Raw genomic sequence first — 56,172 nt, 5'->3', positions numbered from 1 at the left:
CGTGGCGATCGAATGGATATGGTCGTTGATGGCGATGACGCGGGTGCCGATTTCGGCCAGCGCCTCGCCGGTCGCCTGAACGAGCTTGACGCCAACCTGCACTTCGTTGCCTGACTTAGTGATCAGCGCCTTGATGTCCTTGGCGGCCTTTGCCGAGCGCTGGGCGAGTTCGCGCACTTCCTGGGCGACCACCGCAAAACCCTTTCCGGCATCGCCGGCGCGGGCCGCCTCGACGCCGGCGTTCAGCGCCAGCAAGTTGGTCTGGAAGGCGATCTCGTCGATGACGTTGATGATCTGGCTGATTTCGCGCGAGGCCTGCTCGATGCGGCCCATCGCCTCGACGGCATTGCCCACAACGACGCCGGAGCGGCCGGCATTCTCCTTGGCTTCGGACACCATAATGGTGGCTTCATGCGCCCGCTCGGTGGAATTCTGGACGACGGCGGTGATCTCGTCGAGGGCTGCCGAGGTCTCTTCGAGGGCGGCCGCCTGCTGCTCGGTGCGCTTCGACAGGTCGTCGCTGGCATTGCGCAGCTCGGCGGTGTTGCCGTTCATCGCTTCCGTCGTTTCGCGCACTTCGCGCATCGTCGCCTGCAGGGTGACGAAGGTATTGTTGACGTTCTGCTGCAGCTCGGCGAAGGCGCCCTGGAAGTTGCCGCTCATCGTCTGGGTGAGGTCGCCTTCGGCAAGGCTTGCGATGACGCGGCGGGTCTCGCCGATGCCGGCATCGACGCTCGCCAGCAGCGTATTGATGTTGCCGGCGAACTGGTTGAGGTTGTCGTCCTCGTAGTCCTTGCTGATGCGGTGGCCGAAATCGCCGGCCGCAGCCGCAGCCACGACGACGGACATGCTCGACTGCAGGTCGTCGCTCTTGGCGCGCATCGCCGCCTCCTGGGCGTTCAGGCGCTTGACGGCCAGGCCGTTCGCTTTGAAGACCGCAACAGCTGCGGCCATCTCGCCGATTTCGTCCGGACGGCCGGCAAAGGGGACCTCGGCGTCGAAATTGCCGTCGGCGACTTCCTTGATGGCATGGGTGACGCGCTTGATCGGGCGGCTCAAATGGCTGGTGCCGATATAGAAGCCCATGCCGATGCCGACCGCGATGCCGATGCCGGTAATGCTGAGCACGAGCATCAGCACCCAGGAGCGGAAGCTCTCGATCTCGGCATTCACGGTCTCCAGCGCTGCCTTGTCGGTGGCGACGACGGCATCGATTTCCGCCTGGAACGCCTTGCGGTTGGCGCGGTTGGCGTCGTTGTTGCCCTGTTGGCCGGCGGCTTCGGGGCCGACTTCCGTGCCGAGGCGGGCCGTTTCCGTGCGGAAGGTGCGGAATTCCGCGGCGCGGGCGACGAGCTTGGCAAAATCGGCCTTCTGGCTCTCGGGAACGAGCGGCGCCCAGCCCGAGATGACCTTGTCGATCTCGTCGAGGCCGGCCATCAGGCCCTTGGCGAAGTTCGGCGTATCCTTGATCGTTTTGGCGGCATAAATGCCGCGCGATTCCATGACCACCGCCGTGACGAAACGATTGAGGCGTTCGCCGGCATAGGCGCGGCTGGCGGCATGCTCGTAAGCCGTCAGGTTGCGACTGTATTCGTGCATGGCGGACAACGCCGTTGCGCCGATCAGAAGTGCCACCGCGCCCATCACGCAAACCAGCAGATTAATTTTGCCCCGGATCTTCAATGCAATGCTCCTAGCTACGCCACTGCCTGGAAAGCAAATTCCCAGTCGATGCATTGAATATCGGCGAAATTTATTAAAGTTAGATTTCTAATATTTACGATTATGGCTTCGGAAGTGATCCATGCCGAATGCGGCGAGAACGCTTAAGCGCCTGAAAACCGGGGCTATCGATCTGCCTCGGCGAAATTTACAACCACTCGGGGCAGGGCCTAATTTATTAACACCAGAGTGCGAAAATACTTTCCGAGCCAGCAGCGCAGAGTGAAATTATCCAGCATAATTGACTTTTATGGGCTTCATCCTTATAAGCCCGCGCACGTCCGGTCACGCAAGCCTTTCATGGCCCGCCCGTTCGAAAAACAACGCTCCTTGCATTATGCAAATTCAAGAAGGGCCGCACTCCGCGGTGTTTAAAATAAATGAAGCGTACCTACCAACCATCCAAGCTTGTTCGCAAGCGTCGCCACGGTTTCCGTGCCCGCATGTCCACGAAGGGTGGCCGCAAGGTCATCGCAGCCCGCCGCGCGCAGGGCCGCAATCGTCTGTCGGCGTAAGCCGGGTTGCCCGGTAAAAGATGGCGGGCGAATTGACGATCAGTGAGAAGAAACACACTGTCGGGCGGCTGAAGAGCCGCCCGCAGTTTCTTGCCGTGCGCGAGGGCGAAAAACGCCGGGGCGGCTTCTTCCTTCTCGAAGTCCTCGACCGGAAGGAACCCGACAGCCAGGCACGCGTCGGTTTTACAGTCACCAAAAAACATGGCAACGCGGTCGAACGGAACCGTATGCGCCGCCGCCTGAAAGAGGCGGTGCGGCTTCATGCGGGGTTTGCAATGCAGCCCGGACACGACTATGTGGTTGTCGCGCGCAGGGACGTGCTTGACGCGTCCTTCCAGGAATTGGCCGCGGAACTGAAATCCCGCGTGGAAACCAGGCCGAAACACCGGCGCTCCGGAGACGGACGCCCCAGGAACGTATGATGGAAAACAACCGCAATTATTTCATTGCGATCGCTCTCTCGGTGCTGATCGTCCTCGGCTGGCAGTTTCTCTATATGAATCCGCGCATCGAGGCCCAGCGCAAGGCGCAGGAAGCCCAGAAGGCGCAGCAACAGACCGAGCAGGTGCAGCAGCCGGCAGCCGGCGGCGAGACGCCGGCCCAGCCGAGCGGTACGGCCCCTTCCGGCCAGGCAGCCGCGACAGCGACGCTCGAGCAGGCGCTGGCAAAGACCCCGCGCGTCGCCATCGATACGCCGGCACTTTCCGGCTCTATCAACCTTGCCGGCGCCCGTCTCGACGATCTGAAGCTCAAGGGTTATCACGAGACCGTCGACGACTCGAGCCCGATCATCACGCTGTTCAGCCCGGCCGAGACCAAGGACGGCTATTTCACCGAACTCGGCTATATCGGCAGCGACGCGACAGGCGCCGTTCCGGGTGCCTCGACGCTCTGGACCGCGCCCGAGGGCGCCAAGCTCACCGAAAAGACGCCGGTGACGCTCTCCTACACCAATGACAAGGGCCTGACCTTCACCCGCACCATCTCCGTCGACGAACGCTACATGTTCACCGTCGCCGACAAGATCGAGAATACCGGCCAGGCGCCCGCATCGCTGTCTTCCTACGGCAGGGTGACGCGCTACAACAAGCCGACGACGCCCTCCGTCTACGTGCTGCATGAAGGCTTCATCGGCGTGATCGGCGACGGCCTGATCGAAACCAAATACAGCGCCGTCGAGGAGGAAGCCGTCACGCCGGCGAAATCCACCGGCGGCTGGCTTGGCATCACCGACAAATATTGGGCGGCGACGATCGTTCCACCGCAAAGTGCCGCCTATGAGGCGCGCTTCTCGCACTTTGCCGATGGCCAACCGCGCTATCAGGCCGATTACAAGGATGATGCCTTCACCGTTGCGCCGGGCCAATCGATCGAGCTCAAGAACCTCGTCTTCGCCGGCGCCAAGGAAGTGCCTGTTATCGACGGTTACGAGGCCAGCTACTCGATCCCGAAGTTCGACCGGCTGATCGACTGGGGCTGGTTCTATTTCATCACCAAGCCCATGTTCAAGCTGATGGACTTCTTCTTCCGCTACTTCGGCAATTTCGGCGTGGCGATCCTGTGCACGACCATCGTCGTCAAGCTCCTGTTCTTCCCGCTCGCCAGCAAGCAGTACGCTTCGATGGCGAACATGAAGCGCATGCAGCCGAAGATGGAGGAGTTGAAGGCAAAATTCGGCGACGACCGCATGGGGCTGCAGCAGGCGATGATGCAGCTCTACAAGGAAGAGAAGATCAATCCGATCGCCGGCTGCTGGCCGGTGGCGCTGCAGATCCCGATCTTTTTCTCGCTCTACAAGGTGATCTACATCACCATCGAAATGCGGCATGCACCCTTCTTCGGCTGGATCAAGGACCTTTCGGCGCCCGATCCGACGACGATCGTCAATCTGTTCGGCCTGCTGCCTTTCGAGGGGCCGGCGCTGCTGCACCTCGGCGTCTGGCCGCTGATCATGGGCATCACCATGTTCGTGCAGATGCGCATGAACCCGACGCCGCCCGATCCGACACAGGCGATGATCTTCAACTGGATGCCGCTGGTGTTCATGTTCATGCTGGCAAGCTTCCCGGCCGGCCTGGTCATCTACTGGGCCTGGAACAACACGCTCTCGGTGGCGCAGCAGGGGCTGATCATGAAGCGCCACGGCGTCAAGGTCGAACTCTTCGACAATCTGAAGGGTCTGTTCCGACGAAAAGAAGCGCCGTCGAAATGACGCTTGCCAAGCCCCGCTCCGGCGGGGCTTTTCATTTCCGGGCGGCGGACGAAGGAAACAAGGCATGCCGCGCAGGCGCCCGTCAAAGCTTGACATCCGCCCACAAAACCACGAAGCCCGGTAAAAGACCGAACCCAGAGATTGCAGAACCCGCATGTCCGACATCGAAAAGCCGCTCTTCGGCCACCCATGGATCTTCATCCGCGGCGTGCCGTCCCTGAATTTCCTGCCGCCGGAAGGGCCGCTGGAAGTGGCTTTTGCCGGTCGCTCGAATGTCGGCAAGTCCTCGCTGATCAATGCGCTGGTCGGCCAGAAGGGCTTGGCGCGCACCTCGAACACGCCGGGACGCACGCAGGAACTGAACTATTTCGTTCCGGACGGTTATTCCGGCGAAGGCGGCGACCTGCCGCCGACTGCGATCGTCGACATGCCGGGCTATGGTTATGCGCAAGCACCGAAGGAGCAGGTCGACAAGTGGACCAAGCTCGTCTTCGATTATCTGCGCGGCCGCGCGACGCTGAAGCGCGTCTATGTGCTGATCGACAGCCGCCACGGCATCAAGAAGAATGACGACGACGTGCTTGATCTGCTCGACAAGGCCGCCGTCTCCTACCAGATCGTGCTGACCAAGACCGACAAGATCAAGGCGGCCGGTGTGCCGAAGCTCATTGCCGAAACGGCGGAAAAGATCCGCAAGCGCCCGGCCGCCTATCCGGGCGTGCTGTCCACCTCGTCCGAAAAGGGCGATGGGCTGGACGATCTGCGCCAGGCGATCGCCGAAACCGTCGGCATCGCCCGCTGGAAATAGAAGGCCTGCGCACCCCGGACACGGAGCCCTGTTTGGTGTAAAGGTCTCCGCGGCATCCCAAGGTTGAACATAAGCCGAACTGAAAACTAAGGGTTGACGGCGCAGCTTTGATAAGCTAGATAGCGATCATCGAATTTTGCTTGCTGGCTTTGTTATCGCGCGATTGGCACCGCGCTCTGAACGAACTTCCTTTCAAAAATCGCTATCACCATCCGCATCGCCTCGGCGTTGCGGTTCTTCTATATTGTTATGAAAGGGTTCATCATCATGACCACTGGCACAGTTAAATGGTTCAATTCCACCAAAGGCTTCGGCTTCATTCAGCCTGACAACGGCGGCGCTGACGCCTTCGTTCACATCTCCGCCGTCGAGCGGGCCGGTATGCGCGAACTCGTCGAAGGCCAGAAGATCGGCTTCGACCTCGAGCGTGACAACAAGTCGGGCAAGATGTCCGCTTGCAATCTCCAGAACGCTTAAATCGGTATCTGCTTCCCTTTGACCACGGATGTACTGGCACTGCCGGAAGCACGTTATCAATCCAAGGCCAGGCGATTTGCCTGGCCTTTTTCGTTTTCGCTCGCGTGTCGAGCCCTCCAGCATCGGAGCCTAAGATGACAGAGACATACAGCAAATCTCGCCAGCGGGCGGAGATCGCCTTCGGCAACGTCCAGACCCAGTTCTTCGCGAAGAACCAGGCGGCCGAAGAGCTCGAATCCGACGCCCAATCGCAACAGGCAAAGACGTTGCGGCTTCGGGAGGCCCGGCTTGCGCGGGAACATAGTAACCGGGTGTCGGCAACCTCTGCCCTCATTGCGAAACGCGCCCGAGCCCGCTGAGATCTCAAGCCGATCGACAAGGCTCGACATTTAAAACGCGCTGAAGTGACGGGCTTGCAGATCACGCGCTGCAGCATGGCCGAAGGCGTGCTGGCATTCACTCGCATTAAGGAAGCGTCAATGGCAGAGACTGCGAACGAAATTCAATCGATCAATACGGCATGGCAGATCGCCATTCAGGAAATCCTGCGCATGGTGATCAGAGACATGTATCACGGCGGCGGCGAAGCTTCGTTCAGGAGCCATATCAAGCGTATCGAAGAAGCGGCCGTCGATAGTATTCACACGGATCTGAGGCTGCGCGGGACTGATGAATGGACGGAAGTCCTGGTCAAGGAAAGGGCAAGCAATTTCGTCACGACCCTGCTGACATCTTTTACGTATGACAGAGCTTAAAAATGTCGCGCAAGACTATGCAGAAAACAAGGACCTAAAGCGCGAAGAGCTTTGGCTCAGAGTGGCTGTTCCGCGCCGTTTTGCAGCACTCCAGAAAGACGCCGACAGATAATCGGTGCGATCGCGGAGGCTGGTCAGCACCGATTGCGCTTGCCTCCGCCCGTTTTTTCAAGCAACCGTCAAATCTCGCCCGTGCAAGAAAAGTCGCCCCCTTGAGTGATCGTCGATGACTAACACCAAAGACCAGCCCCTTTCGCCCGAAGGTGTGGGCAACCTGCCTCACCTTGCCGAAGCCCTCGATGATAGCCGGTTTCGACACTTTCTCGATCATGTGCCATTCGCGGTGGCTGTCTCCGAACTCGCCGGCAACGAGCCGCTGATTTACGTCAACCTGGAATTCGAACGGCTGACGGCGCTTGAGGCAAAGCAGGTCCAGGGGAAGCCCTGGTCGGAGATCGAATTGAATTCAACGTTCATCTCCGGAGACGTGCCGCTCACAACCGCGGTGACCTCTGCGGAGGAGTATATCGGTGCCTTCTCGCTGGTGCTCGAACCCGAGAGCACCGTGATCATCGATGTCTGGTCGAATACCATCATCGACGATGACGACACGCCGCTTTTCCGATTGGTAGCATTTGCAGCTCGCAACGAGGCGACCGGCGCGGAGAGCTTCAGCGCATTGCTGACGGAGAAGGATGTCCTTCTGCGGGAACTTCAGCATCGCGTGAAGAACAATCTTCAGATGATCACGGCGCTCATCCGAATGGAGGCGCGCAATGCTCAACAGAACGAGGAAAGCGAGAGGTTTGCACGGCTTGCCGGGCGGATTGAAGCCTTGGCCCTGCTCTATCGCTCGCTGTCGGACGAAGAGAAAAACGCCACGGTCGATCTTGGCACCTATGTCAGCCAGATTGCCGCCTCGGTAATGGCGGCCCATGCCGTGGAAGGGATCCGGCTGGACATGAAGGTCGATACCTGGCCGGTTTCGGTCGATGTCGCGATGCCGGCCGGCCTCGTCATCAACGAACTCCTCACCAATACGCTGAAGCATGCCTTCCTCGGACGCGATGGCGGCGAGATCACGCTCCGCTGTGTCGTCGGCGAAACCGGATGCAGGATCACCGTTGCTGACAATGGAGTCGGTCTTCCCCGGGATGTCACCTGGCCGCAGCCGGGAAAGCTGAGCGCGATGATCGTACAGTCGCTGAAACAGAATGCCCGCGCCGAGGTTGAAGTCAGCTCGTCCCCTGACGCCGGCATGAGTGTCTCCCTCGTCTTCCCGAGAGTTGAAGCGGCCCAATAGAGCGCCGCGCGTCTTTTCAGACGCGCTATCACTTTGAATCTGCGCATAACCCCGAAAATCGATTCCGATTTTCTGGGTTATGCGCTAGCCACCTCATCATTATGTGTTTGGGGCGCCCGGAAGGCGCCCCGATGCGTCTACCGATACGAACGGGCTTACATCTTCGGCAGCAGCACCTTGTCGACGACGTGGATGATGCCGTTCGACTGCTTGACGTCAGCGATTGTCACATGGGAGACGCCGCCGTTTTCGTCGGTCAGGGTGATCTTGCCCATGTTTTCCTTGGCTTTCAGCACGCAGCCGCCGACGGTCTTGATGTCGTGCTCGCCGCCATCATCCTTGATCATCTTGGCAACGGTCTTGGCCATCGCATCGGCGGCAACGACGTGGCAGGTCAGAACCTTGGTCAGCGTTGCCTTGTTTTCCGGTTTCAGCAGCGTATCGACGGTGCCCTTCGGTAGCGCGGCGAAAGCTTCGTTGGTCGGCGCGAAGACGGTGAAGGGGCCTTTACCCTCGAGGGTGCCGACCAGGCCGGCTGCCTTGACGGCTGCGACCAACGTCGTGTGATCCTTGGAGTTCACGGCGTTCTCGATGATGTTCTTGCTATCAAACATCGCCGCACCGCCGACCGTCGGGTTTTTCGCGGCGGCGAAGGCGACGGCTGACATGGCGGTGGCAAGCGCGAAGCCGCGCAATACGGACTTGATCATGATTTTCTCCTCACCGGAAACCGTCCGCCGGCTTTATGCCTCAGCGTCGTCCGGACATTTTGAACTACGGAAGGCGGCGCCAAGAGTTTCAGAGAGGAGACATAATTTACGGCCGGCGCGATTATGGCCGGCGCAAGGGACCGCTTGCGATCACCGGACCAGTCGCCTGGCCGGTGGGCGAACCGCCAAAGGGTTCGAGACTGACGGCAAGCGTTGCGCCATCGGCTATCATGCTGCGCAGTTCGGTGGGAATGACGAGTTCACCGCTTTCGCCCGGCTGGAAGACGCCGAGCGATCTCGTCATGCCGCTGCCCGGCACCAGCCAGAGTTCCAGCGACTTCTCCTCCGGCTTGCCGGCGGCGATCGGAACGATTTTCAGCCGGCCGCTCTGAAGCTCGTAGGAGGCGAGAAGATTGATGGTGCTGTTCTGGCCCGAAAGCGAGGCCACCAGCGGTGCCGGCCCCTGTGACTCGGGCACCACGCCGGAGGCAAAGATGACGGCGCTGACGGCGACGACGATGCAGGCGAAGCTCAGCGAGCGCCAGAAAACCGCGGAATTCCAGAGCCCTTGAGAAAAGGATGGAGGCTTTTGACCATCGCCGAAAAGCCGCGCCTCGATCTGCTTGAAGGTTTCCCGGTTCGGAGCAACGCCTTCATACTCGTCGTTGAAGGCGGAGAGGTTGGTTTCCCAGCGGCTGACGATCGCAGCGAAGGGCCGGTCGTGGCGTATGCGCTCCTCCACCACCCGGCGATCCTGCAGCGACAGGACGCCAAGCACATATTCGCCGGCGAGAACCTCGTCGCGGGAGCGGTCTCCCTTGCTTTTGTCGGGCGATGTCATCGTTCCATGCACTCTCTCAGTTTCAAGAGGCTGCGCCTGAGCCAGGTCCGCATCGTATTCAGCGGAACACCAAACTGATCGGCCAGTTCCTGATAGCTCAGCCCTTCGACATAAGCCCGTTTCACCGCGACCGCACGATCAGCTTCCAACTCTTCCATGCAGGTGTCAATCCGCCTTCCTTCATCCTTGGTCACCGTCTGCATTTCCGGGTCGGGTCCGGCATCGGCAAGATCGTAGACCGTGTCCAATTCGTCGGCGACGGGCCTGCGCGCCCGCAGCGCATCGATCGACCGGTTGCGGGCAATCGCGGCCAACCATGCCGAGGACGAACCCGAGGCGACGGAGAAGCTGCGCGCGCGTTGCCAGATGCTGATATAGACTTCCTGCAGGGCTTCTTCGGCTTCCGTGCGATCCTTCAAGATACGCAGGCAGATCGAGAAAAGTTTCGGTCCGGTCTGACTGTAGAGAGCCACGAAAGCCCTGCGATCGCCGAGTGCGACGCGGCCGATCAGGTCTGCGATCTCATCGCCTTGCATGCCGTTCCTCATCTCAAGCTTGCCTGCGCCAGACGGTAACGACGTCCGGCTCCGCGACAGATACGAAAAACTATTGACCTCTGGATTATTCCCTCTGTCAGAAACTTGCGATAAAAGGCCGCGAACAATTCTGCGGGGTTCCCATGAACGAAACCGAAAGCGAAATGCAGGCACGGCTTCTGGCCAAGGCACTGCCCTTCATGCAGCGTTACGAGAACAAGACGATTGTCGTGAAATATGGCGGCCACGCCATGGGCAATCCCGAGCTCGGCAAGGCCTTTGCCAGCGACATCGCGCTCTTGAAGCAATCGGGCGTCAATCCGATCGTCGTTCATGGCGGCGGCCCGCAGATCGGCGCCATGCTGAGCAAGATGGGCATCGAATCAAAATTCGAGGGCGGCCTTCGCGTCACCGACCAGAAAACGGTCGAGATCGTCGAGATGGTGCTCGCCGGCTCGATCAACAAGGAAATCGTCGCGCTCATCAACCAGACCGGCGAATGGGCGATCGGCCTTTGCGGCAAGGACGGCAACATGGTCTTCGCCGAAAAGGCGCGCAAGACCATCAAGGATCCGGATTCGAACATCGAGCGCGTGCTCGATCTCGGCTTCGTCGGCGAAGTGGTCGAGGTCGACCGGACGCTGCTCGATCTGCTTGCCCGCTCCGAAATGATCCCGGTCATCGCCCCCGTGGCGCCTGGCCGCGACGGCGCCACCTACAATATCAATGCCGACACGTTCGCCGGCGCTATTGCCGGCGCGCTGAACGCCACCCGGCTGCTGTTCCTGACCGATGTGCCCGGCGTGCTTGACAAGAACGGCCAGCTCATCAAGGAGCTTTCCGTCGCCGAAGCACATGCGCTGATCGCCGATGGCACGATTTCCGGCGGCATGATCCCGAAGGTCGAGACCTGCATCGATGCGATCAAGGCCGGCGTGCAGGGTGTCGTCATCCTGAACGGCAAGACCGCCCATTCCGTCCTGCTGGAGATCTTCACCGAGCACGGCGTCGGAACGCTGATCGTTCCCTGAACGAGGCTGCGCCCTTCACTTGCGAAGGGCGGATCTTCCTGGCACGGAAACAGGGTATCGAGGAACGAAATGCGCCTGACAGACTGCTATAATTTTCACGATTTCCGGCGCATGGCCAAACGGCGTCTTCCCGGGCCGATATTCGACTACATAGACGGCGGCGCCGATGACGAGGTGACGTACCGGCGCAATACAGCGGCCTTCGAGGCCTGCGATCTGGTGCCCGACGTCTTGCGCGGTGTGGCCGATGTCGACATGTCGGTGACCGTCATGGGGCAGAAGCTCGCAATGCCGATCTATTGCTCACCAACGGCGTTGCAGCGCCTTTTCCACCACCAGGGAGAGCGGGCGGTCGCGGCAGCGGCGGCAAAACACGGCACGATGTTCGGCGTCTCCTCGCTCGGCACGATCAGCCTGGAGGAAGCGAGACAGATCAGCAACGGGCCGCAGGTTTATCAGTTCTATTTTCACAAGGACCGCAGCCTCAACCGCGAGATGATGGCGCGAGCGAAAAATGCCGGCGTGCAGGCGATGATGCTGACGGTCGACAGCATCACCGGCGGCAACCGCGAGCGCGACAAGCGCACGGGCTTTGCCATTCCCTTCAAGCTCAATCTTGCCGGCATGACCCAGTTTGCGATCAAGCCTTCCTGGGCAATCGACTGGCTGACGCATGAGCGCTTCCGGCTGCCGCAGCTCGAAAACCACGTCAAGATGGATGGCGGCGCGCTGTCGATCAGCCGATACTTCACCGAGATGCTGGACCCCTCGATGTCGTGGGACGACGTGGCGGAGATGGTGCGCGAATGGGGCGGTCCATTCTGCCTTAAGGGCATCATGTCGGTGGAAGACGCCAAGCGCGCGGCCGAGATCGGCTGCAGCGGCATCGTGCTTTCCAATCATGGCGGGCGCCAGCTCGACGGCTCGCGCAGCGCGTTCGACCAGCTGGCCGAGATCGTCGACGCCGTGGGCGATCGGATCGACGTGATGATGGATGGCGGCGTGCAGCGGGGAACGCATGTTCTTAAAGCGCTGTCGCTGGGGGCGAAGGCCGTCGGGCTCGGGCGCTACTATCTCTTCCCGCTTGCCGCTGCCGGACAGCCCGGCGTCGAACGGGCGCTGGAGACGATGCGCACAGAGATCGAGCGCGGCATGAAGCTGATGGGCTGCACCTCGGTCAGCCAGCTCAGCCGGCGGAATCTGCGCTTCCGTTCCTGAGCGGAACGGGATTTCATTCCGGGCCGCAGCCTTTCGCACTAAAGCGCGTCGCGATCCTTCGGATCCGCTCGTCGCGCTTTAGCTCTTTGTTTTTACGCATGCCGTTGTCGCAAAACCGCTGCACACTTTTGCGCGACATGCTTTAGATCTGCGGCCCTCGGACATTCGGCGTCAAAGCGGGCTATAAATCGCCGCCGCGTCCTGTTTCAACTTTTCCATTATCGACCGGTAAGGCCCCGGACCATAACTGACGCGGCCGACGCCGAGCTTTGCCAGCGCCTTCACATCGGGGGCGCCTGTCCGCATCATGATGTTGACCGGCAGCGGCGATGCCGCGCAGATCTTCTCGATCAAGGCGGGATCGATCAAACCAGGCACGAAGAAGCCGCTGCCGCCAGCGGCCGCATAGGCCTTGCCGCGCTCGATCGCCTCGTCAACCAGACCGGCATGTTTGCAAAGATCGCTCTCGGCCAGGAAGAGATCGGTACGGGCGTTGATGAAGAAGGGGATGCCTTTCCCTTCGGCCATGGCGCGAATGGCACTGATGCGGTCCGCCTGCCTCTCGATGGGATAGAGCCCGTTGCCGCCGAGCACCTGATCCTCGAAATTGATGCCGATGGCGCCGGCCTCCACGAGCTTGGCGACATTGGCGGCAGCACCCTCGGCCTCGGCCGAATAGGCGCCTTCGAAATCGACCGAAAGCGGCAGGTCGACGGCAGCGGTGATGGATTTCGCCGTTTCGACCAGCACCGACATCGGCAGCTTCTCGCCGTCGGCATAACCATGGGCAGCTGCCACCGACCAGCTTCCCGTCGCAAGCGCCTTGGCGCCGGCATCGGCGACAGCCTTGGCCGTGCCGGCATCCCAGATATTGTAGAGAACAACCGGGTCGCCCTTGCGGTGCAGTGCGCCGAATGCCTGGGCCTTTTCGTTCTGGTTCATGCCGTCTCCTCCGTGTTGGGTGCTTGTGCTTTGATCTTCTCTTCATGCCGCAGCAGCCATTGCTTGCGCCAGAGCCCGCCGCCGTAACCGGTCAAAGAACCATCCGCGCCGAGGATGCGATGGCAGGGCACAATGATGGCAAGCTGGTTGGCGCCGTTGGCGCGACCGACCGCACGCACGACTTCCGGCCTTTCCATCTCCCTGGCGAGATCGCCATAGGCGCGCGTCTGGCCGGCGGGAATCTCCATGAGCTTTGCCCAGACATGTTTTTCGAAAGGCGTGCCGCCGAGCGCCAATGGCGTCTTGAAGACCGTGAGCCGCCCTTCGAAATAATCCCGGATCTCCGCCGCGATCTGGTCGATCGCCGGCGTGCGGCCGATCGCGACCGACGAGCGGACGCGCTTCTGCAGCGCCTCGAGCTCGGACGGCAACGCCTTACGGTCGTGGAATTCGAGAAGATGCAAATGCGTCTGGTCGGCGACGGCCACCATTGGACCGAGTGGGGTGTCGAACCAGCCGGCAAAGAGCAGTTCACGGTTCTGCGACAGCGCCGGTGCCTTGCCGACCAGCCGCCGAAAAGCCGTCCGGAAACCACTAGGAGATTCATATCCCGCCTCAAGCTGTGCATCGATGACGCGCGCGCCATCGGCCAGTTGCCGGGCCGCCTCGCCCAGCCGGCGATAGCGGACGATATCGTGGAACGTCATGCCGAGCCCGCGTTTGAAGGCGCGGCGCACGGTCGAAGGATCATGGCCGCGGCGCACAAGCTCATCCTCGGTCCAGCGCAACTGCGGCTCGCAGTCCAATGCGGCAAGCAGTTCGTCGACGATCGGTTCCCTGCCCGGCTGCTCCAGCGGTCTGCAGCGCTGGCACGGGCGGAAGCCCGAATGCATGCAGGCGGCGATCGTATCGAAGAAGAGCGTATTTTCCCGCTTCGGCTTGCGCGCCGGGCAGGTCAGACGACAGAAGATGCCTGTCGTCTTGACGCAGACATAGGCCTGCCCCTCATAATCGGCACTGCGGGCGATCAGGGCATCATAGAGCGTATCATCATCGGGGCGTTCGAAAAGCATGGGCCGCTTTTAGCATTCCGTGCCTGCGCCGTCCGCCGAAAATCGGGCGTCTAATCTTTCTTGCCGATTTCCTTGGCGGATAAGCCGTGCCATAAGACCGCCATGAACAAGATCGATCGCACGCCTGATAGAGCCGATTTCCAGCACATCACCGACTGGGTCTTCGACCTCGACAACACGCTCTATCCGCATCATGTCAATCTCTTCGCGCAAATCGACAAGAACATGACCGCCTATGTTGCGGCACTCCTGCAGATGGAGCGGGAAGAGGCGCGCAAGCTGCAGAAGCAATATTACCTCGAGCATGGCACGACGCTGCAGGGCCTGATGATCCATCACGGCATCGACCCGAATGATTTCCTCGAAAAGGCGCATGCGATCGACTACACGGCGCTGACGCCGCAGCCGGAACTCGGCGAAGCGATCAAGGCGCTGCCGGGGCGCAAGTTCATCTTCACCAATGGCAGCGTCAAGCATGCCGAAATGACGGCGGAGGCGCTCGGCATCCTCGAGCATTTCGACGACATTTTCGATATCGTCGCTGCCGATTATGTGCCGAAGCCGGCGCAGGCGACCTACGACAAATTCACGGCGCTGAAGCGGGTCGAAACCACCAAGGCGGCGATGTTCGAGGATCTGCCGCGCAACCTGACGGTGCCGAAGGCGCTCGGCATGCAGACCGTACTGCTGGTGCCGCGCAATCTGGAAGAGACAGTCGTCGAATGGTGGGAAAAGACCAGCGGCGATGAGGATCACATCGATTTCGTCACCGACGACCTCGCCGCTTTTCTCGGCAAGATTACCGGCTGAAGCATTACCAAGTTTTCACTCAGCTTACCGATGTTTAACTGGGTTTTCCGGGGCTGCGGCCATATCTTCTTTCGTGAAGGGACACCTTACGAAAGGCAAGTACTATGTACCGCAACAAGCTGATACTGGCAGCGCTTTCCTCCACCCTCATCTTCGGCGCAGCCGCCGGGGCAGGCTTTGCCGCACCGGGCGACGGACCGCGCCAGCATGCCGGCATGGGCCGACCCGGTCCGGGCGCCGCTGCCTTCCGCGAAATCACCTATGTCCGCATGCTGAAGCAGTTCGACACGAACAAGGATGGACAGATCTCCAAGGACGAGGCGACCGCAGGCATCGACAAGATCTTCGCTGCGATCGACACCAACAAGGACGGTTCGCTGACACCGGGTGAAATCCGTACGTACCGGCAAACGCAGATGCAGGCGATGAGAGACCAGCGCAAGCAGGAGGCCGGCGAAAACAAGGATGCGAACGCCGCACCCACGGCACCTGAAACCGCCGACAACAATGACCAGGGACGGCCGCCGCGCGACGGCCACGACGGTCGTGACGGACATCGCTGGATGCGCCATGGTGGCAACTTCATGCGCGCCTCGCTGATGATGCAACGGATCGACACCGACCAGAACGGCCAGATCTCCAAACAGGAAGCCACAGCCGCCTTCGACAAGCTGTTTGCGCGAATGGACCGCAACAAGGACGGCGTCATCTCGATCGACGACATGCCGGACCGGCCGCTCCTGTAAGGCCGCACGAACCGTTCCTCCCGCTCCCTTCCCGCTCCGGTGGGAAGGAGCGGGAGGAATTGTGAATGCGTGTCGTTCGGCCGAAGCGCCCGCCTGAGCCCCTACTCGCGGTGTTCGTAGAAATCCTGCACGATCTTCCATGCCGCTTCTGCCGTATCGACGAAGCTGATCAGCTTGACATCGTCGGGCGCGATCGTGCCGAATTCGGCCAATGCCTCGAAATTGATGATCCTCCTCCAGAACGTCTCTCCGAAGAGGATCAGCGGCAGGCGCTCCATGCGGCCGGTCTGGATCAGCGTCAGGCATTCGAAGAATTCGTCGAGCGTGCCGAAGCCGCCCGGAAAGACCGCGATCGCCTTGGCGCGCACCATGAAATGCATCTTGCGGATGGCGAAATAGTGGAAGTTGAAGCTGAGCTCCGGCGTCACATAGGCGTTCGGCGCCTGCTCGTGCGGCAGCACGATGTTGAGGCCGATCGACGGCGCACCCTCGTCGGCCGCGCCGCGATTGCCCGCCTCCATCACACCGGGGCCGCCGCCGGTGACGATGACATATTCGTGGAAATTCAAGGTGGCCGAATATTTCGAGCAGAGCCGGGCGAATTTGCGCGCCTCGTCATAATAGACCGACGCCGCCTCCAGGTTGATGCGCTGGATATCGTTGCGGGCTGCCCAGGCGCTCTGGCCGGGAGCGGGAATGCGGGCGCCGCCGAACATGACGACGGTCGACTTGATGCCGCGTTCGGTCAGCATCATCTCCGTCTTCAACAGCTCCAGCTGCAGGCGGATCGGCCGCAATTCCTCGCGGCAGAGGAAATCCTCGTCGACATAGGCAAGGCGATAGGCAGGCGACATCGTCTGCGGCGTCTTCGGCACGGCTTCGGCGCGCTGCCTGTCGGTCGAGCTGCTCTTCAGCGGGTCCCATACGCCATCCTTGCGCCGCGAACCGCCGTTTCGTCCCTTCGCCATGTCGAAATGCCTTTCAGTATTGCCGGCTACGAAGCCGGATATGTCGCTATAACGCCTTGAATCCAGATATGATCTTGTCGGAAAAATCATTCCGTTCTACGGGTTCATGCTGTAGAGCAGGATACATCCCCGCCAACCGCATTCCGGAGACCCCGCCGTCTCCACGATAAAGATCGAAGTTTAAGGAATTCTCATGAGCGCCACCGACCTCGCATCCCTCGAAAAGATCATCGAAGCCGCCTTCGACAATCGCGACAATGTGAACACGTCGACGAAGGGCGAGATTCGCGATGCCGTCGAAGCAGCGCTCGATCTGCTCGATGCCGGCAAGGCCCGTGTCGCCGAACGCGGCGCCGACGGCGCCTGGACGGTCAATCAATGGCTGAAGAAGGCCGTGCTGCTGTCCTTCCGCCTCAACGACATGGACGTGGTGAAGGGCGGCTCGGACAATTCCACCTGGTGGGACAAGGTGCCCTCGAAATTCGAGAACTGGGGCGAGAACCAGTTCCGCGCCGCCGGCTTCCGCGCCGTGCCGAATTGCGTCGTGCGCCGTTCGGCCTATATCGCGCCGAACGCCATCCTGATGCCTTCCTTCGTCAACCTCGGCGCCTATGTCGGCGAAGGCACGATGGTCGATACCTGGGCAACGGTCGGCTCCTGCGCGCAGATCGGCAAACATGTGCATCTCTCCGGCGGCGTCGGCATCGGCGGCGTGTTGGAGCCGATGCAGGCCGGCCCGACGATCATCGAGGACAATTGCTTCATCGGCGCCCGTTCGGAGGTGGTCGAAGGCTGCATCATCCGCGAAGGCTCGGTGCTCGGCATGGGCGTCTTTATCGGCAAGTCGACCAAGATCGTCGACCGCGCCACCGGCGAGGTGACCTATGGCGAAGTGCCGCCCTATTCCGTCGTCGTCGCCGGCTCGATGCCGTCGGGCAATGCGACGATGGGCAACGGCCAGCCGGCGCCGCATCTCTACTGCGCCGTCATCGTCAAGCGCGTCGATGAAAAGACCCGCTCGAAGACCGGCATCAACGAGCTGCTCAGAGATTGATGACACCGGGACGTTGATCCGGTAAACAGACGGCGTCTTTTACGCGAGGCGGCCCCGCCTTGCCATGTCTTTGCCATTCCCGCCGGATAGTTCGACCGCCATGACCGCTACCGACCCCGTCGCCAATCTCCAGACGCTGATTCGCTGCCCGTCCGTGACGCCCGCCGAAGGCGGCGCGCTGACGGCGCTGGAGGCGATGCTTGCGCCGCTCGGCTTTACGGTCGACAGGGTGAAGGCGAGCGAAGAGGGAACACCCGACATCGAAAACCTCTATGCCCGCCTCGGCAAGGACGGTCCGCATCTGATGTTTGCCGGCCATACCGATGTCGTGCCGGTCGGCGACGAAGCCGCTTGGACGCATCCGCCCTTTGAGGCCCAGATTTCGAAGGGCGAGCTTTTCGGCCGCGGCGCCGTCGACATGAAGGGCGGCATCGCCTGTTTCGTCGCCGCCGTCGCCCGCCATATCGAGAAAAACGGGCCGCCCAAGGGCTCGATCTCCTTTCTTATCACCGGCGACGAAGAAGGCCCGGCGATCAACGGCACGATCAAGTTGCTGCAATGGGCGGCCGAGCGCGGCGAGCGCTGGGATGCCTGCCTTGTCGGCGAGCCGACCAATCCGGACAGGCTCGGCGACATGATCAAGATCGGCCGGCGCGGCTCGCTGTCGGGTAAAATCACCGTTCGCGGCGTGCAGGGCCATGCCGCCTATCCGCATCTTGCCGACAATCCGGTGCGCGGCATGCTGCAGCTGACGCAGGCGCTGATGGACCCGCCGTTTGACGGCGGCACCGACGATTTCCAGCCGTCGAACCTCGAAGTGACCACGGTTGACGTCGGCAATCCGGCGACCAACGTCATTCCGGCCAAAGCATCGGCAAGCTTCAACATCCGCTTCAACGACAGCTGGACCGTCGAAACGCTGCGTGCCGAAATCCTGCGCCGTCTGGAAGCCGCCGCAGGCAACGGCGCGTTGCGGCCGGGCCGCGAACCGGTGGCCTACGATATCACCTGGGCCGACCGGCCGAGCCATGTCTTCCTGACGCGCAACAATGCGCTGATCGCCTCGCTGTCATCGGCCGTCGAAAGCGTTGCCGGCCAGTCGCCTAAATTGTCGACCACCGGCGGCACGTCGGATGCGCGCTTCATCAAGGATTATTGCCCGGTCGTCGAGTTCGGCCTCGTCGGCCAGACGATGCACATGGTCGACGAGCGGGTCGCTGTCGCCGATCTGGAGACGCTGACGGCGATCTACGAAACCTTCATCGCCCGCTGGTTCGCCAATGCCGGGCTTTAGGGAAGTTCAATATTATCTGGCCGGCCTCTGGCTGCTGATCCGGCTGGATCCGCGCGGCTTCCGCTACCTCGACATGTCGGAGCGCGGCGTCAACCGCTCGTTCTGGGCGATGCTCTGGTGCCTGCCGCCGATGGGTATTTCCTGGCTCTGGTGGCGACAGGCCTTCCTGCGATCGATGCCGCCGAAAGCCGATGTCGATTTTGCCTTCTATTTCAGGCTCGGCCTCGTCGAGGTCGCCAATTGGTTCGTGCCGCTGATCTTTGCCGGGCTGCTGCTGCTTGCCTTCCGCATGGGCGAGCGTTTCGCGCCCGTCGTCGTCAGCATCAACTGGCTCGGCGTGCCGCTTTCCTATATCAATGGGCTGCTGCTGGCGCTGGTGTTCTTCCTGCCGGGATCCGTCGGCCTCGTCTCGCTGCTGCTGCTCGCCTTCATGCTGGCGCAGGTCTTCGTGCTGGCGCGCATTCTCCGGATGATCTGCCATGGTCATGCGCTCATGACCGGGGCGCTGACACTGGTGCTGCTCGTGCCATCGATGATCCTTTCGGAATATCTGCAGCACTTCCTCGGCATCTATCCCGTCTGAGCAGGTTTACGAGGGATCGTCAGCATTCCCGTCATTGGCATCGGTATCGGCGACCAGTCTTCGGCGATCGGGGATGACGTCGGGATAATCCACCTGCATGAAATAGAGCCCGTCCGGCGGCGCCACGGGGCCGCAGGCCTTGCGGTCGCGCGCTTCAAGCGCGGCCTCAACATCATCAGGCGTCCATTTGCCTTCGCCGGCGAGCTTCAGCGTGCCGGCGAAGGAACGGATCTGGTTGTGAAGAAAACTCTGCGCCGTGGCGCGGATCTCGATCAGCTCGCCGTTGCGCGTCACATCCAGCCGGTCGAGCGTGCGCACCGGGCTGTTTGCCTGGCAATGGGCGGCGCGGAAGGTGGAAAAATCGTGCCGGCCGACCAGCCTCTGGGCAGCGGTATGCATGACCTCGTGATCGAGCACCTTCGGCACCCACCAGGCCTTGCCGGCTTCGAGCGCCAGCGGCGCCCGGCGGCTGACGATGCGATAGAGGTAATGGCGCCGCAGCGCCGAAAAACGGGCATCGAAGAATTCGGCAGCCGCCTCGACGTCGAGAATGGAGACGCGCTCGCCGGCAAGCCTCAGATGCGCGTTCAAGGCATTCTGCAGCTGGTAGGGCGACCAGTCCTTGGAAAGATCGGCATGGATCACCTGCCCCATAGCGTGGACGCCGGAATCGGTGCGTCCGGCGCCGCGGACCGACACCGTCTCGCCGGTCAGCGACAGCACCGCGGCCTCGATCGCGCCCTGCACCGAGGGGCCATTCTCCTGCCGCTGCCAGCCGACATAGGGGCCGCCGTCATATTCGACGGTCATGCGGAAACGCGGCATCAGGAAAGCCTCGTGCCCGCCGCAAGCGGCGTGCCCCTGAGGAAATCGGCCGCCGCGAGCGGCTTTCCGCCGGCCTTCTGCAGCCTGGTGAGCCGCACAGCGCCCGAGCCGCAAGCGACGACGAGATCATCCGTCAGCAATTGCCCGGCTGCACCCTGACCTTCAGCCAGTTCGGACCCGAGCACCTTTACCCGCTCCGGCTTGCCACCAATCTCAAGCTCGAACCAGGCGCCCGGAAACGGCGCCAGGCCGCGGATGTGATTGTGCACGTCGCTGGCATCCCTGGAAAAATCGATGCGCGTCTCAGCCTTGTCGATCTTGGCGGCATAAAGCACGCCCTCTTCCGACTGCGGCGTCAGCGGCAGATCGTTCATTTCGAGTTTCACCATTGCTTCCGCCATCGCTTTGGCGCCGACCAACATCAGCCGGTCGTGCAACTCGCCGGCCGTCATGTTCGGGCCGATCTCGACCTCGCGGGTGAGTGCGACGGCGCCGGTATCCAGACCCTTGTCCATCTTCATCACCATCATGCCGGTCTTTGCGTCGCCCGCCATGATCGCCCGCTGGATGGGAGCAGCACCGCGCCAGCGCGGGAGCAGCGAGGCATGGCCGTTGTAGCAGCCATCCCTTGTGCCGTTCAAAATCGCCTCTGGCAGCAGCAATCCGTAAGCAACGACGACGCCGACATCGGCCTTCAGGCCCCGAAACCTCTCACGTTCCTCGGGATCCTTGAAATTGACCGGGGTGAAGACCGGCAGGCCGAGCAGTTCGGCCGCCTGATGCACCGGCGATTTCTGCAGATCGAGGCCGCGCCGCCCACCCGGCCGCGGCGGCTGCGTATAAACCGCAACAATCCTGTGGCCGGCATCGACGAGCAGGCGCAGGGTCGGAACCGAGAACTCCGGGGTTCCCATGAAGATGATGCGAAGAGACATTTTATCTCGCCAACTGAGGATCAACCGTCTTCAAACGGGTTTACGAGCTTGAGATCAAGCCCTTCGAAATCTCGGCTATTGCGGGTCGCAAGCGTCGCGCCGTTTGCAAGGCAGATGGCGGCAATCATAGCATCCTTCGTTTCCATCGGCCGCCCCGCCTTTCTGCGTTCGGCGGCCAACAGGCCGTAGCGATGTGCAGCACTCAGGGAAAAACCGAGTATGCGGCCGGCAAATTCCGACTCGATTCGATTGAAGTCGGACACCAGCGCTGTCTTTCGCCTGCCATCATCAAGGAGTTCAAGACCGTAACGCATTTCCGCGACGGCAATCGTCGTCAGGAAAAGCGTCTCGACGTCGTAGGCGTCCAGCCAGTTCAATATCCGATCGCTGTGGGTCCTCCCCTGCATTTCGGAAATCACATTCGTATCGAGAACGATCATGGGTCGAAGCGCGGCGGTTCGCGGTCGCGTTCGTGCCGAGATGCGGCTATGGCCTCCACTTCATCTTCGCTCAATCTTTCGTCACCCATCAGCGAGCGCAGGCGCTGGCCGGCGGAAGCTCCTGAGCGCTGCGCCGCAATCTGTCGGCGCATGATTTCGATCGCCTCTTCCGAAAGGCTGCGGCCATTGCGCTGCGCGCTTTCCTGAAGTTGCCGCTTCATCGCATCCGGAACGTCTCGAATAAGCAGGTCGCCCATTTCGGTACCTCCATCATGATATCAGTGATATCATAGTGCGTCGCCGGTGAATTTTCAACGTAGCGTCAGAGCGCCTTGGACTTCGCCGCCTTTGTGAATTTCTTGATCACCATCTCCCGCTTCAGCCGCGAGATGTAATCGATGAAGAGCACGCCGTTCAGGTGGTCGATCTCGTGCTGCAGGCAGGTGGCGAGCAGGCCGTCGGCTTCCACGGTCTGTTCCTTGCCGTTCCGGTCGAGATACTTGACCGAGACGGTGGCCGGGCGCTCGACCTCGGCATAATAATCCGGAATCGAAAGGCAGCCTTCCTCATAGACGGAACGCTCGTCGGAAGACTTGACGATCTCAGGATTGATGAAGACCTGCGGCTGCTTTTCCTCGCCCTCGCGCGAGATGTCGATGACGAGCATGCGGCGCGGCACGCCGACCTGGATGGCGGCAAGGCCGATGCCCGGCGCGTCGTACATGGTTTCCAGCATATCGTCGGCAAGACGCTGCAGGTCGGAATCCACCCGCTCGACCGGCTTGGACAGCTGGCGGAGAACGGGATCGGGAAGAATGATGAGTGGCTTGATGGTCATGGCGTTCCCATAACCCATCTTTTCCGACTATGGAATTATCCGGTAGGCGGGGAATACGCTTTTTTGCGTCCCCGCCTGGAATTTCGCCATATTGGCCTCAGGCAGCCTGTCGAGCGGCACCGGCAGAGCGGCCCTCCGGCCGGGCGCGGAAACGCCGCAGCAGCTCGATCAGGGTCTCCACCTCGTCCTTCAGGCGGCGGGTTTCCGCCGAGGAGTGCTCGACCATGTCCGAATTCTGCTGGGTGATCGCACCCATGTTGCGGACGGCGATACTGACCTCGTTGACGCCGGTCGCCTGATCGCGGGCGGCGGCGGCGATATCGGCGACGAAACGGTTGATGATGTCGATGCGGCTGATCATGTCATTCAGCGCCTCGCCGGTGCTGGAGACGATGCCGACGCCTTGATTGACCTGGGTCGAGCTCTGCGAGATCAGGTTTTTGATCTCCTTGGCCGCTTCCGCGGTGCGCTGGGCGAGCTGGCGGACTTCCTGGGCGACGACGGCAAAACCCTTGCCGGCATCGCCGGCACGGGCCGCCTCGACGCCGGCGTTCAGCGCCAGCAGATTGGTCTGGAAGGCGATCTCATCGATGACGCCGATGATCTTGGAGATCCCGGTCGAGGATTTCTCGATGCCGGCCATCGCCGAGACGGCGCTGGTGACGAGTTCGCCGGAGTTCTTCGCCTTCTGCTGCGTCTCGCGCACGGCGTCCGACGCCTTTTCTGCATTGGCGGCCGTCTGGCCGACGCTGACGGACAGCTGCTGCAGAGCGGCCGAGCTCTCCTCGACGCCTGCCGCCTGCTGGGCAGTGCGCAGCGCCAGATCGTTGGTCGCATTGGAAATGACGTCGGCACCGCTCATGATATGGCCGGAGGTCTCGCGCACGGAGGCAAAGGACTGGCGAAGGGCGCTGACGGCGCGGTTGTAGTCCTCGGCCATCTGCCGGAAATTGCCAGGCAGGTCGGACGGCAGGGTGGCTTCGAGATCGCCGTTCGACAGCGCTTCGAGACCGCGGCGCAGCTGCTCCAGCGCGATCGCCTGATCGGATTCGGCCTGAGCACGCTCCTCTTCCAAGGCACGGCGCTTGGCTTCGAGCGTCTCGAGATAGACCGAGATGGAATAATCCATGTCGAGCATGCCAGCCTTGATGACGGCCGACAGTTTCTCGGCCAATGCCTTGCCCTCTCGGCGCGCGAAGATCGACGGCCACTGCTTCTCCATGATGCCCTTGACGAGCTCGGACATGACGATGGCGTAACCGCCAATATACCAGCGCGGCTCCAGCCCGATGCGGGCATGGGTGCGGCCGACCGCGGTCACGCCGTCGACATAGCTCTCGTCGAACGCGCCGCCGGCAAGATTGGCCCAATGATCCTGCTGGCGCTTCTTGGCATGGCCGACATGGTTCTTATCGGCGAAGAAGCCTGCGACAGCCGGGGTCTTGGCGATCTTGGCGTAGAATTTATCGAGGGCGCCGCCGATCAGCTCTGATATGACAGGGCGCAGATCCCGCATCGACTTGCGCGCCGCCTCATCCAGTTCGATGAAATCGAGGCGCTGCCTGAGGGCACTGTCGTTCTGCTGGGCGGTCATGGAGATCTCTGTACTTGGCGCGACGCACGCGGGAAGGAATTTCTGCGCCGCAGGTTTTGGCCAATATGGTTGAGCAATCGTTAAATCGGAGGGCGATTTCTTCTCCCCGAGCGAGGAAGAGCGGTCGCTTGCGAGGATATTGAGGGCGGCTCATTCCGTTCACGTTTTGATCTATATATCGCCATTTCTTCTGTTATGCTTGCGACATGACCGTCCATTCCGAATCGCTCGCCCTTGCCCTTGCCTCGATCAACCCGGCCATGCTGGCGCTTGTCGGCGGCGTTCTCGCCGCCCTCGCCCTGCTGGTAATCGTGCTTCTGCTGCGCGGCGCCAGCCTTCGCCGCGAGCAGGCGGAGGAAGCGAGCTTTCGTGCTCAGGAAAACGAAGCGCGCATGGCCGAGCTTTTGAAGATCCAGGCGGAGATGCAGGGCCGCATCGCGGCGATGACCGAGGTCTTCGGCGCGCGGCAGAGCGAACTCAACCAGACGATCAGCCAACGCCTCGACGGCATGTCGCAGCGCGTCAGCTCGACGATCACCGAGCAGACCAAATCGACGCATGAGAACCTCCAGCGGCTGCAGGAGCGGCTGGCGGTCATCGATGCCGCGCAGAACAATATCCAGACGCTTGCCAAGGATGTCGTCGGGCTGCAGGCCATTCTGTCCAACAAGCAGACGCGCGGCGCCTTCGGCCAGTCCAGGATGGAAACGATCGTCGCCGACGGCCTGCCGATGGGCGCCTACGCCTTTCAGCAGACGCTATCCAACGGTTCGCGGCCGGACTGCACGATCCGCATGCCGAACGGCGCGCCGCCGCTGGTGATCGACGCGAAATTTCCGCTCGAAGCCTGGAATGCGATCCGCGACGCCGGCAGCCCCGAGGCCGGCAAGATCGCCGGCCAGCAGTTCCGCCGCGACATGGAGGTTCATATAAGGGACATTTCCGAGAAATATCTGATCCAGGGGGAAACCCAGGATACGGCCTTTCTCTTCGTGCCGTCCGAATCGATCTTCGCCGAGATCCACGAGCATTTCGAGCCGGTGGTGCAGAAGGCGCACCGCGCACGCATCGTCATCGTCTCACCGTCGCTGCTGATGCTGTCGATTCAGGTCATCCAGGCCGTGCTCAAAGACCAGCGCATGCGGGCGCAGGCGCATCTGATCCAGGGCGAGGTGGCGATCCTGATGGACGACCTCAGCCGCCTCGATGAGCGGGTGCGCAAACTGCAAGGCCATTTCGCCATGGCGCAGAAGGATATCGACATGGTGGTCACGTCAGCCGACAAGCTCACCAAACGCGGCGCCAGGATCGAAGCGCTGGAATTCGAGGCCGGCGGCGGCGATGCTAAGCCCGCCCGCGACGGCGAAGCCGCGGCCAAAACGGTGGAAAGCCGCACCGGTCTTCTGAAGCTGCGGGTGGTTGACGAGGAGTGACCGCTTCGGGCAGTGTCTCGCCCGCATGAAACAGTAGGAGCATGATGTCGTCCGAAAACCGCTCACACTTTTCGGCATCATGCTCCAGAAGACGGGACACATTCATGATCACAGTTTTCGGGTCCATCAACATGGATCTTATCGCCACGACCGAGCGCCTGCCGAAGCCCGGCGAGACGGTAGCGGGCAACGGCTTTGCCACGGCCGCCGGCGGCAAGGGCGCCAACCAGGCGCTGGCAGCGCGGCGCGCCGGCCGCTATGTGCATATGGCCGGCGCCGTCGGCAAGGATGCCTTTGCTGCGGATACGCTGGCCCTGCTCGATGATGCAGGCACCGATCTTTCTCTCGTCAACCATGTCGACGGTCCCACCGGCACGGCGCTGATCCTTGTCGGCGGCGACGGCGAAAACATGATTGCCGTCGTTCCCGGCGCCAACGGCCTCGTCACGCCTGCCAATGCCGAGACGGCGATCGGCCGCATGAACGAAGGAGATATCCTGATGCTGCAGCTTGAAGTGCCGGCTGCTGCCGTCGAAGGCGCGCTGTCGGCGGCCCGCGCCAAGGGCGTCACCAGCATCCTCAACCTTGCGCCGCTGATCCCCGATGCGCCGCGTCTCGGCCGGCTTGCCGATATCGTCATTGCCAACGAGACCGAGTTCGAGCGGCTCGCCGGGCAGGAGGGCATGGACGCGCAAGCGCGGGAGGCAGCCCTTGTGCATCTGCATGCGGAGACGGGCCAGACGCTGATCGTGACGCTCGGCGCCGACGGGGTCATCGCCATTCGTGACGGGGCGATTTCAAGGGCGCAGGGTCTCAAGATCGAACCTATCGATACGGTCGGCGCCGGAGACACCTTCTGCGGCTATTTCGCCGCCAGCCTCGACGACGGCCTCGATTTTGTCTCGGCGCTGCGCCGTGCGGCAGTCGCCGGTTCGCTCGCCTGCCTCAAGGCCGGAGCGCAACCTTCGATCCCCTTGTGTGAAGAAGTCGCAGACAGGATATGAAATCTTGAACGGATGGACGGCGACAGGCGCCGATGGGCTGTTTCGTATAGTGATGGGACCCCGGAGACTGTGGCCCGATGGGTCAACGCGGTGCCGGCAGCCCCTCATCCGCCTGCCTGCACCGGGTTAGCTCGACAAGTTCCGCTCAGTCTCTTCAATGCAAAAGGCGCCTGGGAGACCCGGCGCCTTTTGCATTCGAGAATTAATGCGTAATCGCGCGACGCGCGTCAGGCAGCGTTCGACGTCTGCTGTTCGTTAAGGAAGGCATAGATCGCCGAGGCGGAATCGGTGGCGCGCAGCTTGGCCACCAGATCGTGATCGCGCAGCACGCGGGCGATACGCGACAGAGCCTTGAGATGATCAGCGCCCGCGCCCTCCGGCGCAAGCAGCAGGAACACGAGATCGACAGGCTGGTCGTCCAGCGCCTCGAAATCGACCGGCTGCTCCAGCCGGGCGAAGATGCCGACGATCGAATGGATGTTTCCCAGCTTGCCGTGAGGAATGGCGATGCCGTTGCCGACTCCGGTCGAGCCCAGGCGTTCGCGCTGCAGGATGACGTCGAAAATCTCCCGTTCGGAAAGCCCGGTGATCCTGGAGGCTCTTGCAGCCAATTCCTGAAGCAACTGTTTCTTGGAATTTACTCTGAGGGCGGGAATGATCGCATCCTGATGGAGCAAATCTGCCAATGCCATTTCTTTTTCCTTCTGTCGCCGGGATCAAATCCAAGGAGCGGCGGCAATACCGCCGCTCACCACCCTGATCTCAGCCTTTGATACTGGCTGAATCGATCCAGCCAATATTTCCGTCGTGCCGACGGTAAACGATGTTCAGATGTTCCTTGCCGGGGCTGCGGAACAGGAGAAGCGGCTCGTCGGTCATATCGAGCGCCATCACGGCGGTCGCAACCGACATGGTCTTCAGCTGCTTCGTGCTTTCAGCGACGATCGCCGGAGAGAAATCGTCGGCGATTTCATCATCGTGATCAGGAACGGAATCCATGACCGTGTAGGAGACCTCTGCAAAACCATTCAGATGGCTTCCGGCGTGATGGTCCTTCAGCTTGCGTTTGTATCGCCGCAGCCGTTTTTCGATTCGCTGGGAGGCGGCGTCGAAAGCCAATTGCGGGTCGGTCGCCTCGCCGGCTGCATGCAGCACTACCCCGCTGTCGAGATGCAGCTTGCAATCCGCCGAGTAACGAGAACTCGCCTTTTCCACGGTCACCTGGCCGGAATATCCCCCGTCGAAGTATTTCGTGATGGCCATACCAATTTGGTCCTCGATCTTTTGACGGAAGGATTCACCAATTTCCATATGTTTCCCGGATACACGCACACTCATGGAGTTTCCCTTCTTATGGTCGTTTGCGGGTATCAGTTTACGCCAAGCCTCAGGTTCATCCAAGCACTTCGCACAATCTCAAGCAAGATCGGCTTAGGCCTGCGGGTCCTTGGTGCCCTTCTGATGCTGGGGATAACTCCAGACGCCGTTCACGGCGTCGATTGCGGCGGGCTTCTAGCCAGAGCTTGCCGAAAAGTCAATAGGGCGCAGAATCACCATCGGTAGCGCTCGGTAAACGTGTGGCGGATACCTTATCGGCCAGGGCATACCGCCGATCGTCACCCCATCCACTTTACGCGTTTCGCGCTTGCGTTGCGCCCCTTCCTGCGGGGATCGTCATGGCGGCGACACCCGATATGACGCAGACGAGTCCGATCCAGGCCGTCGGGCTCAGCCTTTCGCCGAGAAAGACGATGCCGATCGCAACACCGATCGGCACTCTGAGATAGGCTTGCGCGGTGGTTCCAACCGAACCCAGCGTCTGGACGAGGCGGAAATAGATCACAAAGGCAAGCGCCGTCGAAAAGGCGGAGAGGGCCAGCAGCGCCAGCAGCGATGCCGCCGAAGGATCGAGTTCCCACGGCCGATCGACGACGAGGCTCGTCGGCAAGAGAATGACCGCGCCTGAAATCAACGAGCCGGCCGCCGGCACTGCGGGATCGAGCCCCTTGAAGTTCTTGCTGAAAATCGCGGCACCTGCATAACAAATGGTCGCCAGGATGATGGCAAGCTGCGCCATCAGGTTTTCACCGAGACCGCCGAGCGCTTCGACGCCGATGACGAGGCAGATACCGGCAAGCCCGGCCATGACGCCGAAAAGCCTTCGCAGCGTCACCTGCTCATGGCGGGTGATCAGCACGGCCAGGAGGAAGGTGAAGATCGGCGTTGCCGAATTCAGGATCACTGCCAATCCGGCGTCGACGGACTGTTCCGCCCAGGCGATCAGCGTGAAGGGGACGACACTGTTCAGGCAGGCCTGAACGAAAAACCGCCGCCAGATAGTACGATCGCGCGGCAGACGGACACGCCGGTGGCGCAGGACGGCCAGCAGAATGCCACCGGCAATCAGCGTGCGGGCGGCGATCAACGTTATCGGCGGGATCGTTTCCACGCCGATCTTGATGAAGCTGTAGGAGGAACCCCAGAGGGTCGCCAGCACCAGCAGCAGGAAAAGCTCCCTGGCAAGGTTGGAATTTTGCGGCGTCATGGTCGGCATTTCGATGTTCGTTGAAGACAATTCAAAGGGTTGCAGCCGTTGCGCGTCTGAAAAGACGCGTGGCGCTGGAGAGGAATAACGGGATTTGCGGGCCGGATGCTTCGATCCAGGTCGAAGCATTGCTGCGTCAGAAGCCTGCGACCTTGGCGAGCGCCCGCTTCTCGCGGCGGCGCTGGACCGAAGAGGCGATGTTCATTGCCTCCCGGTATTTCGCAACGGTGCGGCGGGCGAGATCGACGCCGCCCTTCTTCAGCATGTCGACGATATCGTCATCGGAAAGCACCGCCTCCGGGCTCTCCTGCAGGATCAGCGCACGGATCTTGTGACGCACGGCCTCGGCCGAATGGCTGTCGCCGCCGGCAACGGCGCTGATCGAGACGGTGAAGAAATATTTGAGTTCGAAGAGGCCGCGCGGCGTCAGCATATATTTGTTCGACGTGACGCGGCTGACGGTGGATTCATGCATCTTGATCGCCTCGGCGACCGTTTTCAGGTTCAGCGGGCGCAGGTGATCGACGCCGTGCAGCAGGAAGGCGTCCTGCTGGCGGACGATTTCGCTTGCCACCTTCATGATGGTTTTTGCCCGCTGGTCGAGGCTGCGCGTCAGCCAGTTGGCGCTCTGCAGACAATCGGAGAGGAAGGCGTGGTCCTCGCCGTTCTTCGTCACACGGGAAAAATAGGACTGGTTGACCAGCACGCGCGGCAGCGTATCCGGATTGAGCTCGACCAGCCAGCTGCCGTCCGAGGCGGACCTGACGACTACATCCGGCGTGATCGCTTCGGAAACACCCGCTTCGAAGCCGCTGCCGGGCTTCGGATTGAGCTGACGGATCTCGCCGAGCATGTCGAGAAGATCTTCCTCGTCGACGCCGCAGAGCCGCTTCAGCGTGGCAAAATCGCGCCGGGCCAGCAGTTCGAGGTTTTCGACCAGAGCCTGCATGGCCGGGTCGTATCGGTCCTTCTGCCTGAGCTGGATTGCAAGGCATTCGGCGAGGCTGCGGGCAAAAACACCCGGCGGATCAAGGCTCTGGAGGGTGGCGAGCACGCGCTCGGCCTGTGCGAGACTCGTGCCCAGCCCCTCGCCCGCCTCGACGATATCGGCCTGCAGATAACCGCAGTCGTCGAGCTGGTCGACGAAATTCTGCGCGATCAGCCGGTCGGCCATGTCAGGCAGGACGAAGGGGATCTGCTGGGCGAGATGATCGCGCAGCGACACCTGGCCGGCGACGAAATCGTCGAGATCGTAGTCGGCGCCCTCGCCACTGCCCGGCATCGACTTCCACTGGCTGACGAGCTCCGGCGCATCGAGGCGCTGCGGGGCACCGTCATCAGGAAAGACATTGGTGTAATTGGCGTCGAGTTCGTCGGTCAGCCGGCTGGTGCTGGCGCTGCCGCCATTGTCATACCAGTCGCTGGAGAGCGCCTCGGCGCGGTTGTCGTAGCCATCGTCGGAGCCGGCATCCTCGGGCTGATGAGCATACTCTCCATCTTCGGCATCGCCGCGTTCGCCGCCCGCCTCGCCGTCATTCGACGGAAATTCGAGCAGCGGGTTCTTCTCCACTTCAAGGGCGATGAACTGGTTGAGTTCGAAATGAGTCATCTGCAGCAACTGGATGGATTGCATCAGTTGCGGTGTCATCACCAAAGATTGGGTCTGGCGCAGGAAAAGATTGGCGGACAGTGCCATGACGGACGCGAAACTCCCCTCGATTCCTCCGGGAAACCGCGTCCGATCAAGGCTTCAGGCCACGGAAATCCAAGTTGGCCCAAAAATTGCTTTTTTATTGTATTTGGTCAAGCGGAACTATGACGGCACGGTGAATTTCTGCCGATCCGGCCTAAAATCATCCGGATCCGGCGTCAGAGGCTGAAATTGTCGCCAAGGTAGAGCCGGCGCACTTCCGGATTGTTGACGATGTCGTTCGCCCGGCCATGGGTCAGCACCTCACCGGCATGGATGATGTAGGCGCGGTCGATAAGGCCCAGCGTCTCGCGCACATTGTGGTCGGTGATGAGGACGCCGATGCCGCGTGCCGTCAGGTGGTGAACGAGATTCTGAATGTCGGCGACCGAAATCGGGTCGACGCCGGCAAAGGGCTCGTCGAGCAGCATGAAGGTCGGGTCGGTCGCAAGCGCACGTGCGATTTCGAGGCGACGGCGCTCACCGCCGGACAGGGCGACGGCGGCACTTTTGCGCAGCTTCTGGATATGGAATTCTTCCAGCAGCTCGTTCAGCTTCTGCTCGCGCTCAGCCTTGTCCTTCACATGCACTTCGAGGACGGCGCGGATATTCTCTTCCACCGTCAATCCGCGGAAGATCGAGGCTTCCTGCGGCAGATAACCGACGCCGAGACGCGAGCGGCGGTACATCGGCATGGTCGTGACGTCGTTGCCGTCGATCTCGATCGTGCCTTCATCGACCGGCACGAGGCCGGTGATCATGTAAAAACAGGTGGTCTTGCCGGCGCCGTTCGGGCCGAGCAGGCCGACGGCCTCGCCACGGCGCACCACCAGCGAGACGCCGTTGACGACGCGCCGCGTCGCATAGGTCTTCGTCAGACCTCGTGCGATCAGCGTTCCCTGATAGCGGCTCTTGTCGGCGGCACCCGCAGCTTGTGGCCCGGGCTTGCCGAACATGGTGGATAGCGATGATAATTTCACGTGGGAGGCCGGCTTCTCAGTTCTGCTTCTGCTGCTGCGCATTCGGCTGCGATTTCGGATCGAGCTGAATCTGGACACGCCCGCCGCAGCTTTCAAGCTGCGCCTGACCGGTCTGCATGTGAACCGTCAGTTTGCAGCCGGTAAAGACGTTCGGCCCGTCCGACAGAATAACTTTATTCCCCTCATCCGCCGTGAGGATGAAGGTCTGCGAGGCCATGTCGAAATTGCCGTCATCGGCGGTCGCCGTCTGCGTGCCCGAGCTCAAAAAGACCTTGTCCGTCACCAGGATCTTGTCGATATCAGCACTTCCCGATGCAAGCGAGGCCGACTGCTCCGGCTGCGCTGCCGGCTGCGCGCCGTCAGCAGCCGGCTTTGCCGCCTTGTCCTTGTAATAGACGGTCATCTTGCCGGACTGCATCGTCGTCGTCCCCTGGACGACCTTGACGTTGCCGGTGAAGAGCGCGGTGTGTTCCTGGTCGTGGATCTCCAGCTTGTCGCTTTCGATCTGGATCGGCTGGTCGTTGGACAGCTTCATGCCCGGCATCGTCGCCGTCGCCTGCGCGCCGGCGCCGGTGGCCGTCAGAATAAGGGCAAATGCGCCGGCAATGAATGCCATACCTGTCTTGCAAGTGGAAATGCGACAATCTTTTGTCATGGATGACCCGGCTGGTTAAGTGCCCTGTTTATGGATGGTGGATGGATCGACATTCATGCGAACATTCCCCTCGAATGTGATCACCCGCCCCTTATCTGTTATCTGAAGCGTCTTCGCAACAATGGAGGCATTGTCCTTGGTGATGGTGACGGGGTCGTCGCTCCGCATGTTTCCGCCCTTGATGTCGAGCTGCGCGGACTGGAAATTCGCATTGAGGCCGCTGCTCAGCACCAGAGTGAAGGGAGCCGTCATATGCAGATTGTCGGTGGCGCGGTTGTAGTCGGCGGTCGAGGCGACGACGCGGGCGATCAGACCGTCATTCATCGGCACGGCGGCCTTGATGGTTTCGAGGGTGATGAGATCGGGATTGCGGATATCCTGCAGCGCCCTTTCGGCCAGCATCGAATAATTGATGCCGTCGGAATTGCGACCCGATATCGCCGGCTTTTCCATCACGACCTTGCCGTTCTCGATCTTGGCACCTTCCATCTTGATGTTCTCGGGCAGATAGATGCTGACCAACGCCACCGCGGTAAGGCTCGCCGCGACGATGAGGGCCGCCACCGGCAGCAAGATCTTCAGCCGCCGCACGCGGGCGGAATGGAACAACGCATCGCCATAGGCGCTCCTGCCGGACCCTGAATAGGCGGCATGTCCGTTGTTCTTCAGGGTATCGAGCATAGGCCTCGTCCATGTGCGGTGATCGCCGCGCTTCGATAACAAAGCCGGCCGCCAATCACAGTTCGTTTCGCATTATTACATTGGCTTGCCAATATGGAATTTTTTCTGCAACAAGCAACAAAATGGAAAAACATTGAAAAGTGGCATTCGTACGGGCCGCTGCCACCCTATTTCACCGGATCGATCGGCGGCAAGCCGAAGCCGGTGCCAGCGCTGGAGGTTTCTATGGACAGTTCGATGATCGCCGATCGCCGGCGGCTGCGCCGCAAGCTCGGCTTCTGGCGCCTCGTCGCAGTGGCCCTCATCGTGGCACTTGGTTTCGCCTTCTACCGCTTTGCTCTCGGCGATGCCGGGACGCAGCGCCCGCACATCGCCCATGTGACGATATCCGGGCTGATCGTCGACGACGACGAGCTTCTCGAGCGGCTGAAGAAGGTCGAGACCAGCGACCAGGTGAAGGCAGCGGTGATTTCGATCTCCTCGCCCGGCGGCACGACCTATGGCGGCGAAAAAGTCTTCAAGGCGATCCGTGCGATATCGGCCAAGAAGCCCGTCGTCTCCGACGTGCGCACGCTCGCCGCCTCCGCCGGCTACATGATCGCCACCGCCGGCGATACGATCATTGCCGGTGATAGCTCGATCACCGGTTCGATCGGCGTCATCTTCCAGTACCCACAGATCCAGCCGCTGCTCGACAAAATCGGCGTCTCGCTGCAGGAGATCAAGTCCTCGCCGCTGAAGGCCGAGCCCTCGCCCTTCCACGAGGCGAGCGAGGAAGCCAAGGCGATGATCCGCAACATGGTGGTCGACAGCTATAACTGGTTCGTCGACCTGGTCGCCGACCGGCGCAAACTGCCGCGCGACGAGGTGCTGAAACTGGCCGACGGCACGATCTATACCGGGCGCCAGGCGCTGAAGGCGAAACTCGTCGATACAATCGGCGGCGAGGCTGAGATCCGCGCCTTTCTGACGTCACGCGGCGTCGACAGCGATCTGCCGATGGTAGACTGGGACAAGAAGAGCAATACGCCCTTTCTGCTCGCTGGGGCTGTTTCGCGGTTGATTACGATCTTCGGTTATGGTGATCTCATGAAAACCCAGGATATCAATGGAATCCTGCCCCCAAAGTTGCTTCTTGACGGGCTGCTTTCAGTTTGGCAGGTTGGCCACGATTGATAAGAAATCAATAATTTAAGGGGGCGAAAGTGATCAAGTCTGAATTGGTGCAGATTGTTGCGGCACGCAACCCGCATCTCTATCATCGCGACGTCGAGAATATCGTCAACGCGGTTCTCGACGAGATCACGGATGCACTGGCTGCGGGTAACCGAGTCGAATTGCGCGGCTTTGGCGCCTTTTCGGTCAAGAACCGCCCTTCGCGCTCCGGCCGCAACCCGCGGACCGGCGATACCGTCTTCGTCGAGGAGAAGTGGGTTCCCTTCTTCAAGACCGGCAAGGAGCTGCGCGAGCGGCTTAATCCCGGCCAGGCCGACGAAGAGGATTGAGCCGTCGCTGCCTGCGGCGAAACCGCACTTGAACTCGAGGGCCGTTTTCCTATTCTGGTAACGCATCGTGCTTTACGTGTCCTACAAGGACACATAGCGCTGCAAGCATGAAACGCGCCCTTCAAAAAGACCGGCGCAATCTGCCGCGTGGAGACCTCAAATGGCCAAGAAGATCGTCAACCTGTTGATTTTGCTGCCGCTCGGCGTCATTCTCATCGTCTTCTGCGTCGCCAACCGGCAGAGCGTCACGCTCGCCTTCAATCCGTTCCGGCCGGAAGACCAGGTGCTTGCAGTTTCCGCGCCCTTCTTCGTCTTCCTCGTCGTCGCGCTGATCACGGGCATGCTGATCGGGGCGGCCGCCACCTGGTTCAGCCAGGGCAAACACCGCAAGCGCGCCCGCACCGAGGCCAAGGAAGCCATCCGCTGGCAAAGCGAGGCCGACCGCCACAAGAACCGCGCAGAAGAAATTGCCGGGCAGCTGCCGGCGCGGTAAAACTGGTCAATATTCGATTGGCTCGGGTTCGGCGGCCGTCAAACCGGAAAAAAGCTCAGTTCCTCATAGTCGCCCTCCGGCGACGCACCGTTGCCGGTCACGCGGAAACCGTGGGCGAGGTAGAACGCCTTTGCCCGCCGGTTCTTCACCAGGCACTTCAGCCGATACCGGTGCTGCGGCCATTCCGGCAGGGCGTGCAGCAGCGCCGTGCCTGCGCCCTGACCCTGGAATTCCGGTTTTAGGTAGAGCATGTGGATGAAATCGTCCTCCGGCCAAAGCGACAGGAAACCGGCGACGCTGCCGCTTTCATGCGCGCAGACGAAGACCGTCTCGCCATTGGTATGGGCGGCGAAATCCTCGCGATGGAATTTGCCCGGATCGACCCAGACGAATGTTTCACGGCGCACGGAAAGATAGATCTCCGCAAGCACGTCCTGATCTTCCGCCCGCGGCGGCCTGATGGTCCACGTCATCATGCCGATTTAAACAAACCCTCCGCCCGCGCCAAGCCTAACTGGCTGCCATCTTCGCGACGACGGCGGCATTGAAATCCGAAAAGAACCCTTCGGCGAGCTTCTGCGAGGTCGAATCGAGCAGGCGGGCGCCGAGCTGGGCGAGCCTGCCGCCGAGTTCGGCCTTCGACCGGTAGTGCAGGATCGTCTCGGTGCCCCTTTCCTCAAGCACGATATCGGCGCTGCCCCTGGCGAAGCCGGCAAGGCCGCCCTTGCCTTCGGCCGACAGCGTATAGCTCTTCGGCGCATCGACATTGGAAAGCGTCAGCAGCCCGTGGAAGGTGGCAGACAGCAGGCTGAACTTGACCTTGATCGTTGCCTCGAAGACATCAGGCGACAGTCGCTCGATGCTCTGGCAGCCCGGAATGCAGCCGCGCATGATCTCGGGATCGTTGAGTGCTGCCCAGACGATGTCCCGCGGCGCGGCGATGCGTTCTTCGCCGGTGAAATCCATTCGATGGCCCCATCTTCGATTCGCTCATCTTATCCCAGCGGGAAAGCGCTTTGCCAGGGCGGCACGGAATGTTATCTGCCGGGTTGCGATCTGACACGCACCTGACACACAAGGGACGGGCCGATGAACGACGAACTGAAGCCCTGGAGCGTGACGGCAAGCCGCATCACCTATGAGGATCGCTGGATCCGTGTCCGGAGCGACGATTGCATCACCGCCGATGGAATCGTCGTCGCGCCCTTCCATGTGCTCGATTATCCCGACTGGATCAACGTCATACCTGTGATGCCCGACGGACGCGTGCTGCTGACGCGGGAATATCGGCATGGCCGCGGCGAAATCGTGCTCGGTCTGGTCGCCGGCAGCCTCGAACCCGGCGACAGCAAGATCGGCGATGCGGCGATGGCGGCGGCCGAGCGCGAACTCCGGGAGGAGACCGGCTATGAAGCCTCGACCTTCGTCAAGCTGCTCACCTCCTATCCGAATGCCGCCAACCACAGCAACGTGGTGACGAGCTGGCTGGCGCTCGGCCTCAGCCGAGCCGGCGAACCGTCTTTTGACCCCGGAGAGAAGGTTGAGCTGCTGTTTGCGGATCTTGCTGCCATCCTCGGCGAGCTGCAGTCCGGCGCGGTCATCATGCAGTCGATGCATGTCGCGGCCCTTTATGCGGCGGAAAGCTGGCTTCGCAGACAGGCCTCCGAGGGCTTGAAATAGGCGCCGCGCCGGGAAAACCCTGTCCGCTTGCCCGGGCCGGCCGGCAGCGCAGTTGATCCGCCCCGCTTTTCTGGGCTACTGCATATTCAAAGTGCCGCAGCGCGCTTTGCGCGTTTCAAAAGACGCCCAGGCCTGCAGCCGACACAAAGCCGATAAGACACCCCGACAGAGACGCGGAAGAGCACGTTGAAACAGAGAGAAGGCCGGCCGGGCCAGAAGAAAACATCGGGTCCTTCCGGTGAAAGCCGCAGGGACGATCGGGCAGGCCGGCCGCCGAAGCCGGTCTCGCGGCCCGCGGCGAGCCGTGAGGCGGTGCGCGAGGCTGCTGTGCCTGCCGCCGTCGTGCGTCCCCTGATGACACGCAGCGGCGAGCGCCCGACCGAGCGCGTGCCGGTCATCCTCGAATCGCTCGGGGCCGGCGACTTCCATCTGATCGACAGCGGCAACCGCGAAAAACTCGAGCAATACGGCCCCTATCGCATCATCCGTCCGGAAGCCCAGGCGCTGTGGCGGCCTTCTCTGGCGCCCCAAGTCTGGGAAAAGGTCGATGCCGCCTTCACCGGCGACACCGACGAGGAAGGCACCGGCCGCTGGCGCTTCCCGAAGGAGGCACTCGGCGAGACCTGGCCGCTCAACCTGCTCGGCGTCGATTTCCTCGGTCGCTTCACCTCCTTCCGCCATGTCGGCGTCTTCCCCGAACAGATCGTCCACTGGAGCTGGATGAAGGATCAGGTCGAAAAGGCCGGCCGGCCGCTGAAAGTGCTGAACCTCTTCGGTTATACCGGCGTCGCCTCGCTGGTTGCCGCCGCAGCCGGCGCCGAGGTCACCCATGTCGACGCCTCGAAGAAGGCGATTGGCTGGGCGCGGGAAAACCAAGCGCTCGGGCGCATGGAGAAGCTGCCGATCCGCTGGATCTGCGAGGATGCGATGAAATTCATCCTGCGCGAGGAACGCCGCGGCAGCCAGTACGATATCATCCTCACCGATCCGCCGAAATTCGGCCGTGGCCCCAATGGCGAAGTCTGGCATCTCTTCGAGCATCTGCCGTTGATGCTCGATGTCTGCCGCGAGATCCTGTCGCCGAAGGCGGTGGGCCTGGTGCTGACGGCCTATTCGATCCGCGCCAGCTTCTATTCGATCCACGAGCTGATGCGCGAGACGATGCGGGGCGCCGGCGGTGTGGTCGAATCCGGCGAGTTGGTGATTCGCGAAGCCGGCACCGACGGCAAGACGCAGGGCCGCGCGCTTTCCACCTCCCTCTTTTCCCGCTGGGTGCCGAAATGAGCAAGGACTTCCACGATCAGGGACCGCGCAGGGTCGGACAGGTGAAGGAAGTCACTTCGCTCGCCAATCCGATCATCAAGGATATCAAGGCGCTGACGAACAAGAAGTCTCGCGAGGAAAGCGGCACGTTCCTCGCCGAAGGGCTGAAGCTCGTCATCGATGCGATCGAACTCGGCTGGGCGATCCGCACGCTGGTCTATGCCAAGGCCGCCAAGGGCAAGCCGCTGGTCGAGCAGATGGCGGCAAAGACCGTCGCCTCGGGCGGGCTGGTGCTCGAGGTCAGCGAAAAGGTGATCGCCTCGATCACCCGCCGCGACAATCCGCAGATGGTCGTCGGCATCTTCGAGCAGCGCTGGACGCCGCTGAAGGGTATCCGACTGAGCGAGGGCGAGACATGGGTTGCGCTCGACCGAGTACGCGACCCCGGCAATCTCGGCACCATCATCCGCACGGCCGATGCGGCAGGTGCTTCCGGCATCATACTTCTCGGAGAAACGACCGATCCCTTCTCGCTTGAAACGGTGCGGGCCACCATGGGCTCGGTCTTTGCCGTTCCGGTCGCGCGGGCGACGCCTGAGGAATTCATTGCCTGGCGGAAATCGGCCGGCGTTTCCGTCGTCGCGACGCATCTTGCCGGGGCGGTCGATTACCGCACGATCGACTACCGGAAAAAGCCCGTCGTGCTGTTGATGGGCAACGAGCAATCCGGCCTGCCCGAGCAGTTGGCCAGGGAGGCCGACGCGCTTGCCCGCATTCCGCAGCAGGGCCGCGCCGATTCCTTGAACCTCGCCGTCGCCACCGCCGTCATGCTTTTCGAGGCACGCCGCCATCTCCTCTCACTTGCCGAGGGCAAATGACCGAACAGACGCATGCACGCCCGGCGCTGTTTTCGCGCCCGGCACCGATCCTCTTCTTCATCGTCGTCGCCGTTCTGATCGACCAGGCCGTCAAGATCGCCGTTGATCATTACCTGCCGCTGCAGGAGGCGGTGCCCGTCGTTCCGATGCTGGCGCTCTACCGCACCTATAATCTCGGCGTCGCCTTTTCGATGCTATCAGGCATGGACGGCTGGTTCATCGTCGGCATGCGGCTCGTCATCGTCGCCTTCGTCATCTGGCTATGGTACCGCACGGCGAAGGATCGCTGGATCGCTCATCTCGGTTATGCGCTGATCATCGCCGGCGCAATCGGCAATCTCGTCGACCGCTTCGCCTATGGGCATGTGATCGATTACATTCTTTTCTACACCGAGAGCTGGTCCTTCGCGGTCTTCAATCTCGCCGACAGTTTCATCACCATCGGGGCCGGCTGCGTCATTCTCGACGAGTTGCTGCTGCCGAAAAAGGCCAGCCGCTAAAATCTTATCGAAATCCTGAAGGCATTCGGAACGGGCCTCATGTTAGTCAGATAGCATGCAGAACCTGGGACAGTTGCAGGAAAGATTGTCCGCCGCCTTCGGTGGACCCGCCGCCAAGCCGCATGAGAAGCGGATGGAGGTCCTTTCCCCGCGGCCGAACGTAGCGGCACCCCGGGGCGCCGATGACCGCCAGAGCGGGCCTGCACCGACACGGCGCCTGCTGTTCTACTGGCTTGGCGGCGCCGGCCTTCTTGCCGCAACGATCCTGATGCTGCTTGCCCACGCCGGCGATCCGCTGCTGCTTTCGGGTGGTCTCGTCATCCTTGGCCTTGCCGTCATCGCCAGTTATGCCCTGTTGATGGTTCGCTCGCGCAGGGCCGGGCAGCGCTCCGGTCAACCCATGCCGGATTGGGACGCCGGCGTAAAGCTTTTCGCCGACGTGCACGACGTGCTCGGCGACATCACGGTCAGCCGCACCATGGACCGGCGCATCATCGCCGCCAACGATACTTTTCGCCGCCTGACTGGACGGCTGCGTCCGGAAGGACGCACCTGCGAGGAGATCGGGCTTGCCTTCCGCCCCGGGCCGGTACCGCATTGCTACGACGTCGAGATTTCGACGCCGGAGGGCCAGCGCATCTTCCTCTGGCGCGATGTCGTCACCCGCGACCCGGCAAACGGCCGCCTGCTGCTGCAGAGCGTTGCCCGCGACGTGACCGACGAGCGGCTGATCGCACAGGGCCGCGAGGAGGCTCGCCAGAAGGCCGAGTATAACAGCGCCGCCAAATCGAGGCTGCTTGCCACCGTCAGCCACGAGGTGCGCACGCCGCTTTCCGGCATCCTCGGCATGACGCATCTGATCGCCGAGACGCGGCTGACGCAGGAGCAGCAGAACTATCTCGCAAACATCCGCCAGTCCGGCCACGCCTTGACGCAGCTCGTCGAGGATCTGCTCGACTTCTCCACCATCGAAGTCGGCCGCTTCGCGCTGCACCCGCGCTCGGAATCGCTGCGCAAACTGCTGGAAAGCGTCGTCGAGATGCTCGCCCATCGGGCGCATGAAAAGGGCATCGAGATCGGCGCCACCGTGTCATCCGACGTGCCCGAAAATATGAGCTTCGATCCGGCGCGGCTGCGCCAGGTTCTGTTCAACGTTATCGGCAATGCCGTGAAGTTCACCCAGGTCGGCGGCGTCTTCATCCGCGTGTCGCTCGACGCCGGCGACTTGCTGATCACCGTCACCGATAGCGGTCCCGGCATGACGGCGGAGGAGCAGGCGCGCGTCTTCGGCGAGTTCGAGCAGGGCGGGAGCGTTGCCGACAAGAGCAGCGGCACCGGGCTCGGCCTTGCCATCTCCGCCCGCATCATGCGCGAATTCAACGGCGCGCTGACGGTTGCCAGCGAAATGGGCAGAGGCAGCGAATTCACCATCCGCTTCCCTGTCGATATCGGCAGCGAGCGCCCCGACCGGCGAAACACGCTGCTTGCCGGCAACAGTGTCGTGCTGCTGGCACCGGCAGGTGCTGCGCGCACTGCCATCGCCGAAACGATCACTGCGCTCGGCGGTCTCTGCCATCTCGTAGGCGACGGCGAGACGGCGCGGGCAACGCTGCTCGAACTGGCGAAGGGCGGACGGCGGCCGACCGACATCATCATCGACCATCGCATGTCGGCGGAATTTTCCGCTCATCTTGCCGATCGCGCCGACATCGCCGCACTTGGCCTGCGCAAGGTCCTGCTCGTCAATCCGGAAGAGCGCAGCGCCCATCCGCTCGACCTCTTCGATGCCTGGCTGATCCGGCCGCTGCGCGAACAGTCGCTGATCGACGTGCTGCGCGGGCGCATGCGCGGCATGGAGAAGCGCGACGCGCTGAACGACAACCAGCCGGGTTTCGGGCTTTCGGTGGCGGAGACGCTGGTTGCCGCCAGCGGGCTCAGCATCCTGCTCGGCGAAGACGATCCGATCAATGCCATGCTGGTGCGTGTCGTTCTGGAAAAGGGCGGGCACAAGGTGCGCCATGTCGAAGATTTCGAGACACTGCTCGACTGTGCGCTCTGCGAGGCCAATGCCCGGCCCGATATCATCATCAGCGATCTCTCGATGCCTGGCGGCAACGGTATCGACATGCTGGGACGCCTGCGTGGCCACGAGCGGCGGCTCGATCTCGCGCCGGTGCCGGTGATCGTACTGACTGCCGACAAGAGCGACGAATCACGCCGCCAAGTCTTGCTCAACGGCGCCAATCGCGTCATGATAAAGCCGGTCGATCCGGTGCGGCTGCTGACCGAAGTTCAGGCGGTTGCCGCCCTTTCCGCCCGCCGAGCAGAGGCGCGGTGAGCGCCTCAGAAACCGGCACGCTTCTTGCGCTTGGAAATTCAAAATGTCACTTTCCTGTCGTAGAGAAGTGTTTTATGGCGTCGATAAGCCGGTAACGGGAGAATCGTCATGTCCGCCATCGACATCCTGAATCGTGACACCACGGCGGAGGCTGCACGGCCCTCGACGGCTGCCGTGCAGAAGGACGGTGATATCCTCGGCCGCATCGGCAATCTGGAGACCCGCCTTGCCCGCACAGCACGCGAGATCGATGCCGCCCAGGCCGTGCGCTACCGCGTCTTCGTCGACGAAATGAAGGCGCAGCTGCCGGTGGACGCCATGCGCCGCCAGCGCGATGTTGATGCCTATGACGCTGTCTGCGATCATCTTCTCGTGCTCGACCGCTCGATCGAGGGCGACCCGGAAGACCAGATCGTGGGCACCTACCGGCTGCTGCGTCAGGATGTCGCTATCGCCAATGGCGGTTTTTACTCGGCTTCCGAATTCGAAATCGAGGGCCTTGTCGCCAAACATCCGGACAAGCGCTTCATGGAACTCGGCCGCTCCTGCGTGCTGCCGGAATACCGTACCAAGCGCACCGTCGAGCTCCTGTGGCAGGGCAACTGGGCCTACGCGCTGAAGCACGGCGTCAGCGCCATGTTCGGCTGCGCCTCTTTCCCCGGCGTCTATCTCGAAAGCCACGCGCTGGCGCTGTCCTTCCTCTACCACAATGTGCTGGCGAAGAACGAATGGGCCGTCGGCGCCCTGCCGCATCTGGCCCGCAACATGGACCTGATGCCGGTCGAGGCCATCAACCCGAAGAGGGCACTGATGGCCCTGCCGCCGCTGATCAAGGGCTATCTGCGCCTCGGTGCGATGGTCGGCTCCCACGCGGTCGTCGATCATGCCTTCAACACGACCGACGTGCTGATAGTGCTGCCAATCTCCAGCATTTCGGACCGTTATCTGAATTATTACGGCGCCGACGCCGGCCGCTTCGCGAGCTAGAACCTTTCCTAGAGCCTTTCCGGGCGCCGGCAATGCTTCAGGGCATGATCTCTATCGGGGTATGAGTGGGGACGCGGGCCCAGATTTCGCGCATCTCCGAGTTGGTTACTGCAACACACCCATCGGTCCAATCCCAAAGGTGGTGGACGTTTCCGAACAGGCCCCAGCCATTGGGAAGCCCGTGGATCATGATATCGCCCCCGACTGGAAAGCCTCCGGCTTCAGCGTTGCGCCGATCATCCGGGCTTGGATAGGAAATGTGCAGGCTCAGATAGGCCATAGACTTTGGATTTCGCCAGTCTATTTCATAACGCCCTTCAGGTGTTTTCTCGTCACCTTCTCGTTGCTTGGGCCCGGCATCGGCAGCCGTGCCGAGAGAAATCCGGTATGTAGAGATGGGAGCGTCGCCTCTGAGAAGGACCATGCGGCGTTCGGATTTATAGACGCGGATGAGGTCGCCCGTTGTTCCGATGGCGCATCTGGAGGCGGCGAGCCTGAGCCGACCCTCGCCATCAATTTCGTATAAGCCAAACAGCTGGCGACCACGATGGCTAGAACAACAAGCTTGTTTCTCAACATGATCTCATCTTCAGGAGCTGCGCTCGAGGCTATGCACGATCGGCCGGCAACGGCCAGAACATGATGCCGAAAAGTGTGCGCGCGTTTCGGGCGACATCCTGATCTACCGGCCGGGTAATCATGATGCCTTCACCCCTCTGCGCCAGTCTAAAGCCGGATAAGTGCCCAGCCGACGCGCTGTCGGCCAGGCACCAATAGGCGCCTCACATGCGCGGGCGCGTTTACGACCCCCCGTAGGCGGCGATCGCCGCCATATTGACGATGTCGCTGTCCTTGGCGCCCATCGAGGTGATCTGCACCGGCTTGTCGAGACCGACGAGGATCGGGCCGATCACCGTGGAGCCGCCGAGCTCCTGCAGCATCTTGGTGGAGATCGAGGCCGAGTGGAACGCCGGCATGACAAGCACGTTGGCCGGACCGGAGAGGCGGCAGAAGGGATATTGCTCCATCACCTTGCGGTTCAGAGCGACGTCGGCCGCCATCTCGCCGTCATATTCGAAATCGACGCGGCGCTTGTCGAGGATCTTCACCGCCTCGCGCACCCGCTCGGAGCGCTCGCCCGAGGGATGGCCGAAGGTGGAATAGGCGAGCATGGCGACACGCGGCGGATAACCCATGCGCCGCGCGAGACCTGCGGCCTCTTCGGCGATATCGGCAAGCTCTTCGGCCGTCGGCATGTCGTGCACCGCCGTATCGGCAACGAAGACCGTGCGACCGCGGCAGAGCGCCAGCGACACGCCGATGACGCGGTGGCCCGGTTTCTCGTCGATGCAGCGGCGCACATCTTCGAGGGCCGTCGAATAGTTACGGGTGATGCCCGTCACCATGCCGTCGGCATCGCCGAGCGCCACCATGGTGGCGGCGAAGTGGTTGCGGTCGTTATGGATCAGCCGCTGGGCGTCGCGGTGGAGATAACCGTGCCGCTGCAGCCGGGCATAGAGATAGTCGATATAGGCCTCGACCCGGGTCGAAAGCCGGGCATTGACGATTTCGAGGCCCGGCCGGTTGAGATCGATGCCGGCACGTTCCGCCGTCGCCCGGATCAGGTCCTCGCGGCCGAGCAGGATGGCAGTGCCGAGCTGCTGGTTGGCGTAGGACATCGCCGCACGCAGGACCTGTTCTTCCTCGGCCTCGGCAAAGACGATGCGCTTCGGACGGCGGCGGACGCGCTCGTAAAGGCTGGCGAGGGTCGAAGCGATCGGATCGCGGCGCGCCGAAAGCTCGCGGGCATAACCGGCCATGTCGGTGATGACCTTGCGGGCGACGCCGCTTTCGATCGCGGCCTGCGCGACCGCCACAGGGATCGCCGAGATCAGCCTGGGATCGAAGGGAACGGGGATAATGTATTGCGACCCGAAACGCGGCCGATTGCCCTGATAGGCGGCAACGACGTCATCGGGCACGTCCTCGCGGGCAAGGTTTGCCAGCGCGTTGACGGCGGCAATCTTCATCGCGTCGTTGATGGTCGAGGCCCGGACATCGAGAGCGCCGCGGAAGATATAGGGAAAGCCGAGGACATTGTTGACCTGGTTCGGATAGTCCGAACGGCCGGTCGCCATGATGGCGTCGTCGCGGATGCGGGCCACCTCTTCCGGGGTGATCTCGGGATCGGGATTGGCCATGGCGAAGATGATCGGCCGCTCCGCCATCGAGCGGATCATCTTGGCCGAAAACGCGCCCTTCTGCGACAGGCCGAGAACGACGTCCGCGCCTTTCATCGCCTCTTCCAGCGTGCGCGTGTCGGTCTTTGCCGCGTGCGCCGACTTCCACTGGTTCATGCCCTCGGTGCGGCCCTGGTAGATGACGCCCTTGGTATCGCAGAGGATGACGTTCTCAGGCGCAAAACCCATCGCCTTGATGAGTTCGACGCAGGCGATCGCCGCAGCACCCGCACCGTTGCAGACGAGCTTCGTCGTCTTCAGGTCGCGGCCGGTCAGTTCCAGCGCATTGATCAGGCCGGCGGCGGCGATGATCGCGGTTCCATGCTGGTCGTCATGGAACACCGGAATGTCCATCAGCTCGCGCAGCCGGCTTTCGATCACGAAACAATCCGGCGCCTTGATATCCTCGAGGTTGATGCCACCGAAGGAAGGGCCGAGGAAGCGCACGCAGTTGATGAACTCGTCGACATTTTCGGTATCGATCTCGAGGTCGATGGAATCGACATCGGCAAAGCGCTTGAACAGCACCGCCTTGCCTTCCATGACGGGCTTGGATGCCAGCGCGCCGAGATTGCCGAGGCCGAGGATCGCCGTGCCGTTGGAAATGACAGCGACCATGTTGCCGCGCGCCGTATAGTCGTAGGCTGTCTGCGGATCGGCGGCGATCGCCTTGACGGGCACGGCAACACCCGGCGAATAGGCAAGCGAGAGGTCACGCTGCGTCGCCATCGGCTTGGTCGGGTTGATCTCCAGCTTGCCGGGCCGGCCCATTGCGTGAAAATCGAGCGCCTCCTGGTCGGTAACTGAGGTCACCGGCCGGTCCTTCTTATCGATATCGGGCATAAATCCTCCAACGTCCTGTGGGCGACGCTTTGCTCTTCCTCAAATGCTGTTGTCATCTATAGCGGCGCGCGGATAGGGTTGGCACCTGTTTTTTTGGGAAAAACTGCACCTCCGTGAACGCACGAATAGACACAGGGAATGAAGCCTTTTCGGCGGCCGAGCTCGCCACGGCGGAAAGCCGTGCCTCGGCGACGCCGATGATGGAGCAATATATCGAGATCAAGGCGAACAATCCGGATTCGCTTCTGTTCTATCGCATGGGCGATTTCTACGAGCTGTTCTTCGAGGATGCGCTGGAAGCCTCACGCGCGCTCGGCATCACGCTGACGAAACGCGGCCAGCACATGGGCCAGGATATCCCGATGTGCGGCGTTCCGGTGCATGCGGCCGACGATTATCTGCAGAAGCTGATTTCGCTCGGATTCCGCGTCGCCGTCTGCGAGCAGATCGAAGATCCGGCCGAAGCGAAGAAACGCGGCGCGAAATCCGTCGTCAAGCGTGACGTCGTGCGCCTCGTCACTCCAGGCACGATCACCGAAGAAAAGCTGCTTTCGCCCTCGGAATCCAACTATCTGATGGCGCTGACCCGCATTCGCGCCAGCGGCGAGGCCTTGCTGGCGCTTGCCTGGATCGATATTTCCACAGGCGTCTTCCGGCTTGCCGAGACCGAAGCCTCGCGCCTCCTTGCCGATATCCTGCGCATCGATCCACGCGAACTCATCCTGCCCGACACGATCTTCCACGATCCCGAACTCAAGCCGGTCTTCGACCTGCTCGGCCGGACAGCCGTGCCGCAGCCTTCCGTGCTCTTTGACAGCGCCAGCGCCGAAGGCCGGATCGCGCGGTATTTCGGCGTCGCGACGCTCGACGGCTTCGGCGCCTTCTCACGCGCCGAGCTGGCGGCAGCAGCAGCAGCCGTCGCCTATGTCGAGAAGACGCAGATTGCCGAGCGTCCGCCGCTTGGAAAGCCGGAACGGGAAAGTGCGGCCTCGACGCTGTTCATAGATCCCGCCACCCGCGCCAATCTCGAACTTGCCCGCACGCTTTCCGGCGATCGCAACGGTTCGCTTTTGAAGGCGATCGACCGCACCGTCACCGGCGGCGGCGCCAGGCTTCTTGCCGAGCGGCTGATGTCGCCGCTGACCGACCCCGCCCGCATCAATGCGCGGCTCGATTCGATCGGTTTCCTGATCGACGAACCCCTGCTCTGCGGCAATCTGCGCGACACGCTGAAACATGTGCCCGACATGCCGCGCGCCCTGTCGCGCCTGGCGCTCGACCGCGGCGGCCCGCGCGATCTCTCAGCGATACGCCAGGGTCTTGACGCGGCGAGCGGAGTTGCGGCGATGCTCGGCGAGGCGATGCTGCCCGAAGAGCTCGGCCAAGCGCTATCCGGGCTGCAGGCGCTTCCCGCGGCCCTGGAGAAGCTGCTTGCCGAGATGCTCGCCGACGAATTGCCGCTGCTGAAACGCGATGGCGGCTTCCTGCGCGACGGCGCCAGCGCCGAGCTCGACGAGGTCCGGGCACTGCGCGACCAGTCGCGTCGCGTCATCGCCGGCCTGCAATTGCAATATGCCGAGGAGACCGGCATCCGGTCGCTGAAGATCAAGCACAACAACGTCCTCGGCTATTTTATCGAAGTGACCGCCGGCAATGCCTCGCCGATGACGGAGACGGCGGATGCGAAGGCCCGCTTCATCCACCGCCAGACGATGGCGAACGCAATGCGCTTCACCACGACCGAACTTGCCGACCTCGAAAGCCGCATCGCCAATGCCGCCGACCAGGCGCTGACGATCGAACTCGACGCCTTCGACAGGATGACGGCGGCCGTCGTTGCGGAAGCCGAGGCGATCAAATCGGGTGCCCGGGCGCTTGCCGTCATCGACGTCGCCGCAGGCCTGGCGCTTCTCGCCGAGGAGCAGGCCTATTGCCGCCCGCAGGTCGACGGCTCGAAGATGTTTGCCATCGAAGGCGGGCGCCATCCGGTCGTCGAGCAGGCGCTGCGGCGGCAGGCCGGCGGCCCCTTCGTCGCCAACCATTGCGATCTCTCGCCCAAGACCGGCGACCGGGACGGGGCGATCTGGCTGCTGACCGGCCCCAACATGGGCGGTAAGTCGACCTTCCTGCGCCAGAACGCGCTGATATCGATCCTGGCGCAGATGGGCTCCTTCGTGCCGGCGACATCGGCCCATATCGGCATCGTCGACCGGCTTTTTTCGCGCGTCGGCGCCTCCGACGATCTGGCGCGCGGGCGCTCGACCTTCATGGTCGAGATGGTGGAAACGGCGGCGATCCTCAACCAGGCAAGCGACCGTTCCCTCGTCATCCTTGATGAGATCGGCCGCGGCACCGCTACGTTCGACGGTCTGTCGATCGCCTGGGCCGCCGTCGAGCACCTGCATGAGGCCAATCGCTGCCGCGGGCTGTTCGCCACGCATTTCCATGAGTTGACCGTGCTTTCGGAAAAGCTTGGCCGGCTATCGAACGCTACGATGCGCGTCAAGGAATGGGACGGCGACGTCATTTTCCTGCACGAGGTCGGGCCGGGTGCGGCGGACCGCTCCTACGGCATCCAGGTCGCGCGCCTTGCCGGACTTCCGGCCTCGGTCGTGGCGCGGGCCCGCGACGTGCTTACCCGTCTGGAAGATGCCGACCGCAAGAACCCGGCGAGCCAGTTGATCGACGACCTGCCGCTTTTCCAGGTGGCGGTGCGCCGCGAGGAAACGGCCCGCGGCTCCTCCAAGGTCGAGGAGGCGCTGAAGGCGATGAGCCTTGACGACATGACGCCGCGCGAGGCAATGGATGCGCTTTACGACCTCAAGAAGAAGCTGAAATAGGAGCGGCGCGCCATGTTCATGGAAAAACTGGTTCGCGAAACCGAGCGCCTCCAGCTCATCTGCTCCATGCTCGATACGATGCGGCGCGCCGATAGGGACCGCAATGCCCGCGGCTGGACGTCGCCGATCGGCATGCTGAAAATCACCCGCTGCTGCGCTGTGATCTCAGAGCTCGGAACCTCGATTGCCAAGGCGGGTTATCGCGAATGCGACAGGCAGGCGCTCGAGGAGATCATGCGCGAGACACGGCAGGTGCTGCATTTGCTGAATGCGCGGGCCGCCGGCTGAGGATTCCGGGAAAGCCGGCGCCTTGCGTCAAAGCGCCGTCGCCTCTTGCGGCGAACCAACACCATTTCGCCAAATTTAAAGGTTCTTGCAGTATGAAGGCCCGTGTCAATCGCCGGGCAAAGGGGCTATAGCGCATGCAGACGAAACAAGCGGCAGGCCGTGAACCGGCAGTCCGGCATGAACAGGAAACCACCCCGGCGACAGCGATGCGCGACCTCGATTTCTCCAATATCCTCGACGTCGAGCTCTTGCAGAAGCAGTGTGACGCCGTTGCCGAGGCCAACCGCAACCGGCCCGACGTGCTGCGCGCCGATCTTTTGGCGGTGCTGAAGAAGGCGAGCACCGAGGGCCGGCAGAAGGCGCGCGAGGCACTGATGGCCGACGGCGGCGGGCTCAATTGCGCCTACCGGATTTCCTGGCTGCAGGACCAGATCACCACCGTCCTCTACAATTTCGCCACCGCCCATATCTTTCCGCAGCAGAAGGACAAGTTCGCGGTCACCGCCGTCGGCGGCTACGGCCGCGACACGCTGGCGCCCGGCTCCGATATCGACCTGCTGTTCCTCTTCCTGCCGAGACCGGCGGAAGAGACGCACAAGGCGGTCGAATTCATGCTCTACGTGCTCTGGGACATGGGCTTCAAGGTCGGTCACGCCACCCGCACGGTGGAGGAATGCATCGCGCTTTCCAAGTCCGACATGACGATCCGCACCGCCATCCTGGAGATGCGCTATATCTGCGGCTTGCAGCGGCTGGAAACCGAGCTCGAGACCCGCTTCGATAAGGAAATCGTCACCGGAACCGGTCCCGAATTCATCGCCGCCAAGCTTGCCGAGCGCGACGAGCGCCACCGCAAGGCGGGCGACACGCGTTATCTCGTCGAACCGAACGTCAAGGAAGGCAAGGGCGGGCTTCGCGACCTGCACACGCTATTCTGGATCTCGAAATATTATTATCACGTGCGCGACCAGGCGGAGCTGGTCAAGCTCGGGGTGCTCTCCAAGCACGAATACCGCCTGCTTGAAAAAGCCGACGATTTCCTCTGGGCGGTGCGCTGCCATATGCACTTCCTGACCGGCAAAGCCGAGGAGCGCCTGTCCTTCGATATCCAGCGCGAGATCGCCGAAGCCTTCGGCTATCACACCCGCCCGGGCCTTTCGGCCGTCGAGCGATTCATGAAACACTATTTCCTCGTCGCCAAGGATGTCGGCGATCTCACGCGCATCCTCTGCGCCGCGCTCGAAGACCAGCAGGCGAAGTCGATCCCGGGCCTCACCGGCGTCATCAGCCGCTTCACCCATCGTAACCGCAAGATCGCCGGCAGCGTCGAATTCGTCGAAGACCGCGGCCGCATTGCGCTGGCCGACCCCGAAGTCTTCAAGCGCGACCCGATCAACATCATCCGGCTCTTCCACGTCGCCGACATCAACGGGCTGGAATTCCATCCGGACGCGCTGAAACGCGTTACCCGTTCCCTCGCTTTGATCGACAATGCCTTGCGGGAAAACGACGAGGCCAACCGGCTATTCATGTCGATCCTGACGTCGAAGCGGGATCCGGCGCTCATCCTGCGCCGGATGAACGAGGCCGGCGTGCTCGGCCGCTTCATCCCCGAATTCGGCAAGATCGTCGCGATGATGCAGTTCAACATGTATCACCACTATACGGTCGACGAACATCTGATCCGCACGGTCGACATTCTCTCCGAGATCGACAAGGGGCGCGCCGAGGATCTGCATCCGCTCGCCAACAAGCTGATGCCCGGCATAGAGGATCGCGAGGCGCTTTATGTCGCCGTGCTCCTCCACGACATCGCCAAGGGCCGCCAGGAGGATCATTCGATCGCCGGCGCCCGCGTCGCCCGCAAGCTCTGCACGCGCTTCGGCCTGTCGCAGAAGCAGACGGAAATCGTCGTCTGGCTGATCGAGGAACATCTGACCATGTCGATGGTGGCGCAGACCCGCGACCTCACCGACCGCAAGACGATCACCGATTTCGCCGACCGCGTGCAGTCGCTCGACCGGCTGAAGATGCTGTTGATCCTGACGATCTGCGATATCCGCGCCGTCGGTCCGGGTGTGTGGAACGGCTGGAAGGGACAGCTGCTGCGCACGCTCTATTATGAAACCGAGCTGCTGCTCGCCGGCGGCTTTTCGGAGGTCTCCCGCAAGGAGCGGGCCAATGCCGCTGCCGAGGCGCTGCATTCGGCGCTCGCCGACTGGAGCCAGAAGAACCGCAATACCTATACCAAGCTGCACTACCAGCCCTATCTGCTCTCCGTGCCGCTGGAAGACCAGATCCGCCACGCCCATTTCATCCGCCAGACGGATAGAGCGGGCCAGGCGCTCGCCACCACGGTGCGCACCGACAGTTTCCACGCGATCACCGAGATCACCGTGCTGTCGCCCGACCATCCGCGGCTGCTCGCCGTCATTGCCGGCGCCTGTGCTGCGGCCGGCGCCAACATCGTCGACGCCCAGATCTTCACCACATCGGACGGGCGGGCGCTCGACACGATCCATGTCAGCCGTGAATTCACCGACGATGCCGACGAGCTGCGGCGGGCGGCGACGATCGGACGGATGATCGAGGACGTGCTGTCCGGCCGCAAGCGCCTGCCCGAGGTAATCGCCACGCGCGCGCGCAACCGCAAGAAGAGCAAGGCCTTCGTCATTCCGCCGTCTGTCAACATCACCAACAGCCTGTCGAACAAGTTCACCGTCATCGAAGTCGAATGCCTCGACCGGCCGGGGCTGCTGTCGGAGATCACCGCCGTCCTTTCCGATCTGTCGCTCGACATCCAGTCGGCCCGCATCACCACCTTCGGCGAGAAGGTGATCGACACCTTCTACGTCACCGATCTGGTCGGCCAGAAAATATCAGGCGACAGCAAGCGCGCCAACATCACCGCCCGGATGAAGGCCGTCATGGCCGAGGAAGAAGACGAGCTGCGCGAGCGCATGCCCTCCGGCATCATCGCACCCGCCGCCACCGCCCGGACCCCGCCTGCCAGCGAAAAAAAGGCCGGTTCCCCCATATGAGCTTGAACGCATGAGTCCCCACGCATGAGCCCAAACGCATGAGCCTCGTCAAGAAATTCGCGACCGTCGGCGGCGCCACCCTCGGCAGCCGCATCTTCGGCTTCGCCCGTGAAACGCTGATGGCTGCGGCGCTCGGAACCGGACCAATGGCCGACGTCTTCTACGCCGCCTTCCGCTTTCCGAATCTCTTCCGACGGCTGTTTGCCGAGGGCGCCTTCAACGCCGCCTTCGTGCCGCTCTTTGCCAAGGAGATCGAGGCGAACGGCACGGATGGCGCCAAGCGCTTTTCGGAAGAAGTGTTCGGCGTGCTGTTTTCGGTGCTGCTCCTCATCACCATCGTGATGGAGCTTGCCATGCCGCTCTTGGTGCGCTTCGTCATCGCGCCGGGCTTTGCCGACGATCCCGAAAAGTTCTCGATCACGATCCGCATGGCGTCCGTGATGTTTCCCTATCTGATGTGCATGTCGCTGACGGCGATGATGAGCGGCATGCTGAATTCGTTGCATCATTTCTTCGCCGCCGCCATCGCTCCCGTCTTCCTCAACGTGGTGATGATCGGGGCGCTGCTTTATGCGCTCTATACCGGCGCCGATCCGCTGGCGACGGCCTGGTATCTCTCCTGGGGCGTGCTTGCCGCCGGCGTCCTGCAGCTTGCCGTCGTCTATGTCGGCGTGCTTGCGGCCGGCATGAGCATCGGCTTCCGCTTCCCGAAGATGACTGCGAATGTCAAGCGGCTGCTGATCCTGGCGGTGCCGGCGGCGGTGACGGGCGGCATCACCCAGATCAACCAGCTGATCGGCCAGGCGATTGCGTCGTCCCGCGACGGCGCGATCGCAGCACTGCAATATGCCGATCGCATCTATCAGCTGCCGCTCGGCGTCGTCGGCGTCGCCGTCGGCGTCGTGCTGCTGCCGGAGCTTGCCCGGGCGCTGAAGGGCGGCAACCTGCGCGAGGCCGGAAACCTGCAGAACCGCTCGATCGAATTCGTGCTGTTCCTGACGATCCCCGCCGCTTTCGCGCTCTGGATCCTCTCCGACGAGATCATCCGCGTGCTCTATGAGCGCGGCGCCTTTCATCAGGAAAACACCGCCGTCGTCGGCTCGATCCTGGCGATTTACGGCATCGGCCTGCCGGCCTTCGTACTGATCAAGGCGCTGCAGCCCGGCTTCTATGCCCGCGAAGACACAAAGACGCCGATGCGCTTTTCGGCCATCGCGGTGGCGACCAACTGCGCCACGGCGCTGACCCTCTTTCCCTATATGGGCGCGCCCGGCATCGCCGTTGCCGAAGCCACGGCCGGCTGGATCAGCACCGTGCTGCTGTTTGCCACGCTTTTGCGCCGTGGCCACCTGACATGGGAATGGGCGCTGGCAAAGCGCACCGCCCTGCTGATCGTCGCTGCGGCCGTCATGGGTGCGGCCATCGTCTTCCTCAAGCAATATTGGGCGCCATGGCTTGCTTCCGGCGCGCCGCTTCTCACCAAGATCGGCACCCTCGGGCTGCTGATTGCGATCGCCATGCTGATCTATTTCGCCGCCGCCTTCCTGGTCGGCGGGGCAAATCTCGGCATGATCCGACGCAATCTGAACCGCAAGGCGGCGCCGGCAAAGGACGGGTGAGGCCAGTCGCACCACCGTGTCTCTGGCTACTTGATGGCTGTGGCTTGCGACCAGACAACCATCCATCGTTCGTCATGCCGCTCATACGTGTCGGTGTGCCAGTAGTCGTTGAGGGCGACTTTGTGGCCGCCGAAGACGACCTCCAGCTGAGCGCGATACCGAAGAACGGCGACACCGTCATAAAGCCGCACGGCAATGTCAGCAGGCTGCCAGGTCAGGTATTTGATCTGCCCGGAGGCGATCGCACCCAGATATTCTTCCTTTGAAAGGGCGGCACCGATTGGCGTTATCAGCTGGAAGTCCGGAGCGTGAAGCTGTCGTGCCCGAACCATATCGGCGCTGACCAGGGCACGCAGCCTCGCGCGCTCCGTTTCGCGAAGAAGGTTGGCCTCACTGGCCGATTGGGATGCGTTGACGGTCGGGATTGTCATGTCCGTTCTCCGATTGAGCTAAGCCCGATGCCGAAAAGTGTGAGCGGTTTTCGGAGCATCGTGTCTAACTATGTAATTGAAATAAAATTCTCATCTTAGGCCGACCGCCCAAAATCATCCTGGTCCAGGATCGTTCAATTTCTCTGTGGCGGCGATCATGATGCAGTCACTGGCCGTCGCGTTGCCGATTCTCCACTGGACGCCGGCACCAATCCCAAGTCGATGAGGCTTTGGGCGCTGGCGCGGATGCATTGCTCTTCGGGACGTGAGCGCCACCCGAGGACGCGGTGGGCTTTTGCTGCACTGACACTAAGATCGCGATTGAGCTCATGAACAATGGTTCGTGCATCGGGGTCGGATTGCGCCATGACCCTGACGATCTCGTCAGAGACTACGCCTGACGGCAGGCGGGAGGCATGGTCGGGAAAGGAATGGGCAAGAATGGCCACAAGGTCCTTGAGCCAGAAAAACCGTCCACCGATGATGAACCGCTGGCCGCCGGCAGCAGGAGTGGTCATCGCTCGAATGTGGGCATCGGCGGTATCGCGCACATCCACGACGGAGAAGCCAAAGCGCGGGATACCGTTGAATCGTCCCGTCATCAAATGGTGGATCAATCCAACAGACGTCCCGAAATTCGGCCCGAGCAACGGCCCGAGGATCATACTCGGATTGATCACTGCCAGATCGAGCCCGACGTCATGAGCAAAGCTCCAGGCAGCCCGTTCGGTCAGCGTCTTGGATTTATAATAGGGCGTCGCCCGCGGGCTTTCCGGGTCGGTCCAATTCTCTTCGGTAAAAGGCGCCTGCCCGTCGCCATGGTTGGTGGCAGCTATGGAGGATGTCAGAACCACACGTTTGACCCGTGCCCGATGCGCCTCGCGAAGCACGCGCAACGCACCATCGCGAGCTGTCTGGATCAGTGCTTTCTCATTTTCGGGATATCCCGGAGGGAAAGGCGATGCGGTGTGAATGACATAGTCACATCCTTCGACTGCCGCTGCCCAACCGCCATCGCTATCAAGATCGGCCTGCACCAGACTGAGGTTTTGCAGTTGCCCGTCTGTGTGCGCTCCAAGCTGACCGACCGTCGCAGCGCTTGTACCGATGCTGCGCAGGCTTCCTCTGACCCGATACCCCTGCTTGAGCAACTGCAAGGCAATGTGGCCTGCGAGAAATCCGCCAATGCCGGTCACCAATACGATGGCGCCATTAGAATTATCTGACGTGATACTCATGGCATCTCCTGACTGCGCACCGATGCGCCTTCATCGACTTAGACAGAAATACATTATCTGTCTACTCGTCTTTTGACAGAATGGTCACAAAATGGCAGTCTGTCCAAATGACGCAGAATGATCGAAAAATCGCCCAAATTCTCGATGCTGCCCTGCCGGTGTTCGTGCGTTTCGGCTTTCGCAAGACTTCCATGGCCGACATTGCGCGTGCCGCAGGAATTTCGCGAGCATCGCTCTATCTGAGCTTCAACAGCAAGGAAGAGCTTTTCCGAGCCGGCTCCATGCGAGCGCATACTCGCGCATTGGATGAGGTAGGAGCGGCCCTCGCGGGACAGTGGAACGCGTTTGACCGCATGGAAAGGGCCATAGCAGTGTTTCAGCGGGAGTTAATCGCCCCTTTTGGCGGCAGTTCCGATGCAGAAGAACTGTTTGCCGCCAATATGGCCTTGGCTGCGGATATCACGCTCGACGCGCGGACACGGCTATTGACTATGCTGACACAGACGCTGAATGCCGCTGCGGAAGCCAAGGAAATCGATCTCGAACCACTGCAGGCCTCGCCTCATCAACTGGCCAATATCATGATGGCTGCAATGGATGGGATCAAACACGCGCAATGGAATGGTTCCAGCCTCGATGACGATACAAAACTATTCATGCGCCTCTTGCGAGTGGCGGTGACGCCGCGAAGCGGCCAATAGAGTTGGTCGCGGCAGGTCTTTTCGCCGTCACTGAATCGCGATCCTTAAACCGGAATGGGAAAAGGTGGA

General features: G+C 61.9%; 56 protein-coding genes and 1 pseudogene (1 of these 57 cut by a window edge). 31 read left to right on the top strand and 26 right to left on the bottom strand.

The annotated features are described in order from the left end of the window. A protein-coding gene (locus RWK44_RS16665) for a methyl-accepting chemotaxis protein (protein WP_168283914.1) crosses the window boundary here: on the bottom strand, positions 1-1,683 show its 5' portion. 315 nt of this gene lie to the left of the window's left edge; 1,683 of the gene's 1,998 nt are visible here — the first part of the coding sequence; its start codon is at positions 1,681-1,683; the stop codon falls past the left edge of the window. 419 nt (positions 1,684-2,102) lie between these two features. On the opposite strand from RWK44_RS16665, the gene rpmH reads away from it, so the two are divergent. The 8 genes from rpmH to RWK44_RS16625 all read left to right on the top strand — a co-directional run bounded on the left by rpmH (position 2,103) and on the right by RWK44_RS16625 (position 7,792). Then, positions 2,103-2,237, top strand: coding sequence for a 50S ribosomal protein L34 (rpmH, locus tag RWK44_RS16660; protein ID WP_003545006.1), 135 nt, complete (start codon positions 2,103-2,105; stop codon positions 2,235-2,237). A 20-nt stretch (positions 2,238-2,257) separates the two neighbouring features. Next, entirely contained in the window at positions 2,258-2,659 is a 402-nt protein-coding gene (rnpA, locus tag RWK44_RS16655; protein WP_020048241.1) for a ribonuclease P protein component, read from the top strand. Further along, positions 2,659-4,449 (top strand): membrane protein insertase YidC, encoded by a 1,791-nt coding sequence (yidC, locus tag RWK44_RS16650; protein WP_168329162.1) that lies wholly within the window; start codon positions 2,659-2,661, stop codon positions 4,447-4,449. The genes rnpA and yidC overlap by 1 nt, the downstream gene beginning before the upstream one ends. Positions 4,450-4,603: 154 nt before the next feature. Next, positions 4,604-5,257 (top strand): ribosome biogenesis GTP-binding protein YihA/YsxC, encoded by a 654-nt coding sequence (gene yihA / locus RWK44_RS16645; RefSeq protein WP_131639883.1) that lies wholly within the window; start codon positions 4,604-4,606, stop codon positions 5,255-5,257. A 267-nt stretch (positions 5,258-5,524) separates the two neighbouring features. Continuing rightward, positions 5,525-5,734: a cold-shock protein gene (locus RWK44_RS16640; RefSeq protein WP_003588915.1), complete on the top strand. Its 210-nt coding sequence runs from the start codon at positions 5,525-5,527 to the stop codon at positions 5,732-5,734. 134 nt (positions 5,735-5,868) lie between these two features. Further along, on the top strand, positions 5,869-6,093 hold the full coding sequence (locus tag RWK44_RS16635) for a hypothetical protein (RefSeq protein WP_027666179.1): 225 nt from the start codon (positions 5,869-5,871) through the stop codon (positions 6,091-6,093). Positions 6,094-6,213: 120 nt separating this feature from the next. Further along, positions 6,214-6,489 carry a hypothetical protein gene (locus RWK44_RS16630; protein ID WP_025392943.1) on the top strand — a complete coding sequence of 92 codons (276 nt, stop codon included), beginning with the start codon at positions 6,214-6,216 and terminating at the stop codon, positions 6,487-6,489. Between the two features lie 226 nt (positions 6,490-6,715). Further along, a complete protein-coding gene (locus tag RWK44_RS16625) occupies positions 6,716-7,792 on the top strand; it encodes a sensor histidine kinase (protein WP_316029114.1) in 1,077 nt (358 codons plus the stop codon). Positions 7,793-7,947: 155 nt separating this feature from the next. On the opposite strand, the gene RWK44_RS16620 is transcribed toward RWK44_RS16625, so the two are convergent. From RWK44_RS16620 to RWK44_RS16610, 3 genes are all read right to left on the bottom strand, one after another. Next, positions 7,948-8,502: a fasciclin domain-containing protein gene (locus RWK44_RS16620; protein WP_316029113.1), complete on the bottom strand. Its 555-nt coding sequence runs from the start codon at positions 8,500-8,502 to the stop codon at positions 7,948-7,950. Between the two features lie 121 nt (positions 8,503-8,623). Beyond that, entirely contained in the window at positions 8,624-9,343 is a 720-nt protein-coding gene (locus RWK44_RS16615) for an anti-sigma factor (RefSeq protein WP_316029112.1), read from the bottom strand. After that, entirely contained in the window at positions 9,340-9,879 is a 540-nt protein-coding gene (locus RWK44_RS16610; RefSeq protein WP_131639887.1) for a sigma-70 family RNA polymerase sigma factor, read from the bottom strand. Before RWK44_RS16610 ends, RWK44_RS16615 begins: the two co-directional genes overlap by 4 nt. Before the next feature lie 143 nt (positions 9,880-10,022). On the opposite strand from RWK44_RS16610, the gene argB reads away from it, so the two are divergent. Both argB and RWK44_RS16600 read left to right on the top strand, forming a co-directional pair. Then, entirely contained in the window at positions 10,023-10,910 is an 888-nt protein-coding gene (gene argB, locus RWK44_RS16605) for an acetylglutamate kinase (RefSeq protein WP_003556104.1), read from the top strand. A gap of 69 nt (positions 10,911-10,979) precedes the next feature. Further along, the gene (locus tag RWK44_RS16600) at positions 10,980-12,128 is read left to right on the top strand and encodes an alpha-hydroxy acid oxidase (RefSeq protein WP_316029111.1); all 1,149 of its coding nucleotides are present in this window, start codon (positions 10,980-10,982) and stop codon (positions 12,126-12,128) included. A 171-nt stretch (positions 12,129-12,299) separates the two neighbouring features. Here RWK44_RS16600 and RWK44_RS16595 read toward each other — a convergent pair whose 3' ends face one another. Beyond that, positions 12,300-13,070: an isocitrate lyase/PEP mutase family protein gene (locus RWK44_RS16595; protein WP_316029110.1), complete on the bottom strand. Its 771-nt coding sequence runs from the start codon at positions 13,068-13,070 to the stop codon at positions 12,300-12,302. Then, positions 13,067-14,143 carry a bifunctional transcriptional activator/DNA repair enzyme AdaA gene (locus tag RWK44_RS16590; RefSeq protein WP_316029109.1) on the bottom strand — a complete coding sequence of 359 codons (1,077 nt, stop codon included), beginning with the start codon at positions 14,141-14,143 and terminating at the stop codon, positions 13,067-13,069. Before RWK44_RS16590 ends, RWK44_RS16595 begins: the two co-directional genes overlap by 4 nt. Positions 14,144-14,245: 102 nt before the next feature. On the opposite strand from RWK44_RS16590, the gene RWK44_RS16585 reads away from it, so the two are divergent. Next, the gene (locus RWK44_RS16585; RefSeq protein ID WP_020048231.1) at positions 14,246-14,953 is read left to right on the top strand and encodes a pyrimidine 5'-nucleotidase; all 708 of its coding nucleotides are present in this window, start codon (positions 14,246-14,248) and stop codon (positions 14,951-14,953) included. Between the two features lie 104 nt (positions 14,954-15,057). Then, entirely contained in the window at positions 15,058-15,699 is a 642-nt protein-coding gene (locus RWK44_RS16580; RefSeq protein WP_316029108.1) for an EF-hand domain-containing protein, read from the top strand. A gap of 101 nt (positions 15,700-15,800) precedes the next feature. On the opposite strand, the gene RWK44_RS16575 is transcribed toward RWK44_RS16580, so the two are convergent. Then, positions 15,801-16,667, bottom strand: coding sequence for an LOG family protein (locus tag RWK44_RS16575; protein ID WP_077977714.1), 867 nt, complete (start codon positions 16,665-16,667; stop codon positions 15,801-15,803). A 193-nt stretch (positions 16,668-16,860) separates the two neighbouring features. On the opposite strand from RWK44_RS16575, the gene dapD reads away from it, so the two are divergent. From dapD to RWK44_RS16560, 3 genes are all read left to right on the top strand, one after another. Next, positions 16,861-17,721: a 2,3,4,5-tetrahydropyridine-2,6-dicarboxylate N-succinyltransferase gene (gene dapD, locus RWK44_RS16570; RefSeq protein ID WP_168283919.1), complete on the top strand. Its 861-nt coding sequence runs from the start codon at positions 16,861-16,863 to the stop codon at positions 17,719-17,721. A gap of 100 nt (positions 17,722-17,821) precedes the next feature. Then, a complete protein-coding gene (gene dapE / locus RWK44_RS16565; RefSeq protein ID WP_131662994.1) occupies positions 17,822-19,015 on the top strand; it encodes a succinyl-diaminopimelate desuccinylase in 1,194 nt (397 codons plus the stop codon). Further along, positions 19,002-19,598, top strand: a complete 597-nt coding sequence (locus tag RWK44_RS16560) for a hypothetical protein (RefSeq protein WP_020048226.1) — start codon at positions 19,002-19,004, stop codon at positions 19,596-19,598. Before dapE ends, RWK44_RS16560 begins: the two co-directional genes overlap by 14 nt. 6 nt (positions 19,599-19,604) lie before the next feature. On the opposite strand, the gene truA is transcribed toward RWK44_RS16560, so the two are convergent. From truA to RWK44_RS16530, 6 genes are all read right to left on the bottom strand, one after another. Beyond that, positions 19,605-20,423: a tRNA pseudouridine(38-40) synthase TruA gene (truA, locus tag RWK44_RS16555; protein WP_020048225.1), complete on the bottom strand. Its 819-nt coding sequence runs from the start codon at positions 20,421-20,423 to the stop codon at positions 19,605-19,607. After that, positions 20,423-21,358, bottom strand: a complete 936-nt coding sequence (gene fmt / locus RWK44_RS16550; protein WP_168329144.1) for a methionyl-tRNA formyltransferase — start codon at positions 21,356-21,358, stop codon at positions 20,423-20,425. Before fmt ends, truA begins: the two co-directional genes overlap by 1 nt. A gap of 20 nt (positions 21,359-21,378) precedes the next feature. Then, positions 21,379-21,798, bottom strand: a complete 420-nt coding sequence (locus RWK44_RS16545; RefSeq protein ID WP_131662992.1) for a type II toxin-antitoxin system VapC family toxin — start codon at positions 21,796-21,798, stop codon at positions 21,379-21,381. Beyond that, positions 21,795-22,055 (bottom strand): FitA-like ribbon-helix-helix domain-containing protein, encoded by a 261-nt coding sequence (locus RWK44_RS16540; protein WP_020048222.1) that lies wholly within the window; start codon positions 22,053-22,055, stop codon positions 21,795-21,797. The genes RWK44_RS16545 and RWK44_RS16540 overlap by 4 nt, the downstream gene beginning before the upstream one ends. 65 nt (positions 22,056-22,120) lie before the next feature. Beyond that, the gene (def, locus tag RWK44_RS16535; protein WP_131662991.1) at positions 22,121-22,636 is read right to left on the bottom strand and encodes a peptide deformylase; all 516 of its coding nucleotides are present in this window, start codon (positions 22,634-22,636) and stop codon (positions 22,121-22,123) included. Positions 22,637-22,733: 97 nt separating this feature from the next. Then, positions 22,734-24,230: a globin-coupled sensor protein gene (locus RWK44_RS16530; RefSeq protein ID WP_221944531.1), complete on the bottom strand. Its 1,497-nt coding sequence runs from the start codon at positions 24,228-24,230 to the stop codon at positions 22,734-22,736. A 206-nt stretch (positions 24,231-24,436) separates the two neighbouring features. On the opposite strand from RWK44_RS16530, the gene RWK44_RS16525 reads away from it, so the two are divergent. Together RWK44_RS16525 and RWK44_RS16520 are read left to right on the top strand one after the other, a co-directional pair. Next, the gene (locus RWK44_RS16525) at positions 24,437-25,663 is read left to right on the top strand and encodes a DNA recombination protein RmuC (protein WP_316029107.1); all 1,227 of its coding nucleotides are present in this window, start codon (positions 24,437-24,439) and stop codon (positions 25,661-25,663) included. A gap of 104 nt (positions 25,664-25,767) precedes the next feature. Then, on the top strand, positions 25,768-26,667 hold the full coding sequence (locus tag RWK44_RS16520) for a ribokinase (RefSeq protein ID WP_221944536.1): 900 nt from the start codon (positions 25,768-25,770) through the stop codon (positions 26,665-26,667). A 227-nt stretch (positions 26,668-26,894) separates the two neighbouring features. Here the strand turns inward: RWK44_RS16520 and ptsN are convergent, their stop codons facing one another. From ptsN to lptC, 7 genes are all read right to left on the bottom strand, one after another. Continuing rightward, on the bottom strand, positions 26,895-27,359 hold the full coding sequence (gene ptsN / locus RWK44_RS16515) for a PTS IIA-like nitrogen regulatory protein PtsN (protein ID WP_221944537.1): 465 nt from the start codon (positions 27,357-27,359) through the stop codon (positions 26,895-26,897). Positions 27,360-27,429: 70 nt separating this feature from the next. Then, complete coding sequence (gene hpf / locus RWK44_RS16510) at positions 27,430-28,005, bottom strand: ribosome hibernation-promoting factor, HPF/YfiA family (RefSeq protein ID WP_020048217.1); 576 nt, start codon at positions 28,003-28,005, stop codon at positions 27,430-27,432. 292 nt (positions 28,006-28,297) lie between these two features. Next, positions 28,298-29,221 (bottom strand): DMT family transporter, encoded by a 924-nt coding sequence (locus RWK44_RS16505; RefSeq protein WP_168283925.1) that lies wholly within the window; start codon positions 29,219-29,221, stop codon positions 28,298-28,300. Positions 29,222-29,348: 127 nt separating this feature from the next. Continuing rightward, positions 29,349-30,908, bottom strand: coding sequence for an RNA polymerase factor sigma-54 (gene rpoN / locus RWK44_RS16500; protein ID WP_316029106.1), 1,560 nt, complete (start codon positions 30,906-30,908; stop codon positions 29,349-29,351). 173 nt (positions 30,909-31,081) lie between these two features. Continuing rightward, entirely contained in the window at positions 31,082-31,858 is a 777-nt protein-coding gene (gene lptB / locus RWK44_RS16495; RefSeq protein WP_003556077.1) for an LPS export ABC transporter ATP-binding protein, read from the bottom strand. A gap of 40 nt (positions 31,859-31,898) precedes the next feature. Beyond that, positions 31,899-32,537, bottom strand: coding sequence for an LptA/OstA family protein (locus tag RWK44_RS16490; RefSeq protein WP_017958731.1), 639 nt, complete (start codon positions 32,535-32,537; stop codon positions 31,899-31,901). A 15-nt stretch (positions 32,538-32,552) separates the two neighbouring features. Then, positions 32,553-33,218 (bottom strand): LPS export ABC transporter periplasmic protein LptC, encoded by a 666-nt coding sequence (gene lptC, locus RWK44_RS16485; RefSeq protein WP_020048214.1) that lies wholly within the window; start codon positions 33,216-33,218, stop codon positions 32,553-32,555. A gap of 225 nt (positions 33,219-33,443) precedes the next feature. Here lptC and sppA point away from each other — a divergent pair, with 225 nt between their 5' ends. The 3 genes from sppA (at position 33,444) to RWK44_RS16470 (ending at position 35,216) form a co-directional block, all read left to right on the top strand. Next, positions 33,444-34,394 (top strand): signal peptide peptidase SppA, encoded by a 951-nt coding sequence (gene sppA, locus RWK44_RS16480; RefSeq protein ID WP_222060443.1) that lies wholly within the window; start codon positions 33,444-33,446, stop codon positions 34,392-34,394. A 29-nt stretch (positions 34,395-34,423) separates the two neighbouring features. Further along, positions 34,424-34,723 (top strand): integration host factor subunit beta, encoded by a 300-nt coding sequence (locus RWK44_RS16475; RefSeq protein WP_003544934.1) that lies wholly within the window; start codon positions 34,424-34,426, stop codon positions 34,721-34,723. A gap of 160 nt (positions 34,724-34,883) precedes the next feature. Further along, entirely contained in the window at positions 34,884-35,216 is a 333-nt protein-coding gene (locus RWK44_RS16470; RefSeq protein WP_017958728.1) for a LapA family protein, read from the top strand. A 38-nt stretch (positions 35,217-35,254) separates the two neighbouring features. On the opposite strand, the gene RWK44_RS16465 is transcribed toward RWK44_RS16470, so the two are convergent. Both RWK44_RS16465 and RWK44_RS16460 read right to left on the bottom strand, forming a co-directional pair. Continuing rightward, complete coding sequence (locus RWK44_RS16465; RefSeq protein WP_168283927.1) at positions 35,255-35,689, bottom strand: GNAT family N-acetyltransferase; 435 nt, start codon at positions 35,687-35,689, stop codon at positions 35,255-35,257. A gap of 37 nt (positions 35,690-35,726) precedes the next feature. Next, positions 35,727-36,182 carry an SRPBCC family protein gene (locus tag RWK44_RS16460; RefSeq protein WP_017958726.1) on the bottom strand — a complete coding sequence of 152 codons (456 nt, stop codon included), beginning with the start codon at positions 36,180-36,182 and terminating at the stop codon, positions 35,727-35,729. 123 nt (positions 36,183-36,305) lie between these two features. On the opposite strand from RWK44_RS16460, the gene RWK44_RS16455 reads away from it, so the two are divergent. The 6 genes from RWK44_RS16455 to RWK44_RS16430 all read left to right on the top strand — a co-directional run bounded on the left by RWK44_RS16455 (position 36,306) and on the right by RWK44_RS16430 (position 42,862). Further along, entirely contained in the window at positions 36,306-36,896 is a 591-nt protein-coding gene (locus RWK44_RS16455) for an NUDIX hydrolase (RefSeq protein WP_168283928.1), read from the top strand. A 186-nt stretch (positions 36,897-37,082) separates the two neighbouring features. Further along, positions 37,083-38,180, top strand: a complete 1,098-nt coding sequence (locus RWK44_RS16450) for a class I SAM-dependent methyltransferase (protein ID WP_168283929.1) — start codon at positions 37,083-37,085, stop codon at positions 38,178-38,180. Beyond that, a complete protein-coding gene (locus tag RWK44_RS16445; RefSeq protein ID WP_164046407.1) occupies positions 38,177-39,037 on the top strand; it encodes a TrmH family RNA methyltransferase in 861 nt (286 codons plus the stop codon). Before RWK44_RS16450 ends, RWK44_RS16445 begins: the two co-directional genes overlap by 4 nt. After that, the gene (gene lspA / locus RWK44_RS16440; RefSeq protein ID WP_003556066.1) at positions 39,034-39,537 is read left to right on the top strand and encodes a signal peptidase II; all 504 of its coding nucleotides are present in this window, start codon (positions 39,034-39,036) and stop codon (positions 39,535-39,537) included. The genes RWK44_RS16445 and lspA overlap by 4 nt, the downstream gene beginning before the upstream one ends. A gap of 55 nt (positions 39,538-39,592) precedes the next feature. Next, positions 39,593-41,875: a hybrid sensor histidine kinase/response regulator gene (locus RWK44_RS16435; protein WP_168283930.1), complete on the top strand. Its 2,283-nt coding sequence runs from the start codon at positions 39,593-39,595 to the stop codon at positions 41,873-41,875. Positions 41,876-41,983: 108 nt separating this feature from the next. Further along, entirely contained in the window at positions 41,984-42,862 is an 879-nt protein-coding gene (locus RWK44_RS16430; RefSeq protein ID WP_131662977.1) for a GNAT family N-acetyltransferase, read from the top strand. A gap of 37 nt (positions 42,863-42,899) precedes the next feature. Here the strand turns inward: RWK44_RS16430 and RWK44_RS16425 are convergent. Together RWK44_RS16425 and RWK44_RS16420 are read right to left on the bottom strand one after the other, a co-directional pair. Further along, a pseudogene (locus RWK44_RS16425) lies at positions 42,900-43,438 on the bottom strand (L,D-transpeptidase family protein). Positions 43,439-43,662: 224 nt separating this feature from the next. Further along, positions 43,663-45,945, bottom strand: coding sequence for an NADP-dependent malic enzyme (locus tag RWK44_RS16420; protein ID WP_168283931.1), 2,283 nt, complete (start codon positions 45,943-45,945; stop codon positions 43,663-43,665). A gap of 113 nt (positions 45,946-46,058) precedes the next feature. Between RWK44_RS16420 and mutS the strand changes: the two genes are divergently transcribed. The 4 genes from mutS to murJ all read left to right on the top strand — a co-directional run bounded on the left by mutS (position 46,059) and on the right by murJ (position 53,733). Continuing rightward, positions 46,059-48,785: a DNA mismatch repair protein MutS gene (mutS, locus tag RWK44_RS16415; RefSeq protein WP_168283932.1), complete on the top strand. Its 2,727-nt coding sequence runs from the start codon at positions 46,059-46,061 to the stop codon at positions 48,783-48,785. Between the two features lie 12 nt (positions 48,786-48,797). After that, the gene (locus RWK44_RS16410) at positions 48,798-49,073 is read left to right on the top strand and encodes a hypothetical protein (protein ID WP_131662974.1); all 276 of its coding nucleotides are present in this window, start codon (positions 48,798-48,800) and stop codon (positions 49,071-49,073) included. 134 nt (positions 49,074-49,207) lie between these two features. Then, entirely contained in the window at positions 49,208-52,114 is a 2,907-nt protein-coding gene (locus RWK44_RS16405; RefSeq protein ID WP_168283933.1) for a [protein-PII] uridylyltransferase, read from the top strand. Between the two features lie 38 nt (positions 52,115-52,152). Continuing rightward, positions 52,153-53,733 (top strand): murein biosynthesis integral membrane protein MurJ, encoded by a 1,581-nt coding sequence (murJ, locus tag RWK44_RS16400; RefSeq protein WP_131662972.1) that lies wholly within the window; start codon positions 52,153-52,155, stop codon positions 53,731-53,733. A 26-nt stretch (positions 53,734-53,759) separates the two neighbouring features. Here murJ and RWK44_RS16395 read toward each other — a convergent pair whose 3' ends face one another. Further along, positions 53,760-54,164: a nuclear transport factor 2 family protein gene (locus tag RWK44_RS16395; RefSeq protein WP_131662971.1), complete on the bottom strand. Its 405-nt coding sequence runs from the start codon at positions 54,162-54,164 to the stop codon at positions 53,760-53,762. Positions 54,165-54,319: 155 nt separating this feature from the next. Continuing rightward, positions 54,320-55,402, bottom strand: coding sequence for an SDR family oxidoreductase (locus RWK44_RS16390; RefSeq protein ID WP_222060446.1), 1,083 nt, complete (start codon positions 55,400-55,402; stop codon positions 54,320-54,322). Positions 55,403-55,509: 107 nt separating this feature from the next. Between RWK44_RS16390 and RWK44_RS16385 the strand changes: the two genes are divergently transcribed. After that, entirely contained in the window at positions 55,510-56,103 is a 594-nt protein-coding gene (locus RWK44_RS16385) for a TetR/AcrR family transcriptional regulator (protein ID WP_246621778.1), read from the top strand. Positions 56,104-56,172 lie beyond the last annotated feature (69 nt).

The sequence above is a fragment of the Rhizobium sp. 25PS6 genome (genome assembly GCF_032464655.1).
Taxonomy (GTDB): Bacteria; Pseudomonadota; Alphaproteobacteria; order Rhizobiales; family Rhizobiaceae; genus Rhizobium; species Rhizobium laguerreae.
Note: the sequence above shows the minus strand (reverse complement) of the source record. Positions and strands in the feature narration are given on the sequence as shown.

Coding starts and splice junctions, on each gene's coding strand:
- sppA (WP_222060443.1), top strand. CDS start 33,444: ATGGACAGTTCGATGATCGCCGATCGCCGGCGGCTGCGCCGCAAGCTC.
- RWK44_RS16540 (WP_020048222.1), bottom strand. CDS start 22,055: ATGGGCGACCTGCTTATTCGAGACGTTCCGGATGCGATGAAGCGGCAA.
- RWK44_RS16390 (WP_222060446.1), bottom strand. CDS start 55,402: ATGAGTATCACGTCAGATAATTCTAATGGCGCCATCGTATTGGTGACC.
- RWK44_RS16520 (WP_221944536.1), top strand. CDS start 25,768: ATGATCACAGTTTTCGGGTCCATCAACATGGATCTTATCGCCACGACC.
- yihA (WP_131639883.1), top strand. CDS start 4,604: ATGTCCGACATCGAAAAGCCGCTCTTCGGCCACCCATGGATCTTCATC.
- RWK44_RS16420 (WP_168283931.1), bottom strand. CDS start 45,945: ATGCCCGATATCGATAAGAAGGACCGGCCGGTGACCTCAGTTACCGAC.
- RWK44_RS16460 (WP_017958726.1), bottom strand. CDS start 36,182: ATGGATTTCACCGGCGAAGAACGCATCGCCGCGCCGCGGGACATCGTC.
- rpmH (WP_003545006.1), top strand. CDS start 2,103: ATGAAGCGTACCTACCAACCATCCAAGCTTGTTCGCAAGCGTCGCCAC.
- dapD (WP_168283919.1), top strand. CDS start 16,861: ATGAGCGCCACCGACCTCGCATCCCTCGAAAAGATCATCGAAGCCGCC.
- RWK44_RS16525 (WP_316029107.1), top strand. CDS start 24,437: ATGACCGTCCATTCCGAATCGCTCGCCCTTGCCCTTGCCTCGATCAAC.
- RWK44_RS16435 (WP_168283930.1), top strand. CDS start 39,593: ATGCAGAACCTGGGACAGTTGCAGGAAAGATTGTCCGCCGCCTTCGGT.
- RWK44_RS16625 (WP_316029114.1), top strand. CDS start 6,716: ATGACTAACACCAAAGACCAGCCCCTTTCGCCCGAAGGTGTGGGCAAC.
- RWK44_RS16560 (WP_020048226.1), top strand. CDS start 19,002: ATGCCGGGCTTTAGGGAAGTTCAATATTATCTGGCCGGCCTCTGGCTG.
- RWK44_RS16470 (WP_017958728.1), top strand. CDS start 34,884: ATGGCCAAGAAGATCGTCAACCTGTTGATTTTGCTGCCGCTCGGCGTC.
- lptB (WP_003556077.1), bottom strand. CDS start 31,858: ATGTTCGGCAAGCCCGGGCCACAAGCTGCGGGTGCCGCCGACAAGAGC.
- murJ (WP_131662972.1), top strand. CDS start 52,153: ATGAGCCTCGTCAAGAAATTCGCGACCGTCGGCGGCGCCACCCTCGGC.
- RWK44_RS16590 (WP_316029109.1), bottom strand. CDS start 14,143: ATGCTTTTCGAACGCCCCGATGATGATACGCTCTATGATGCCCTGATC.
- RWK44_RS16615 (WP_316029112.1), bottom strand. CDS start 9,343: ATGACATCGCCCGACAAAAGCAAGGGAGACCGCTCCCGCGACGAGGTT.
- RWK44_RS16445 (WP_164046407.1), top strand. CDS start 38,177: ATGAGCAAGGACTTCCACGATCAGGGACCGCGCAGGGTCGGACAGGTG.
- RWK44_RS16610 (WP_131639887.1), bottom strand. CDS start 9,879: ATGCAAGGCGATGAGATCGCAGACCTGATCGGCCGCGTCGCACTCGGC.
- truA (WP_020048225.1), bottom strand. CDS start 20,423: ATGCCGCGTTTCCGCATGACCGTCGAATATGACGGCGGCCCCTATGTC.
- dapE (WP_131662994.1), top strand. CDS start 17,822: ATGACCGCTACCGACCCCGTCGCCAATCTCCAGACGCTGATTCGCTGC.
- rpoN (WP_316029106.1), bottom strand. CDS start 30,908: ATGGCACTGTCCGCCAATCTTTTCCTGCGCCAGACCCAATCTTTGGTG.
- RWK44_RS16620 (WP_316029113.1), bottom strand. CDS start 8,502: ATGATCAAGTCCGTATTGCGCGGCTTCGCGCTTGCCACCGCCATGTCA.
- ptsN (WP_221944537.1), bottom strand. CDS start 27,359: ATGGCATTGGCAGATTTGCTCCATCAGGATGCGATCATTCCCGCCCTC.
- def (WP_131662991.1), bottom strand. CDS start 22,636: ATGACCATCAAGCCACTCATCATTCTTCCCGATCCCGTTCTCCGCCAG.
- RWK44_RS16545 (WP_131662992.1), bottom strand. CDS start 21,798: ATGATCGTTCTCGATACGAATGTGATTTCCGAAATGCAGGGGAGGACC.
- hpf (WP_020048217.1), bottom strand. CDS start 28,005: ATGAGTGTGCGTGTATCCGGGAAACATATGGAAATTGGTGAATCCTTC.
- RWK44_RS16410 (WP_131662974.1), top strand. CDS start 48,798: ATGTTCATGGAAAAACTGGTTCGCGAAACCGAGCGCCTCCAGCTCATC.
- RWK44_RS16580 (WP_316029108.1), top strand. CDS start 15,058: ATGTACCGCAACAAGCTGATACTGGCAGCGCTTTCCTCCACCCTCATC.
- RWK44_RS16430 (WP_131662977.1), top strand. CDS start 41,984: ATGTCCGCCATCGACATCCTGAATCGTGACACCACGGCGGAGGCTGCA.
- RWK44_RS16600 (WP_316029111.1), top strand. CDS start 10,980: ATGCGCCTGACAGACTGCTATAATTTTCACGATTTCCGGCGCATGGCC.
- RWK44_RS16395 (WP_131662971.1), bottom strand. CDS start 54,164: ATGACAATCCCGACCGTCAACGCATCCCAATCGGCCAGTGAGGCCAAC.
- RWK44_RS16635 (WP_027666179.1), top strand. CDS start 5,869: ATGACAGAGACATACAGCAAATCTCGCCAGCGGGCGGAGATCGCCTTC.
- RWK44_RS16455 (WP_168283928.1), top strand. CDS start 36,306: ATGAACGACGAACTGAAGCCCTGGAGCGTGACGGCAAGCCGCATCACC.
- RWK44_RS16385 (WP_246621778.1), top strand. CDS start 55,510: ATGACGCAGAATGATCGAAAAATCGCCCAAATTCTCGATGCTGCCCTG.
- RWK44_RS16575 (WP_077977714.1), bottom strand. CDS start 16,667: ATGGCGAAGGGACGAAACGGCGGTTCGCGGCGCAAGGATGGCGTATGG.
- RWK44_RS16490 (WP_017958731.1), bottom strand. CDS start 32,537: ATGACAAAAGATTGTCGCATTTCCACTTGCAAGACAGGTATGGCATTC.
- yidC (WP_168329162.1), top strand. CDS start 2,659: ATGGAAAACAACCGCAATTATTTCATTGCGATCGCTCTCTCGGTGCTG.
- RWK44_RS16640 (WP_003588915.1), top strand. CDS start 5,525: ATGACCACTGGCACAGTTAAATGGTTCAATTCCACCAAAGGCTTCGGC.
- rnpA (WP_020048241.1), top strand. CDS start 2,258: ATGGCGGGCGAATTGACGATCAGTGAGAAGAAACACACTGTCGGGCGG.
- argB (WP_003556104.1), top strand. CDS start 10,023: ATGAACGAAACCGAAAGCGAAATGCAGGCACGGCTTCTGGCCAAGGCA.
- lptC (WP_020048214.1), bottom strand. CDS start 33,218: ATGCTCGATACCCTGAAGAACAACGGACATGCCGCCTATTCAGGGTCC.
- RWK44_RS16585 (WP_020048231.1), top strand. CDS start 14,246: ATGAACAAGATCGATCGCACGCCTGATAGAGCCGATTTCCAGCACATC.
- RWK44_RS16595 (WP_316029110.1), bottom strand. CDS start 13,070: ATGAACCAGAACGAAAAGGCCCAGGCATTCGGCGCACTGCACCGCAAG.
- fmt (WP_168329144.1), bottom strand. CDS start 21,358: ATGTCTCTTCGCATCATCTTCATGGGAACCCCGGAGTTCTCGGTTCCG.
- RWK44_RS16505 (WP_168283925.1), bottom strand. CDS start 29,221: ATGCCGACCATGACGCCGCAAAATTCCAACCTTGCCAGGGAGCTTTTC.
- RWK44_RS16530 (WP_221944531.1), bottom strand. CDS start 24,230: ATGACCGCCCAGCAGAACGACAGTGCCCTCAGGCAGCGCCTCGATTTC.
- RWK44_RS16405 (WP_168283933.1), top strand. CDS start 49,208: ATGCAGACGAAACAAGCGGCAGGCCGTGAACCGGCAGTCCGGCATGAA.
- RWK44_RS16465 (WP_168283927.1), bottom strand. CDS start 35,689: ATGACGTGGACCATCAGGCCGCCGCGGGCGGAAGATCAGGACGTGCTT.
- lspA (WP_003556066.1), top strand. CDS start 39,034: ATGACCGAACAGACGCATGCACGCCCGGCGCTGTTTTCGCGCCCGGCA.
- RWK44_RS16630 (WP_025392943.1), top strand. CDS start 6,214: ATGGCAGAGACTGCGAACGAAATTCAATCGATCAATACGGCATGGCAG.